This window comes from Flavobacterium hankyongi, assembly GCF_036840915.1.
Lineage (GTDB): Bacteria > Bacteroidota > Bacteroidia > Flavobacteriales > Flavobacteriaceae > Flavobacterium > Flavobacterium hankyongi.
In genome coordinates this window covers 3171598-3229268 of record NZ_CP085725.1, presented here as the reverse complement: position 1 = coordinate 3229268, position 57671 = coordinate 3171598, and the positions used below count along the sequence as shown (strand labels likewise).

Sequence of the window (57671 nt, the reverse complement as noted above, 5' to 3'; positions counted from 1 at the left end):
TGGAATGGCTAAAAAATGTTTGGTTATAGGTGCCGAAACTTTATCTCGCGTTGTTGATATCCACGACAGAGACAGTATGATTTATTCAGATGGTGCTGGAGCCACTATAATAGAAGCTACTGATGAAGAAGGCGGAATTTTAGCCCACGAAACTGCTACTTTCACATATGACGAAGCTTATTATTTATACTTTGGAAACTCATTTAATAAAGACCACGACCCTGATGTGCGTTACATTAAAATGAATGGCCGTAAAATATACGAGTTTGCATTAAATAATGTCCCAAAGGCAATGGCTGCTTGTTTAGACAAAAGCGGTATCGCTATTTCTGAGGTTAAAAAAGTATTGATTCACCAAGCAAATGAAAAAATGGACGAAGCCATTATTCAGCGTTTTTATAAAATTTACAAGCATACCCCTCCCGAAGGTGTGATGCCTATGAGTATTCATAAATTAGGAAATTCGAGTGTAGCAACTGTCCCTACACTTTATGACTTAATCATAAAAGGCGAACTAGATAAGCAGCAACTTAACAAAGGAGATGTGATTATTTTTGCCTCGGTAGGTTCAGGTATGAACATCAATGCGATTGTGTATAGATATTAGCTTCGACTTCGCTCAGCTAACAAGACTACATTCAGTTAATATACAACATCTATGAAAAAACCTCTCGCTGTGAGAGGTTTTTTTATTGCTACAATTCATTTTTAACTCCAGTTTGTTTTTAAGAATTTCAAAGTTCTCTTTTTAAAGTTGTAATTTCTCGAGTTTATACAAAGTATATTTATGTAATGAATTTATGGCTTTGGCTCTAATACTCAACACTAAATCAAATGTATCTGTATGTTTTCTAAAAAAACTGTGGTTTGAAGCCCGGCAAAACACTCTGTTCACTACTATCTATAGTATTGATTTCCTTTTTTACAGGACACTATTTGATTTGTGTATTTCGAAGTCCTCTTTTATTTTATTATAAGTATTATTTTGTTCATCTTTTATGAAATGTTGTGCTGTTTTAGAAGTCTTCACCTTGCAATAACATTGAAAATTAATTCCTTTATGTTTTATTATTGAGATTTTGAATAGCCCAAATTAACAATGCATTTTTCTCTTTTGGAAGCCCTAATTTTTCGATAATTTTACTTCGATGTCCTTCCACTGTCTTTTCTGAAAGAAAGAGTAATTCAGCTATTTGTTTAGAGGTTTTGTGGCTAGCAACCAGTTGGATTATTTTCCTTTCTGAAAGTGTCAACTGACTTAGTTTATCATCTGAATTAGAAAGTGAAATTTGATAGTTTAACAATAATGAACTCGAATAATACTTCTTTCCTTCGGCAATATCTTTTAAACAGTTTTCCAAATCAGGGGATGCCTTTTCTTTTAAAACATAACCATCAACCTTGTATTCTTTAGCTTTATTCAAGATGCTCACTTCGTTGTGCATTGTTAAAAGAATAATTTTTGTTCGTAGCTTGGCTTCGTAGACTTTTTGCAAAACTTCCAAACCATCTATCCCTGGCATGTTAAGATCTAAAACTGCTACATCAGGCAAATAGAGTTGGATATAGTTTAGAGCTGCTATTCCGTTTGAACAAACGTGAACTACATTATATCCCAAATTTTCAATATAGTTTTTTGTTCCATTTAATGTTAATGGATGGTCATCTGCTATTACAACTTTCATTTTTATTTTTTTTGAATTTCCACCTCAATCTTTGTTCCTTTTTCATTTGAAGTAATTTGTGCAGAACCACCTATGGCTTTGCTTCTCTCTAAGATATTATGTAATCCAAAAGCATCTTTTTTGAGAAGTGTCTCTTCCACATCAAATCCTTTTCCATTATCAATAATTTCAAGATAATACTTACTTTGACTTTCTACAAAACTCACTCGGGCAGCAAAAGCATTTGAATATTTAATAATGTTTGATAGCGCTTCCTGAACAATTCTATACAGTTGCAGTTCATTTTCTTTGGAGAGAGAATCCGTGTACTCAATATTTGTAGAGATCATAAAATCATGATGATTTTGCATTCGTTCCACTAGGTTTTCAACACTAGAACGAAATCCAATTTTATCGAATAAGACAGGATGTAAATTCCGACTAATTGTACGTATATCATTAATGATCAAATCTATCTTTGAATTTAGCTCTTCATGATTTTGTTCCGTCAAACTTTTTAGGTTAAGTAATTCATGGCTAACACTATCGTGTAAATCTGTAGCAATTCGTTTACGCTCTTCCTCTGTTTTATCCAACAAATTTTTGGTGAATTTTTGAGATTGAAGCTTTTCTGCTTTTAGCTTTTTTTGCTTTTGCTTTAGAAAGTAAATTATGGCTCCTAAAAACAATACTATAAATGCAGAAATTAAACTCCCGATAGCCACATTCTTTTTGGAAATGGTTTCTTTTTGAATTTTGATTTCTTGCTCTTTCTTTTGTGTTTGATACCTTGTTTCAAGCTCAATAACCTTGTTATTCATTTTTTCATTTCCAAGACTATCAGAAGCTTCTTGATATAAGCTATAAAATTCAAGTGCTTTTTTATATTGTTTTTTCCATAAAGCGTCTTGGTATAATATGTTATAGGCATTAATTAAATCTTGATAACTATTTTCTTCTTTAAATTCAGCTATTGCTTGAACAATTTTTTGAGGATCTTTTATGCTTTTATTTTTTTTAATTTCTAGTAATGCTTCAGCTTTATTAAAATCTGCTGTTGTATAATCAGAATTGAGTAACAGTACATCTGATTTTATCTCACTAAGCACTGAAGTTGCTTCCTCTAATTTATTATCATCGAGCTTTGAAGAAAAGTCTAACAAAAAAAGGGAAACTTTCATCGATGGGTCTTTTATCTTCCTCTTTTTGAAAGCGACAAGAACAGAATCTATTAATTTTCTCTTTTCTTGTTTTCTATTTAATTCCTCTAGTAATTCTATTTTATTATACAGACAAATAAAAAGATTCGTTTCATTCTTCTTACTATTCAAATTGTAGTAGGCTATTGATTTGTTTAAGTTTATTTCTGCATTTTTATAATCTTTTGAGGCTAAATAAACAGGATAAATATAAAAATAAACACTTCCTAGAATATCTTTTTGATCTGTTTGCTTTAATAATTCCAACGCTTTCAAATTGTATTCAATGGCTAAGTCTTGTTGACCAAGATTAAAATTACACCAAGCAATTCTCATCCAATTCGACGCTTTGAAATAACAAGTTTCATAATCAATAACCTCTACATGTTCTAACTGTTTGAAACTTTCTATTGCTTTTTCAAATTGTCCTTTGTTTGCATAATACTGACCACAAAAAACACTCACAAACCATACGTTTTTTTTATCCTCTATTTTAAAAGCATATTTTTTATTGAATTCATCTATTTTAAACTTCAAATCGTCACTAAACGATTGAAATCTATTGGCTTTGTTTGCAACAATCTCTAATATTTTAGCTGCTTTTGTGTAATTACCTTTGGCTATATTTTGCGAATAGAATTTATTTAAAACTTCATTATAATTCTCCTTAAAAAAATTATTCTCATCCCGCAACCATTCTGATGTGGCATCTAATCGCTCTATTTTAGGTTCCTTATAAATGTATAATTGTTCTGTTTGGTTTTTACACGAAGTCATTACTATAAAAGCCAATAGAACAAATAGAAAATGCTTAACCATTGTTTCCTTTTTTAGCAAAAGTATTGATTATAAAATTGGCGACAATACTCCATTTAAATTTCAGGGGTTTCCCCTTGTTTTTTAAGAAATGGTCATTCTTGAAATTTGCATTGTATGTATTAAAATAAATAATAATGAAAAAACTATTACTCAAAAGATTTATGACAATCACGAGAATTATAGCAATTTGTTTGTTTAGTTCTTTAGGTTGGGCACAAACACCACCACCTACTACACTATTCCCTAATCAGGTCTATGCAGGAAATGCTACCACTGTGGGTCAATTGAATGTGAGTTCCTCAGGAAGTTTAAAATTTTACACTGTGGCTAACGGAGGAACAGCTATTCCAATTTCAACTTTACTAGTAGATAATACTACTTATTATTTAAGCCAAACTGTTAGTGGTGTAGAAAGCACTTCTAGAGTTTCAATTAAAGTACGTCGCATCTCTGAAAGTACACAAACTCTTACTGGTGTGAATACAGTGGCTAATTTAGTAAGTACTCCAAGCAGTGGCTCTACCGCTCGATGGTTTAATGTTGCAGGTGGAGGATCACCACTTCCTAGCATAACAGTTTTAGCAACAGGAAATTATTATGTGGATCAAATAATTCCCGCAGGGGTAGCGACCTTAGCCTCAGGATTTAATATGCCTTATGGGTTAGCGATAGAATCTGATGGAAAAATATTACTATCTGAAGCAAATGGCGGCGTCATTAAACGAATGAATGCAGACGGTACCAACAGTACTAATTTAATAACAGGATTAAATGGTCCTTATGCGATAGCTTTGCAAACAGATGGTAAAATAGTATTTGCAGAGAGTGGTGCAGGTGTAACGCCAACTGCCATTAAAAGGGCAAATGCCAATGGAACAGGAATTCAAACTTTGTATACTGGAGATGCCTCTCAAGAATTTTTTGCTGTGGCCATTCAGGCAGATGGAAAAATTATATTCAGCGATCAAAATTATGTTTACAGAATAAATTCAGACGGAACAGGAATAACTACTTTAACCAATGCTGGCGACGTGCTAGGACCCCAAGGCCTTTTCGTGCAAAGTGATGGTAAAATTTTAATAGCAGACTCTTTCAATGGCGCTGTGAAAAGAATGGATGCTGATGGTACTAACTTAACGACATTGATTTCAGGGTTAAGCTTTCCGCGAACAATTGCTAGCTTATCTAGTGGTAAATTAGTCATTTCAGAATTAATGGGTGGAAAAATTACCACTTACAATTCAGATGGTACAAATCCTGTAATTATTGGAAATACAACTAATTTCACGAATCCATCGGGTATTGGAGTAATTACTGATGGAAAAATTCTGGTAACAGATACTGATAGTAACACCTTAAAACTCATATATGAAGAATCCAATACCAATAGGGCTTTAGTAGGTGTAACCATTATTCCATCGCCGCCTACCACTACTTGGACCAAACAAATATATGCAGGTGCAAAAACTATTTCAGACCTACAAGTAACAGGTACTAATGTAAAATGGTACAGTACTTCTACGGGAGGAACTGCGTTAGACACTTCAACTCTTTTGGTTAGCGGTAATACTTATTATGCTACGCAAACAATCAGTGCCATTGAAAGTACCTCAAGACTGGCGGTCACCGTAAATAAAATATCAGAAGCTTCTCAAATTGTTAATAATGGAAGTACTATAGCAAACTTAACAACTACACCAAGCGTTGGGGCTACTGCACAATGGTTCTCTAATGCTTCAGGTGGAACGGCTTTATCTAGTAGTCAATCCATTTCTAGTGGAGTTCTTTATGTAGAAGAAAATGCATCAGGTGTGACTAGTAATCGTGTTTCTGTGGTGATATCTATTGCACCAGCAGCTCCAACCACTTTATATCCTACACAAATTTATAAAGGAGACACGAATAACCTAACCAGCTTACAAGCCACAGGAACTGGGGTTAAATGGTATACTACACCAACAGGAGGAACTGCGCTTGCTAATACCACTCTCTTAACTGATAATACAACTTACTACGCGAGTCAAACTGTTAGCTTTGTAGAAAGTTTAACAAGAACTCCCGTAACGGTAAAACGTATATCTAATGCTACCCAAAGCGTTCCTTATGGTAGTACCTTCGCTAATTTAATTACTACTCCAAGCCCAAGTGCAACTATAGAATGGTTTTCTGTAGCTACGGGAGGAACTGCCTTAGCAAGTAATACCACATTAGCTAATGCAACCTATTATATACAACAAACGCTTTCAGGTGTAGTTTCAAACCGAATTTCAATTCCGGTAACTTTAACCTGTGTAGCCCCAGTAGTGAATACACAACCTAACAATGCTATTGCTTGTAATTTAAGCAATACCAGCTTTACTGTAGCAACAACAGGAGCTACTGCTTATCAATGGCAAGTGAATACAGGAGCTGGTTTTACTGATATTACCAATGGAAGTTTGTATTCTAATGCAACTACAAGTACATTGAATATTACAGGTGCTACTACTACTATGAACGGCTATTTGTACCGATGTGTACTAATTAACGGAGCAGCGGCTTGCTTTACGAATTCCAATTCAGCTACTCTAACGGTTTCTAATCCTACATTGACCCCATTAAGTCAAACGAATGTAGCGTGTAATGGAGGGAATTCTGGAGCAGCCACTGTAAATGTTGCTACAGGTGGTGTTGGTCCATATACATATGACTGGACGCCTGGAAATCCTTCAGGAGATGGAACCAGAACAGTAACTGGGCTAACAGCAGGTCTATGGACTTGTACAGTGACCGATGCGAATGGCTGTACGGCAACAAGAAATTTCACAATTACGCAACCTTCAGCACTGGCACTTAACCCTTCAAGCCAAACGAATGTAGCGTGTAACGGTGGTAGCAATGGAGCTGCTACCGTAAACGTGGCAACAGGCGGCGCAGGCGGATATACGTATGACTGGACTCCTGGTAACCCAACTGGAGATGGAACAAGGACAGTTACTGGTCTAACAGCAGGACTATGGACGTGTACTGTAACCGATGCAAATGGTTGTACTACTTCTAGAAATTTTACAATTACACAACCAACAGCAATTGTGGCAACTGCAGCTTCACAAACCAATGTTACTTGTAATGGCGATAACAATGGAGCAGCTTCTATCAATACACCAACAGGAGGTGTAGGAGGATATACCTATAACTGGACACCTGGAAATCCTACAGGAGACGGAACTACATCAGTAACTAATTTATCAGCAGGTACGTGGACCTGTACAGTAACCGATGCTAACGGATGTATTACTAGCGTTAACTTTACAATCACTGAACCTACTCCTCTATTAGTAACTGCAGGATCAATAACCGATGTGTCTTGCAATGGTGGAGCCGATGGAGCGGCTTCTATCACTACTCCTACAGGTGGTGTGGGTGGATATACGTATAATTGGCTTCCTGGCAATCCTACTGGTGATGGAACTACGTCAGTAACTGGCTTAACTGCGGGTACATGGACGTGTATTGTAACCGATGCGAATGGTTGTAGTACATTACAAAACTTTTCAATTGCTGAACCTATGGCTGTAAACTCTAATGTAACACAAACCTTAGGTATATTAACAGCTAATCAAAATGGAGCGACTTACCAGTGGTTTTCTTGTCCTAACACATTACTAACTGGCGAAACAAATCAAAGTTATACACCTACTGTAGCAGGTGACTATAAAGTACAGGTAACGGTTGCAGGTTGTACGGTAACTTCAAGTTGTGTTACAGTAACTACTCTTGGTTCAGCAGCATTCGATTTATTTACCAATTTCAAAATGTATCCTAACCCAACTAACGGAAGAGTAAATATCGATACAGATACAGACGGCGATGTTGCCATTGTTAACCAATTGGGGCAAACAGTAGCAACAATGCGTATGAAAGCTAATGTGACCAATACCATCAATATTGACCACTTAAGTGAAGGTACTTATTTTGTAAAAGGAATTAATGGAACCAACATTGCCACGCAACGATTAATACTTAAAAAGTAATTCTAATAAATTACATATATAAACTGCCTCAAAAGAGGCAGTTTGTTATTTAAGATTAATTTAAATCAGCGATTGACAATAATGAGTTCGATATTATATAAAGTTCATTTTATTCAATGTTAACTTAAATCTTTGATTGTTGTCACAGTAAATATACCCTTGAATTTCTCAACACCTTTTAGATCTAGTATCTTTCATTCATTGTTTAATTTTATAAAATTAATTCTATGTCTAGAAAAACTCAAATTCAACCACTATAGGTATGTGGTCCGAAATTTTTCGTGCTTCGTCAAGAGATTGAAAATTTTCATAAAAATGAATTGCTTTTCTATTTACAACCTTATTCTTTTTCCCATCAAACCAAATATTATCAAATTCAGAAGCCAAACAAGTATCTCTATTACATTCCTTTTTTAAGGATGTTTTTTGATTTTTAAAAACCGAAATATAGCCCATACTTTTAAGAGGATTAAAAACAGTATGTGATTGTGGACAGTTGAAATCACCAATAAAGATTAAGTTCAAATTTGGGTATTGGGATGGTAACAATTTAAAATACTTAATTTCTGTCTCTGGTTGTTTACTTTTGGTAATAGCGTGAAAATTAGCCAATGTAAATTCTTTAGTCCCTGATTTAAACGTAGCATAAAAAGGTTCTCTATCAATTAAGGTCTGATATTTTTTTTCCAACCATGGAGTCTCTTTAATTTTTAAAACATGACTTTTCCATAAAAAAGCATAACGTTCTGTTTTATACGTACTCCCTGAGGTTGGATCACTAACAACATACTCCCATTTTGCTTCCTTTCGATTCAAGGCATCTGCCAATTTTGCGACAGCTTGAGCACCACCATAACCTGCAACTACTTCTTGTATCGCTACAACATCAAAGTCACGTAACATGATAGCAATAAATTCAATATCCTCATCTGATTTTGATTTACCTATGTTTTCAACATTCCAGGAACACACCTTTATCTGAGCAGATACTGTACTGACAAATAGCAAACATATTAATAAACCGGTGTAGAAGTAACGCATCTTTACAATCTCTTTTTAATCTTCCCACTTACAAAGAGTGAAGCCAAATTCTCTAGCCTCTTCAATAGTCATTTTTTTTATAACATGCTTACAGGCACTTAATCCTCTACAATGTTCTTTATAGTGATATCTTGAGGCTCCTTTTGAAAAACAAACATAAACTTTTTCATCAGCAGAATGAAAAGTAATACATAATAATAGCAAACAAATTAATTTCATGGCGTATAAATATTAAGTTAATCCTGAAAGTAGCACTATTCTGTCTTCAGGGTATATGTATTTCCTCTTTTATCCTTGCCTTTAAGCATATCATAGCCTGTCCATTCTACCTCCACATCAAATACTCTTCCCAGCGAATCAGTAAGCATACCTGCTCCATACTTTCCTTTCACAATTACATTTCCTTTCACATGATTTTTTAGACTATCTGAACCTATCACGTCATAATCGTATTCATAATTATTATAAGTTCCTGTTCTGTATTCATACTTCCGCTCAGGATTTTTATGAAATGTCTGTGCTTCCTCGGGCGTAATTGTTTTTATATCTTCTGGGAGGATTTTTTCTACAAACGGAACAATTTTCTCTTTTGGTTTTGGGGTCTCTTGTTTACAAGAAACTGTAACTAAACCTATGAAAGTTATAAAAAGTAATTTTTTAATCATATTTAGTTTTATTTCAAAAGTAAGAGAACACAGAATATTATGGATACGGAAAACCGTAAAAACCAATCACTTTTAAGAATTAAATTACCATTAATTTTTATCTAATGTTAAAGAAAGCCATATTAATAGAAAATAAAAGCTCAATTACTACAAAACTAAATCAATTAGTTATTGAAAATGAACATAGAAAAGGAACAATTTCAATAGAAGACATCGGCTTTTTAGTTATTGACAATCAAGAAACATATATTAGTCTGCCTGCATTAAACTTGTTAATTGAAAACAATTCCTCTGTTATAATTTGTGGCAAAAATCACTTGCCTAATGGATTATTCTTAAATCTAAATAGTCATCACATTCAACAAGAAATATTTAAAAATCAAATAGAGGCAAGTCTCCCTTTAAAAAAACAACTTTGGCAACAAACGATAGTAGAGAAAATTACCAACCAGGGAATATTGTTAGAAAAAATTACGGCAAAGAAAAATAATTTTGACTTTTTAGCATCCAAGGTTTTGAGTGGTGATACTTCTAATATGGAAGGAGTTGCTGCAAATTTTTATTGGAAAACCTTTTTTGAACATCAATTTAAAAGAGAGCGTTTTGGTGATTATCCTAATAATTTTTTGAACTATGGTTATGCATTGCTCAGAGCCGCAACTGCAAGAGCACTTTCAGGAAGTGGTCTTTTAAATACGTTAGGAATTCATCATAAAAGCAAATACAATGCTTTTGCACTTGCAGATGATATTATGGAACCTTTTCGACCTATTGTAGATGAAAAAGTATACGAAATAATGCAACAATACCGAGAGCAAGAATTAAATACAGAAATAAAGTCCGAACTATTACAAATTCTAACTCGAACAGTTTATTTCAAAGAAGAAAAAAGTCCATTAATGGTTGCATTACAAAAAACGGCTAGTTCATTGCAGCAATGTTTTACTGGGGAACGGAAAAAGATAAAATATCCAAAACTATGGAGCTAAATGGATACCGAATTATGTGGTTATTTGTATTTTTTGATTTGCCAACAGAAACTAAAAAGGATAGAAAAAATGCCTCAGGCTTTCGAAACAATTTGTTGAAGGATGGTTTTAGCATGATGCAATATTCGGTATATATTAGACATTGTGCTAGCGGCGAAAGTGCAGATGTTCATGAGAAACGAATTCACAAATTGCTCCCCCCTTTAGGAAAAGTTTCAGTATTGCGAATAACCGACAAGCAATTTGGTAATATCTTGAATTTTTGGGGCAAGGCAGCAATACCCAAAGAGCCTCAGCCTACACAATTGGAATTATTTTAGGGCATTAAAAAATTTATCTTGAAACCATTTTTGAGGGTTATTATCAATATAGCTTGTAATGTAAAAAAATTGTTTTTCGTCTCTAATAATATGATCGTGAAAAGAACGATGCCAAGCAAAATCAACAAATCCTAAATTATGTATTTGCTTTGAGGTTGTCGTTTTTAAGGCTCCCATCAAACTTGAAACAGATTTTATTTTAACTTCTTTAACTTTTATTTTATTACTATCGATTTCTAAAATTAAATGAAAATGATTGGGCATGATTACATAATTATGAATCGCTACATAAGGATATTGCAATTCTAACCATTCAATTTTATTTTTTACAATTGCGCCATATTCATTCAATTGCATGATAATATTTTGGGAATTATTATCGGGATGTTGGACGGACAGGTCGCGACCTGTCCCTACGGGAATCACATTACCAAAACAACACAAATTATTTTTTACACAATTCGTGATAAAATATAAATTATTGCTGGAATAATCGAATCCAGACATTCGATTTCTTTTACGATTTTTCATGGCGAATATAAATTTTAAAAGGCTTTTATAGAATACTGAGATAAATTTATTGCTTTTTGAATTTAAAAATCAAAATTTTAAGAATGATTTATCATCAAAAGAATAAGCTTGCGGGCTATCTTCCAACAATGAAAATAAAAAAATACCTCAATCTTGCCTTATCACTGCAAAAAAGAAGCATTTTTTATTACGATATTTTAATATAAACACTTAAATATCAGAAGATAACAACTCAACTAATATCGTGTTTTCTAATCTTTAATCAAACCACAACACATTTCATCATCTTTTGAATTTTGCATTGAATATCGTGTTTTCTAATCTTTAATCAAACCACAACCAGTAGTAGAACGTAGTATCTTGTTAAATGAATATCGTGTTTTCTAATCTTTAATCAAACCACAACGTTTTTAAATCTAAACTTTTGGCTTACTTTAATATCGTGTTTTCTAATCTTTAATCAAACCACAACGATGTTGAGAAGTTAGAGAAAGCACAAACAAATATCGTGTTTTCTAATCTTTAATCAAACCACAACAAACCGTAAATTCTCCACTTATTACGCCAAAATATCGTGTTTTCTAATCTTTAATCAAACCACAACTTCTGTTTCTGTTATTCGTACCCAGTTTTCAATATCGTGTTTTCTAATCTTTAATCAAACCACAACAAAGAATACGCATATACTTTTTACGAAGAAATATCGTGTTTTCTAATCTTTAATCAAACCACAACTGGTTCTTTAGTGCTTATTTTATATGCTAAAATATCGTGTTTTCTAATCTTTAATCAAACCACAACAAGACTATCGCATTAGAGATACAAGAAGAAAATATCGTGTTTTCTAATCTTTAATCAAACCACAACCTTCTTTTTGTTCTTTCTTTGATTTACTCCAATATCGTGTTTTCTAATCTTTAATCAAACCACAACTTTACAAAATTCTTTCTTTTTAAACCCTTGAATATCGTGTTTTCTAATCTTTAATCAAACCACAACCGTTGGATTAAATTCACTTTCATAATACGCAATATCGTGTTTTCTAATCTTTAATCAAACCACAACGCTAGTATCATGTTGTAAAAATAATAAAACAATATCGTGTTTTCTAATCTTTAATCAAACCACAACTGTAAATAGTAACGGAAAAATACGACAGTAATATCGTGTTTTCTAATCTTTAATCAAACCACAACTTGATTAGGTGGTTGGAAAGGCATTTCAAAAATATCGTGTTTTCTAATCTTTAATCAAACCACAACCTCAATTATCTATGGTGCTGATGACACAGAAATATCGTGTTTTCTAATCTTTAATCAAACCACAACCAGGATTATTAAATTAAACAAAACAAAAATAATATCGTGTTTTCTAATCTTTAATCAAACCACAACACTTGGGTTATCTAATTATGTCGAATTGCAAATATCGTGTTTTCTAATCTTTAATCAAACCACAACTGTTCTTTGAGTTTCAACTTTTTCATAAACAATATCGTGTTTTCTAATCTTTAATCAAACCACAACACTGGTATCACAACAAACGCAACAGCATGGAATATCGTGTTTTCTAATCTTTAATCAAACCACAACCCTCTTGCTTTAATTGAAAATCTACCGAAGAATATCGTGTTTTCTAATCTTTAATCAAACCACAACCCTATGCTTAACAAAGGATATGTACATTGAAATATCGTGTTTTCTAATCTTTAATCAAACCACAACCAGGCAATCCTATAGCTTTTTACCCACATAAATATCGTGTTTTCTAATCTTTAATCAAACCACAACTATTCCTTGAAGATGTTCAGTTAGAAAAAAATATCGTGTTTTCTAATCTTTAATCAAACCACAACCTAATGGGACTCCAGCTTTATAAAATAAATAATATCGTGTTTTCTAATCTTTAATCAAACCACAACTAATCCTTGAAACAAATGTTTTTTATTGATAATATCGTGTTTTCTAATCTTTAATCAAACCACAACTCTAAATTTAAGAGATGCTATTCTTCGGTAAATATCGTGTTTTCTAATCTTTAATCAAACCACAACGAGACCATTATGTTACCATTACACTATTTCAATATCGTGTTTTCTAATCTTTAATCAAACCACAACGAGTCTCTACAGGAGGTACAAGGCAATCAAAATATCGTGTTTTCTAATCTTTAATCAAACCACAACGGGCGGCGCGGTATATGATGACGAAAAGAAATATCGTGTTCTCTAATCTTTAATCAAACCACAACTTGGCATAAAAGCTTCTAAATCATTTTCTAAATATCGTGTTCTCTAATCTTTAATCAAACCACAACATTTGAGAACTTCTCAAGAAAAGAGTTACAATATCGTGTTCTCTAATCTTTAATCAAACCACAACTGATTTAGCAAACAAAATCAATTATAGAGGAATATCGTGTTCTCTAATCTTTAATCAAACCACAACTCGCTCCTGACCTTTCTCGAACTTCTCGAGAATATCGTGTTCTCTAATCTTTAATCAAACCACAACTATTTACAAATTCAGTTAGTTTGCAAAGATAATATCGTGTTCTCTAATCTTTAATCAAACCACAACTTTGCTGTTTTCTTTTCTGCTTGAAGCTCTAATATCGTGTTCTCTAATCTTTAATCAAACCACAACTTAAAATCCATTAGCAGAAAATCAAAAGATTTTTCGTTGTGGTTTGGCTGTTTAAGACTATGAAAATCTTATGTCAAAGAACCTATTCTCTTTTTTATATTTTTTGAAATTTTCCTGATGGCAATACTTTAAAATCAATTCCTTCAACAAAAGCCGAAAATTGATTATGATTCATTTTTCTTGTTGGTTTATTTTCTCCTAATTTAAAAGTACCATCAGGTTTAAAATTATCTTTTTTAATATCATCTGATTTTCTAGCTTCTTTAAAATATCTTAACATGATTACCCCATATTCATCAATTTTTCCTGATGGCCTAACTATTCTTTGAATTGACAACCCTTCAATAATGTAAATCCTTCCTTTTAAATCAATAATTTCCGTAATATCTTTCGGAGTTTCCGTTTCTTTATCATAAAAAACAACTTGTTGTCCTCTTTTTAAAACGACATCACGGTTATTACTTTTTACTATTGGAATTTGTACTTTTTTACCTTGAATTTCTTTTTCTTTAGATAAAGGATAATTCCCTTGACCTTGTTTAATTAATTTTACTAAACTGAAATTATTAATCAATTCGAAATCTCGTTTACCATCTAACTCATATATAGCCATTGCATAATTCTCATCATTCTGCGCATAAATCACTTGTTTATGTTCAAAACGAGATTTAGATAAAAGGCTATGTTTTTTTATCTCTAAAGGGTTTTTAACATTTGGAACGAAAACACGAACCTTATTGATTGGAATCCCAACTAAATTTTTCTCCTCATTTGGCTCTCTCATCCAAATAGTAGTTCCTTCTTTAATTACAGCAACTTTTTTTCCTAAAATTGTTTTAAAAGTTATTTTGCCTTCTTCGACAGCTTTTTGAATTTTTTGAGCAACAACAGGATCAACAATATTTTTAATATCATTATCTGATAATTTTGTCAAAGCTTTCCTCTCAACAAAATTAATTACATCATTCCCTTTTATGTCTTTTTTTAAAATAAAAGTTCCGTTTGATGTATGCTTCGGTTTATTTGTGAACTCATCTAACTCAGGCTGTTTTATTGCTCCATAATTTCCTGCTAAATGCAAAGAACCTCTTACTGTGTCACCTTGATGCAATCTTGGAATTTTTTCTCCTTTTTCGTTTAACTTGTAAATTACTTTCCCATTAGCATCTTTTTTTGGTATTGCTTTTCCTTTTTCATCACGCTCTATTTCGGCTACATATTGCTTTTTTCCACGAACTCTAATAATTTTTTTAGACTGTTTTTTAACATTGTCAGGAGTGAAATGCGAAACTAAAATTTCATCCTCAATTTTCAGCAAATCTTCTTTGAAGGTCTTCCAGGGTTTTGCTTGTTCAATTATAGCTTTTGCCTCTTTTTTGTTTTGCTCGTCTTCCAATCTCCATGCGTGAGCCAAAACATCGTATTTGTCTTTGGTCATACAGGCAATCGTTATGGCATCAATTGTATGGTGTGTATGTTTACTTCGGTCTTTTTCTTTGTATTGCTTGAATCCGTTTTCATCAATATAACTTTCCTGAATTCCCCATTGTTTTCTAAATTCGGCAACCATTCCACCTTTTACGCTTTCCACTCTTTTAAAATACGATTTTAAATAAGCTTGCGCATATTTGGTAATAATTCCTGTATCCGGGATTTGGCTGTTTTTGAATCCAACCTTTGGTTCTTTCCAAATAAATCTATCATATTTTCCTTGAAGATAATCTCGTTTTAAAGTCAAATAATGTCTTCTTCTTATTTTTTTATCTTTTATTTCTTTAGTTGATGCTACTTTTATTTGTTTAGTAATAAGTTTTATTTCATCATCTAATTTTTCTGCCTCTTTTTTCCAATGCTGAATTCTTGGCAAAATATCATTGTAATTAGATAATTCTATTGGCATTTTTTTACCTTTAATTGTTCTATTAAAATCTTTATCACAAAGTGTTTTGTTCATCAATGAATTATCTTGTGAAATACTTCTTGGTATTGTATGCTCAATATCAAATTTTGGATCTGAACCCAAAAAACTATCTATACTGATTGTTCTTCCTGTATAAACACAAATATGATTTTGCTCTTCCCAAATCTTGTATTTTAAAAGTTCTTCTTTAGTAATCAGTCTTCCATCTTTAGTTTGTTGTAAAGCTGATTCAAATCTTTGTAAATCCTCATTGGTGACGATTACTAATTCATTACCTGTCTTTATTTGATAGAGTTCTTTAATTTTTGATTCATAAATTTTATATAATTCTTCTCTTTCTTTTTGATAATCCTGAATTCCCTTTCTTCGATTCGCATCATTCAATTCACGAGCCATCTCAATGTGAATTCTTGTATTTTCGTCAACTTCTCCTTCAAGAATAAGCGTATTCAAAACTTTTCGCAATTGGTGCAAAGCTCGCATTGCCATAGGATTTTTAATGGATGAAGTCAAAGGGCTTCCTAAAACTACTTTTTCATTTCCAAACTCATCTTTGATAATTTTCTTTTTGAAAACCTCGATATCTGATGGATGATATAGTTTTTTTAGCCTATTATTTACTTTCTTTTCCTTCTCTTGGTCTGTTCCTTTTTCTTCACTACAAAATACTTGACCAGTTTCATTTTCTCCTTTCAGAAATTCTAAAACTTTTTCATCTAATCTCTTTATTTTGATGAACTCATATTTCTTTAATTGTTCAATAAAAATTGGTAACAAATGATTGAAAATGGCTTGTTGCTCTCTTTCATCCTCCATCTTATTTGATTTGTAAAAAACAAGTAATTTTTTCTTCAAATCATTTGCAAATTCTGGTTCTGCTTCATTTGAATAATATACTTTTTTACCATCTTCATTTTCAGTTTTATATTCTTTTATTAAACCATTAACAACTTCCAACAAACCTTTTTCAAAAGTGTAATTTTCAATAATTTCTGCGATTTTATTTTGAATATAGTTTCTCTGTTCAACATCCTTCCAAATTTCGGCATCCACAATAGTTGAAATGTTTGCCATAAATACGGCGTGAGAATACAAAAGCCCTTCTTTTAGATAAGGCAAAATTTTAGTGATTGCAGATAAACTCAAACTGGCAAAATCCTTTTTCAATTTTATTTTACTAAAAGCTTTTGCACTTTTATCATCTAATCCTAATTTTTCTTTTGCATATTCATATAAATAAATATCCGAAGTCGAAACAGAAAGCAAATGCCATAAATCTTTGTAATCAACTGTTTTGGTTACTTCTTCTTTTTTAGCATTTAGTGTTTGATACGTGAATATTTTTGTTTTCCAATCATCCCCGACAGTATTTTTCAATGAAGCAGAAACCTGGCAAGCCGAAACACTGTCTGTTGGTTTGTAGTTAAACCAATAAAAAAACTCATTCTTTTTTGAAGATTTGTAATAGCCGAAACTCGCTCCTTTTTCAACAAGTTCTTTAGCTAAAACTTCAAAATTAAAATCGTTCTTTCTGTAGAATTTCGGAATCAATTTCAATTTCTCTTCTTGTGTCAGAAAACGCAATGTTTTTTCACTTTGGGTTCCAATCTTTATGGTGTTCAAATACGTCCACATTCTGTACTCCTCAAAATCCGGATGAGAGATAGCGCAACGTGATTTGCTTTTTTCAAAAGAGCACTTTCCAATCAAGCCTTTCTGTGATTTTAATGGTCGCTGAAAGAAAATGGCTTTATACAAATCTTTGGCTAAACCTGTAAATTTCTTTTCGGGTAATTTTTCGGTATTATCAATTCCTTCAATTCCCTGAACTTCACAAATTATTTCAAATTCTTTAAGATAATGTTCCTCTCTTGAAGTATATTGATTTCTGATTTCCCCTTTGTTGTAAAGACTGTAAAAGTATTGTCCTAATGTTTTAAAATTTCCATCAAGCATAGCTTGTGAAATGTCTTTGATTTTTCCTTTTACTTTTCCTAAATCATCTTTTTTATTTAATCTGGCAATGAGTTCTTCTTTACATTTCTCAATATCATCTTCATTCTTTTTAGTTATTGCTATCAATGAAGTATATAACTTTTTCAATTTGCCTTCTCCTTCGTCCAAATCTTTTTTAAATCCACCTTTTACGGTTTCATCGATAATTCCAAGATTTATAAAATAACTTTTTAATTCTTCCAAAATTAAATTTGTTGTATCCAAATCTTCAATTAACGACTGAATTTGAGGATTATGTTCTTCAAAAACTCCTTCTGCTGATTGGTCAAGTCTGTTGCTCAAAAAACCCCTTCTTTGGGCAATATGGTAGAAAGCTCGTCCAAGCTCAAATAAAGCTACTTTTTGTTTACTGGCTCTATCCCTAAAAACATAAGGATTTTTATTTTCAACTTCATCAGTTCGTAACCATTTCAGGAATTCAGGATTAAGCGGATATTTTTTAAAACCTGATTTTTTCCAGTCTTCAACTTCTTCAATCGACAAAGGACACATTCCATTTAAAGAGAGAATTTTTAGAGTTTCGTATTTCCTTAATTTTCTTCGGTACTTTATTTTTCTTGCACTTCTGTAAGCTGTTCTTTCAGAAGCACGAGAACTTTCAATTCCTTTTTCTGACTTAACTCCTTCTGAAAATATCCTAACTCCTTTATCAATAATTTGCTCCTTGCCTTCATTTTCAGTATCTATAATCGCCCACCCTATCGAGTTTGTTCCTAAATCTAAACCTAGTATTCTTGCCATGTTTGTTTATTTTGTAACTAAAAATAAGGAAAAGTTTTTTGTTTAAAATGTGGAAAACCGTAAACTTTTATAAAATTGTTTTGCCTATATTTGTGATAGATAATTTTATTCTAATCTTTAATCTTATCACAATAAGGCTATATGCCGTAGATGAAAATCTTTAGTCCTGCTTCGGTGGGACTTTTTTATATAAAAAAAACACCCTTATGGGTGTTCTATAAAAGATTCAAGCTTTATCTATTTGTTCCAATTCTTTTCAATCCATTTTATTAATTCTTCACGATCATCTACATCTTTGATTTCTTTATCACGAAGTAATTTTTCAACTTTTTGAAATAATGCCTTATTGGTTAACTTATGCTTGTTCAAAAATTGATTACAAAAGTAAACCACTTCATATTCTTCTGTTTTATCCACTTTTTGTCTGTCTAAAACTCCAATGTATTTTGGATTGTCACCACCATCAACAGTAGGAGAATAATCATCGTAAACTAAATCTGCATTAGTAAAATTTCCCATAACTTTTATCTTTTAATTATTAATTACTCCACTTCATACAATCCAACAGTATCCAACAATTCTTGTTCGAATAAATAGATATCGTCAATACTTTCTATTGGTTGTCGATTTTCATTTTTGTCGTTATTGAATAATCCAATATACTTTTTCCCACCGTTAAGATGTAGTCTACAAAGTGGTTTACGATTGTTGTCATCTAACAGTATACCGAAATACGATTGAGTATCCCTGTGCACAATTCGGTTAGTAGTAACCTTTCTTCTCAAAATAGCTACTACGATTCTATACGCTTCTAATTCTTCATCAGTTGTATTTACTCGAGTAGCTTCAGGCTCTTCAATTTGATCTTTTTCTTGTATGATGACTTCTTTGTTTAGAGCAAAATGCAGTCGCTCATTGATTTTTTCTCCTATCAGCTGACCAAAAGCCTTTTGCACTAACTCTGTGAATTCTTCCATGACTTTTTCGGTCAATCTGCCGTTATACACTTTTGAGGTAAATAAGCGGACAAATTCCGTGGAAGGCTTTTCTATTTCTATATCAATTTGCTTTCGGATTTCCTTGATGTATTTGAGCGAACTGGCATTATCCAAAATCTTATTGATATCAAAATTGGATTTGTGAAACTTGGCTATCTCATTGACAGCACTGTCTTTCAATGATGCCATGTCGAATTCAAAAAATGGCTTTTCGTCCATTTTGTTTTTCTCGTCTAAATCGGTAAAAAACTGATACTGTATACCGTTGGTCAACAATGCAAAACGAGTTTTACTAACATGAAAATACCTGAACAGCTGTGATCCATGAACCGTAAGATTCTCTTTCCAGTTCTTGCATTCAATAATCATAATAGGTTCGCCGTTTTGAACAATTGCGTAATCTACTTTCTCTCCTTTTTTGATACCTAAATCGGCGGTATATTCTGGCACTACTTCGGTTGGATTGAAAGTATCGTAACCTAATAGATTTATAAACGGAAGTACAAAAGCATGCTTAGTCGATTCTTCCGTTTCAATTTTGTCTTTAAGCTGGTGAATTTTATCCGCTAATTGCTTGAGTTGTGTTTGAAGTTCCATGATTTAAAATTGATTATTGATTTGAACTTCATATTTTTCACAATTTTGAATATCCACTCCCATGACGTCTATGGTTTTTTCCGCTCCAGCAGCAAAGTTTGCCGCATTACCTAAACCTGTTCCAACAATGTTTCCATCTTTATCATAAAACGTAGCCTTAATATCTACATAATTAATTAACTTATCTGTATTGTTTCTAACTCTACAGTGGATTGTATATGAATCCATACTTTCTTCAAAAGTCGCATCATGCTTAAGTATTTCAACATCTGGCTTTTTTTCTGAGTTTGTACTAGATTCCGATGAACTTGAAGCTTTTCCACTTTCTGTTTTATCATTATCACTCCCAAAAGCCATAAATAGAAAACCTGTTAAAACAAATGCAGATATTAAATGTTGTATTCTTTTCTTCATAATTATTATAAATTAATTGTTATTATTTTTTTGTTGATTATAAATGGCATAAAAAATCCGACTAAGTACATTACTATATCAATCCAATCAAAAGTTCCTGATACAATCGAGATACTTTGTGCTATTTCTGATAATAAAGCAATTAATGGAAGCCCAATAAACCAAAATAGATTACTTGAATTGACTTCATTCTTCCATGCAACAAGCATCAAACTAATGAATGAAAACAACCATAAACCATCTGGTAATGAAAATTTTATCCAATTAGGGATTAACATGTCATTATTTATTGTAAAGTTTCTTATTGCTAGAATTACTTTAGATAAACCAATTGCATTGAACCATGAAAACATTTTTAATGATTCTACTCTAAAAGAAACATATATAAAACCTCCTAAAAAGACTGATAGAAAAGGAAAAAGGTTTTTCATAATTTTATATAAAAATCATTAGTTATTTATATGAACAAACATCCAGTGGTTTTAATTAAGCATATTGAATTAATTCCCAAACTACACTTTGATTATTGTAAGTAGACTAATCACCTTTCCTAAAAGCTTTTATACTGCTTTTGGATCTTGTTCTTTATTTAAGAGCTTTTTTAAATCGTTTATCATTTCTTTAATCTTTTTCCTTTCTCGTTGTAGTATATGTAGTACTTGGATTTGATTTAGCTTCCTTTTTAGTTACATATCTTCCAGTTTCTGCACTACGTGATTGCTTATAAGTCTTGGTTTTCTTTTCTTGAGCTGAAACAGCTATAACCATTAACATTACTAATGGGATTGCAAACATTTTTCTCATAATCTTTATAATTTAAAACTTTGTTAATCAAACCTACTACCATTAAAAACCAATTCCTTACGGGAAACCGTAACACATAAAAAAACCTGCAAAAAATTGCAGGTTTGAAATAAGTTATAACAATAAAGACTACACTAACCCCATATCTTTAGCTATCGCTACTAGGTGAATAGTATTATTGGCATGAAAATAATCTTTAAGTTTAGAGATTCTTTTTTCGATAGTACTTTTACTATTGGGAGTAATATTTAATTCTTTGAACTTGGCTTCCATATTTTCTTGAGGAATGCCTAATGATAATTGAGTAAGCAGTTGAATATCATAATCATCAATTTCTGAAGTTGTTTTATCTTGCAACGCGTGTTCTACAGAAGGTGAAATGTATTTTTCCTTGCCGCCCCAAACTGTTTCTATCGCTTTTTTAAGTTCGCTAGAGGTATTACGATGTTTAACCACATAACCTTCGATACCATAATCATGGAGTAACTTTTTAATTTTATGAGGTCGGTCATCAATTGAAAAGGCAATTATTTTGAGTAAAGGAAACTGTTTCCTAACTTCTGAAATCAATTGTTCTCCTGAAGTAATTTTAGCATCTCTATGATCCGCTTTAAAAGACAAGTCGGTAATTAATAATTGAAAAGGAACGTTCTCTATTTGTGCCTTTTTTAATCTTAATAGTGCATCATCACAGTATTTTACATATTCTGCCGAAGAAATATTCAATTCACTCACCGCTTTTTCAGTTGCGATATTATTCAAATCAATGTCATCAGCCACTAAAATTTTTGAAAACATAGTTATGTGTTTATTTGGGAATACTAATTTTTACTTTTAAACCATTACTGGCTGCATCAAAAGTAATTTTTCCGTTTATGTTTTGAATACGGTTTTCCGCATTCGCTATACCGCCTTTTTTAACCTGCTGCATTTCCATTCCCTTTCCGTTATCAGAATAATCAATAGTAATATCATTTTTATTGTTCGTAAAGCTTACTATAACAATACTAGCCTGACTGTGTTTTTTCATATTCACTAAAAGTTCCTGCAAAACTCTAAATAGTGTTATTTTTTTAATTTCAGACACATTACCCCAATTGATATTTTCATCTTTTTTAATGATAACATTTTGTTCAACAGATTTATAACCATTAATCATTTCGATTAAGTTTTCTATAAAAGATTCCCCAGTTTCTATCGATTCGTTTTCTTTAGATATGTTTCTGGAGCGTTGATACAGGTTATCCAATAAATTAATTAAGGTTTCTTTATTTTCAGGTTCTTCAATTTTTTTGGTTTCCACAAAAGACATGGTATGAAAAACATCATTAGCCAACTCGTCGTGTACTTTTTTGGCAATTCTTGTCTCTGTTTGGTATGAGGCTTTTAATCGATCTTCCTTTCTTTTGTTTTTAAAGTAATAGAAAAGAAAAACGACAATAATCACTAATACTATTGCACTGAAACTCCAGAAATTAATTTCATTTTTGTTTTTTTGAAGTTGTAAATCATTTGCTGTTTTTTCATTTTTAAGCTTTAGGTTTTCTTCATTCACCAATCGAGCATCATAATGCATTTTTGCAAATTGGCTTTTAGTGCTATTTCGTACTTGGGTAATACTATCATTTAACACCGCATACTTTAAGGCAAGAGCGCTATTATTCCCTGATGTCTTTATTAATAACAATAAAGCTTCCAGTCGTTCATCAACACTATTGTGTTTAGTCGACTCTTTATAGGCTTGTTGTGCAAAGCTTCTCGATTTCTGTAAATTATAGGGTAAATAGTATTCTGACAAATACAGATAACTTTCAATACGACCATAGGAATCATTTTCCTTATCACTCATTGCGAGAGCATCTTGCATTAATTTTAGTCCTTTCCCCTTTTCCTGAAGTTTAGTATAAGCATAGCCAAGGTTATTCATATAAATCGCTCTCCTTTTTGGTAAGGTATCCAGAAACTTCCATTTCAAAGCTTTTGTCAAAAGGCTAACCGATTTTTTATAATTCCCTTGTATTGTATAAACATTAGCCATATTATTGAGCACAACGGCTTTGGTCAAACTATCACTTGCTAATCGATATGCCTCACTGTAATAAAGGAGTGCCTCATCATAATTTTTTAATTCCTTAGCAGAAATTCCTAGTAAATTGTTAGCAGCAGGAAGATATTCATTATTCCCTTTTATATAAGGCAAAGCGTCTATTAAGTTATCCTCACTGCCAAAATAATCACCCATGGTTTGCTGGGCTCTTGCCATTTGAAGCAAACAATAGGCAATGTTTTCCTTGTTATGTATAGAGTCAAAGGATACCTTAGCTTGGGAGTAGTAATAAAAAGCGCTATCGTATTTTGCTTTTGTATAATACGTATCTGCTTTGTCTTGATAGGCTATTGCTTTTTTATTGCGTTCCTTATCAACGGCACTTTTTTTGACCTCTTGATTATCAATCTGATTACAAGCCAAGCATAAAAAACAAAAAAATATACAAAATAAAAACGGGGAACGATTCATATTGATTCTTTCCCCGAATTTACTAATTCTTATTTTAAAACTCACAAATTAATTAAGGCTTTGGAGGTTTGATAGGCACAACATCATCCCCAGGACCTGGTCCAGTAAGTAAATTTATAGTAAGTGTATCCGTAGGTATTGTATCTGTTTCTTTAAGAGTAACATTAGACACTTCATCTTTACTATTTTTATTTGCATAACCATTAGCGATACCTTCAACACTGTCAGTATCACAAGATACCGCACTAAAACCTAGAGCTGTACAAACAGCAACATATATAAAATTTTTCATTTTTCTTCAATTAAAAATTACATAGGTCTGGCCGTTCGAAAATCATTTTCGAATCTTTTAAACCATCCCTAAAATTGCTTTTAGAGTACTCTGTTATTTTTTTGGGAAGAAAAAAGTAGGTTCTCACACAAAGGGTTATCTATACTTCCCTTTTCAGATTCCAATGCGGAAAACCGTACTTTGGTTTAAACTAGTTTTGTACATTTGTTCATATCGCGAAATAGAGCAAGAACTAATTCTGAAGCAAAGATGCCCCACATTTGCCGCTCTATTGACAGACTGCTCCTGTATTTCCGATATTTCGGAGATTACAAAGACAGTTTTCCGATTATTCTAATTTTTCCGATAAATTTTGAAGTGCTTATGAGTAAAACTACTTTTGAAGATTATAAAAATGCTATATGGAGAGAGTTCGAAATCATTAAAAAAAATGATGTCACTGGCTTTTTTTCAGACTTATCCCCAGCAGCTGTTAGAGATTATTATATTCAGCTTATTGATAAAGGTGTATCGAAAGCAGATGAAGAAATAATGAGGTTGTTTTTTGAAACAAAGGAAAATGAATCATTAAAAAAGTCTGTAAATAATTCCAATACAGATAAGTTCAAACCAATAATATCTTTTTTAACAGGGAAAACCAAAAATCCTGATAAAAAAGTAAGAGTAGAATTGGCGGCCATTTTGATATCTTTTGAACAAAGACCTCATCATATATTTTCAAAAATTGGAATCGATAAAGATTACAGTGATTGCAAAATTGAACCTAAAACAGAATCTGTCATTGAGAAACCCAAAGAATCACTACAAAACAATCAAGATAGTAGATTGCAGAATCTATCTTTTAGTAATGTTTCAAAACATGAATATGTAGCTAATTCAAAGCAATCAATAAAAAAAACAATACTAATTTTAGGCCTATTATTAATTAGTTTTTTTACAATTTCTCTTTTTTACAATTATTTACGTCACAAAGACTGCCTAGAATGGAAAAATGATCGATATATTGAGGTAGATTGTGAAACGAAAGAAAATGGTAGCGTGAATTTGAATATCCTTTATGATGAAAGCCTACTCAAACGAAGAAAAATAACTCCAACAGACACTACAACGTATTTCAAAAACGGGAAAGCAGTAATATGGTACTGTAAAGGCAGTAATGGTGATTTAGAATTTTTTAATTTTTCCGGATATCATCCTGTAACTGGTAAACCACTACATCACATTACTGATTATATAATAGAAAAGTATATTGAAAAATAGTTTATTTTTCGTTATCAGCTTGATGTATTCTTTTTATCAGTTTGTTTTTAAGCAGTTCAAAATTCTCTTTTTGAAGTTGTAATTTTTCCAGTTTATATAAACTGTATTTGTGTAACGATTTTATAGCTCTAGCTCTAATACTAGATGCTAAACCAAATTTGTCATCATGATTTTCTAAAAATTCAGCAGTTTTAAGTGCGGCAAAACTCTCTGTTCGTTGCTTCTCGATAGTGTTGATTTCCTTTTGTACACGAGACAGTTTAATTTGTGTGTTTTCGTACGCTTCTTTTAGTTTTTCGTTGGTTTTGTGTTGTTCTTCTTTTATGAAATGTTGCACAGTTTTAGAAGTTTTCTCTTTTTGAACACCTTGCAATAAAACTGAAAATTGTTGTAAAGCATCAAGTGGTAAATCACGTTGTCCTGATTTGCACATAGTCCATTGACTTCTCGTAATTCCTAAAGCCATAGCCATTTCATTTTGTGTTAATCCCAACATGTTTTTTACCTCAGTCCGCTTTTTCATGACGTGTCCTTTTTATATGTTTTATTATTTAGACACAACTTTTGTGCCTTTTTTAGAAAAAATAAAAAAAGGACACAGATTGTGTGTCTTTTTTGCAAAATTTTTTTTTTTAGACACTAAAAAATAAAACGCTAAATATCACCAATTTTAGTGATTGTGTAAGTAATTTATAATGATTAGGTTTGAAAAAACAGTTAAAATTCCGATATAAGAAATTAATTGTCTTAGATAATTAAAAAAATTGATATGGAACTAAAAGATTTTAGAAAACTAATAATTGACAGTCCAATTAAGGATAAACTTAACAATTTGGAAATAGTTATCAATTTCCCTTATTTGGATTCAACAATTAAATTAAAAGGAATAGAGTCAATCTATGCATTTGTACATGACCAAGTCAAAGGCTGGAACAATATTGGTAAATTACCAGAATATTTAATTTCTTCAAAAAATTATTTTGAAAGCATTCGCTCAAAGTTATTAGAAATAGTAGATTTTTCTAATGAGAATCAACATTTATTTGATACCTTTTGGAGTGAACTCAACAACATTTTATCAGCAGAAAGGTTTAATAGAAGATTTATCTTTACATATGATAGTCCTGAAACTGATTTTATCATTGAAATAAATAACAAGAATATTGGTTCTACTCAAGGAACAATTGACTATTTAACTGGACAACCAATAAGCACAAATACAAGTAGAGATTATCTGACAGGAGTTCTACTTGCCTATGAATTTAAAAATCAAGCTGATTCTGAAATCTCTCATAGAAGAAACAATGAAAAAATTAGTTTAGGTCAAATAAGAACAAAATATAATGAATATATTGTTGAAGCTGAACAACATTTAAACCAATATATTACAGGTGCTAAAGAAAATTTAACAGACCATTTCAATTCAGTTGATGAACTAAAAAAAGAAAAAAATATAACATTTGATGATTGGCTTACAACCACACAAAAAGAATTCACAAGCTTTTTTGATATAACTAAAAAAAGTGTTTCGGAAAATGAAAATCTATATCGTGAGAAATTACGGTTAGAAGCCCCAGCTAATTATTGGAACAAAAGAGCCATTAAATTAAAGGACGAAGGAAACAAACATCTAAACAAACTTATTGGAATTTCTGTGATTAGTGCAATATTACTTTTTGCATTATTGTTTTTTATTGGTGATGATTATTTCAAAAGTGTTTTCAGTGATAATTTGAAAGGAATTAAATGGTCAATTATTTTAATTACAATTGTCTCATTATTGGCATTTTGCATAAGAATTTTGGCAAGACTGACATTTAGTTCTTATCATTTATCTCGAGATGCTGAGGAAAGAGAACAACTTACACACTTCTATTTAGCTTTAAAGCATGATACTTCGGTATCAGACAACGATAGGCAGTTAATTTTACAATCGTTATTCAGTCGTTCTGATACTGGTCTCTTAAAAGAGGATTCTGCACCAACAATGCCTAGCGGAATAATGGAAAAATATATATCTAAATAGAAAATGACAACACTAATATAAAATTAAACATAAATGAAAAAATCATTCAGTCTAATCCTAATCTTATTTTCGCTTCTGTCTTACTCTCAAAAGGAAAATATAGAATCATCAACAAGAAAATTTATTGAAAAAGCTCAGTTCACACGCATAAACAAAGATTGGACAACAATAGCTGAATTTAAATCGGGAATTGGTGAATATGTAAATTTTTATCCTATTGAAGTTATAGATCTTAAAAGCGGTGAAAAAGTTAATGCTTTACAACTCGATATGTACATTAAAAATCCAGATATATTTAAAACAGCATGGGTAGGAATCGATGAGATTGAAGAATTTATAACTTTTGTTGAAAAAAATGTTGTCCCAAATTTAGAACTTAAGTTTAAAGATAAATCATCAGAATTTATATTTAAAGCAAAAGAAATGACTTTCTCATATTTCATTTACGAAAAAACCAGAAAAATCACAATTAAATTAAATAGTTATGACAATGATAAAATTTTAAATTATACTTTCTGGACAGAAACACAGGTTGATAAAATACCAAAATTATTAACTGTTTTAAATAAAATAAAATAAAGTCTCCCGATAACGCGCATTTACACTCGAGCACAGCAACAGCTTAAGACATCCGCTCCTTGACAATAACAACAAGAATCTTATTGAAAAAGTGTATCGTGATAAGTTTGCCATAACTGGCTTGTATCCTGTAATTTTGTAGCGCAAAAAAGAAACTCGCTTTTTACTATTATGAATCCTTCCTTTTATACAGCAACCAAATTGGGATAGTACCCCGATGGCGCGGATTTATAATCCGTGCCTTGACACTAACAACAATCTTGTTAGAAAAAGTTTATCCTGCTATATTTGCTGAAACTATTTGTCTCGTATATTTTTGTAGCAAAAAAAGAAATTCGCTTTTTACTACTATGAACCCTCCCTTTTCAGACAGCAAACCGCTGATGGTTTTGATGCAAAAATGATGAAAAATTTTGAAGCTGCCCCTCCTGGAGATTATTATGATAAAAATGGGAATCATTTAGGTAGTGATGGTAAGAATGATGACAAAGCATATTTTGCGGATGGTATTAATTCAGATGGTTCTTTTAAAAACGCAAAAGAACTAAGTGTTTCAAATTCTGTTTTAAATCAACTAGCAAATACAGTTGCAGAAGAATCGAGTGGAAATTGGAAAGAATCTTTTGCTATTGCTTCAACAATAGTTAATTTATCAAATTATAAAAACAAAAACTGTTTCATCTACACTTCAAACTGAAGGAATATATGGTTATGGAAATGGAGGAAATTCTACTAAATATAATAATAATGCTGAATCTGGAATGCAAGCAGCTTTGAATGCAGTGATGGGAGGACGTGATTATTCAAATGGGGCATTACGTTGGGATGGTTTTGATTTTGCAAAAAATGGTTTTGACCATATAAAAGCGAGAACGGCACGATTAAATATAAATACTAATCATTTAAATACTTTCCTTGGTCATTCAGCATATAGCAAATACAACCCTACAAATAGTTTATCAGCAGGTGTTCATTTAGCTACATCTGGCAATTACAAAGGAATGTCATTATATTCATCATCTGCCACATACGGAGGCACCATATTTTGGGCCCCTAACCCAACAAATTTTGCCATTGGTACGAGTACAGTCAATGGCAGAAATAGTGGATTCTCACCCTGTATTCAATATGATATTGTAAAACCTAATATAAATTTCAATGGTAAGTATTAAGTACACTTTTATAGCAATAGTTTTCATCTTTATCGGATGTAAAAAAAATATTCAGAATGATAAAGACAATCCAAAAGAGGTCAAACATAGTGAGGTCACAAAAGGAATTGATATTCATGACTGTACGACAGTAAAAGATACCATTTTTAAGGATAATGACTATGTGAAATACATATCTTTAAAAGAAAAACAATACGGTATTGAGATAAAATTAAACAATGTGATTGATACTCTTAATTTTAGCTTCGATTGCAGTTCCCCTAATGGTATGATTCCTAAAATACTATTTAAACACGAAGACTACATTGTCTTATCTCAAGGAACTGGGTTTAATTATAGAAGTTCAATTTTATGTAACTTAGATAATAAAGGTAATAGAATTGACATAAATGAATATGAGATTGAGATTGTTGAACCTTCAGAAAATGATTTTTGTGCTTTTCTAAAAAATAATATTATATACCTATATAACAGAAATAATAAAATTTTACTTGCGAAAGACCTACCATCTAATTTTTTAAAATTTCAAACAAAAAAATGCCAACTGAATAAAGGCAAGGTTAATGTTTATTTTGAAAATAAGGAAACGTTAACTTATAACTTAAAAGAATTTGTATTGGTAAAAGAAAATTAAGAATGGTTGGTATAAGGATAAATATTATTATCATTTTAATAATTATTACTCTTTTTGGTTGTCAAGAGTCAAAAAAAAACATGTTTAAATAAGATAGAATACATATCTCAAAAAGAATCCTTAGTGACCTCAGTCATAAATATTAATACTACAATTAATGATTATGAACTACAAAAGAAGATTGATAATAATCAATTGAAGAGAGTATTCTTTTATTCAATAAAAAAAGAATTTAGAGATTATTTTGTTTTTTTTAAAACAATTAAAAAAGAAGATGGGCTATATGATTTCAAAATATTAACTAGTTTTTTTGATGCCAATAGAAGTTTTAATAATTACAAGATTGAACACCGTAAATGGAGTAAGGAAGAAATAGAAAAAACGATAAAAGGAGATATTGGATTGATTTTTGAAAATGATACAATCATACTAAAAGACTGTAATTAAAATATGATGAATAAAATTAACCTGATAGTGCGGATTTGTAATCCGTGCCTTGACACTAACAAGAATCTTGTTGAAAAGTTTATCCTGCTACATTTGCTGTAACTGATTTGTAGCGTATATTTTTGTAGCGTAAAAAAACTCGCTTTTTACTAATATGAATCCTTCCTTTTATACAGCAACCAAATTGGGATAGTATCCAATTTCTCTGCGCTTGTAGCTACTGACTTCAAGGGAGAGACAAATGCACTATGTTGCACAGGAATTTAGAGGGCGATTTTAAAGAGATTGTTTCCCTATTACGCCTAAAAGAAAATATAACCGTAGTTACTCCCGAAGATCTAACCGCACTAAATCTAACCAAAAAAGGGAATCTTGCTCGTGAAATAATTTTAAATGATTTACAATTATTAAGTGATTTTGGCGCTTCGCCAACGCTTAATTTATTGAAGTGTTATGAGCGCGATGATGAATTTGATTTCATATCGACTGATGTGTATTCGTTTCATGTCGATCGTTCACCCATTGCCACAGATACTTTTTTATGTACCTATCATGGAGCGGCTAATGATATCATTCCTAATGCACAAGTCACGCAAAAGGTTCTAATTCCAGAAATTAGAGCAAAACTAGAAAAACTACACGATGGCCCTCCTGAAGAATTTGAAAACTTTTTGAAAGAGATTTATTTCGACTTACATTATCAGGCTCATGAGGGTGCAGCACCTATTAACTTAGGTAATGGACACATTTGGAGACTGGCTGTAGATCATCCCAACCAGCAAGTAGTACCTTGTATTCATAGAATACCAAAAGAAAATGAAGGAGAGTATCGATTGTTGTTAATCTGCTAAACAAATGCTTTGTCTGTTGGCTTCAATAAAATTCAATGTAAGCATTAAAAAGAAGTTAACATCAGTAGTAAGTCAACTAATCTATGACTATCTAATTATTTTGCGGAGTATTTGAGCATGACAAATTTGGAGACGATGTGTATTTTATCAAACACAAACCAAAGAGAACGTCAAGCCCAATGATTTGGTATAATTTTTAACTGTAATTTGTGTTTTTTCTTACAAATAGTTAATCTTCTGCTAAATTCATTTTGGCATAAACAAATCGGCATCTTGTTTGATATTTCTTACATATAATTTTAAAACTAAAAAATATGTATTCATTTAACAAGATTACACTAGCATCAGATTGCGATGTGTTATTAGCATGGGCAGAGAAAGAAAAAGCAGATTTAGCTTTCAAGAAATTCTCAGAAGAGCGTATCACAGCAAATTACAGTAGCACTTCGGTAGAAATTGAAGCGGTATTGCAAGGTGTATTAGCCGAAATTTCGGCAGTACAAACAGTTATCGATGTATTACCAGAAGGCCCTACTAAAGAGAACGAAGTAAAAAGAAAAGTAAGACTCGAGTACAAGAAATTTTTGTTAGAAAACAGAAAGGACAGTTACGGTTCTGTAGCTTTACTGGAAAAAGAGCTGGATCTTGAACGTATCAACAAAGAACTTACTGAAGTTGATTTGTTTATCACAGGAATTACAGCACACAAAGCCACATTGTAAATCCAAAAAAGGGCATCAGGAATGATGCCCTTTTTAGTTATAACTAGTCAGTTTATTTACCCGATGGCGGATTTGTAATCCGTGCGCAAAGTCTCCTAACTTTGAGTGATAAAACAAAAGCTACAAAACTAATGTTGTAACTTTTATAAATTAAATTATTCCTGTAGCACTAATTTATTTCATCAATTTGATTAATTAGGCTACGACTTCTGCTACTAAACCATAAGTAAAGAAAAACAAATAGTATAAAACTACACAAATACTTATATTTGCAAAATGAGAAAAATCATTTGGCTTTTATTTTTATTTATAACTTTTGGATGTTCTCGAGAACCAAAAAAATTACCTTATTTGGGAAATCCCATTACACAAGGTAATGATACTATATATCCAAAAATTAATGATTTTTCATTTATTAATCAAGACAGTACGATTGTCACAAACAAGACTTTTAAAAATAAAATTTATGTCGCCGACTTTATATTTCTCTCATGCCCAACAATTTGTCCAAAGATGAATGTTGAACTCAATAAAGTCTATGAGGTTTATAAAAACAATCCAAAAGTTAATTTTTTATCACATACAATTGATCCAGAAAGAGATAGTATACAAAGATTGAAAGATTATAAAACATCATTAAAATTAAATGAGAACTGGCATTTTGTTACAGGGAATAAAGATAGTATTTTCAATATTGCTACTAAAAGCTATTTTACTACGGCTTATCCTGACGTAAATGAACCTGGTGGTTTGGTTCATGGTGGAGGACTATTATTAATCGATAAAAATAGACATATTAGAGGTGTCTATGATGGAACAAATCCTGAAGAAACAAAACGTTTAATTAATGATATTAAATTATTATTGAAGGAATAGATTAATGAAAAAAGTAATTGTCCTTTTTTTACTTTTTATTTTCACTTTCCAAATTACTAAAAGTTTTTGGATCATATCCTCTTTTCATATAAATAGAGATTACATAGCCAAAAATATTTGTATCAACAGATTTGATAAAATACCAACCTGTAAAGGACAATGTTTTCTTACTAAAGAGTTGAATAAAGAGCAAAATGAAAACAATAAAAATATAACAATTACTGAAAAAGACACTCTTTTTATTGCGCCAACTCATGATGTATTCACTTTAATTAAAATCGCAATAACTACTTCTAACAAGATAGCTAATTTATATCAAATCAGTCATTATACTTCTTTTCTTCTCTGTGTAGATAACCCTCCCGAGTTAGTTTAATAATTTTCAATAATTATTAATTTAAAACTCACCAAATATGCAATCAAGTCTTATCTCGATTTGCAATATGGAGGATTTTAGCAAAAGTAATTATGATATCTTTTATGATTCATTAAAAAGATTTAATATCAAATTCCCATTTGTTGAAGAATCGCACAAACACGATTTTTATTCTATTTTGTTTGTAGATACTTGCAATGGTGAGATTGAAATTGATAATCATAAAATCTACTTTAATTGCCCTAAAGTTGTTATTATTCAACCCAATTGCATATCTAAAATAAATTTACATCCCGATACATCGGGCAAAATTATATCTTTTACCGAAACCTTTTTTTCGTTGCGTTACAACAATAATTCATTAAATGATTTTTCATTTTTTGAGAATGGCAGCAAGCCTTATATGTCTTTAGACTTTCATCAAAAACAGCATTTACAAACATTTTTTGAATTGTTTGAATATGAATACAACGCAATACTTAAGGACAAAACAAAAGCATTACGCTCTTATTTAAACATTTTATTGGTGCAACTAGAACGCATTTACAATCCACAAATTAGTAACAAAACACACAATAGCAAAAATGAAAAAATAAAGGAGTTTGAAAAACTGGTGGAGCAATATTTTAGAGCGCATAAAATGCCATCATTTTATGCCGAAAAATTACATGTCACGCCAAATTATTTAAACAAAATTTGTAAAAATGAAGTAAGTAAAACCGCTGGAGATATTGTTAGAAAAAGAATTACCATTGAAGCACAACGCTTATTGCATTATACAAATTTATCAATCAACGAAATAGCACATGATTTAGGTTTTGAAAACGTATCTTATTTTATAACCTTTTTCAAAAAGCAAACGTTTGTCACGCCCGAACAATTCAGAAAAGACACAAGCCATTAAACAACAATTAACATTTAAAACAATGAAAAAAAATCAAATTTTATCCGTTCTCTTATTAATCTGTGTTTCAGTATCAGCACAGTTTACACAAAAGCCATTGCCTTATAATTACAATGCTTTAGAACCATTTATTGATGCGCAAACAATGGAAATCCATTACAGCAAACATCATGCAGCTTATGTAAAAAACTTAAATACTGCAGTCATTGGAACAGATGCTGAAAAAATGACAATTACAGAGATTTTTGCTAATGTTTCTAAATTAAGTCCAGCCATAAGAAACAATGCAGGTGGACATTTTAACCACGAATTCTTTTGGTCAATTCTTACTCCAGAAAAAAACACCAAGCCATCTGCCGATTTAGAAAAGGCAATTAATGAAACTTTTGGAAGTGTAGAAACATTAAAAGAAAAAGTGAATGCAGCAGCAGCTTCACGATTTGGTTCGGGTTGGGTTTGGTTGTATGTAGGTCAAGAAGGAAAATTGGCCATTTGCACAACAGCGAATCAAGATAATCCGTTGATGGATATAGCCGAAAACAAAGGAATGCCAATTTTAGGGATTGACGTTTGGGAACATGCCTATTATTTAAAATATCAAAACAAACGCGCTGATTATGTTAATGCAATTTGGAACGTAATCAACTGGAATGAAGTGAGCAATTATTACAAAACAGCTACTACTAAAAAGAAAGGTAAATTTGATGATTGGCAAGCCTTGAAAGATTTTCATAAAGTGATGTCGCAAACCTTTCATCCAAGTGAAGAAGGAAATTTAGAACCAATTAAAAAACGCTCTAGCGAAATGGTTGAAAAAGCAAATTTACTGGCAAAATCAATAATTCCTGCGGAGTTTAATTCAAAAGAGGTTGTGGCTGCTGTTAAGAAACTAGAAACCGATAGCAAAAAACTAGACAAACTAGTGAAAAGCAAAAAATCAGACAAAGAAATTACAATGGCATTGACAAAGCTACATGATGTTTTTCATGAAATTATTGGATTATGTAGTAACGAAGACCATCATTAATAAAAAAGTATAATATGAAAAAACTAATCTATCTGTTGTTAATTGTAATAACATTCAGTTGCAACAAAAAAGAAGCTAACGTAGTAAAAGAAACTACTAGCGTTATTGAACCAAAGAATCCACTAAACAAATTAAAATACGATAACAAAATAGATTTTTATTGTAAAATGGATATTACTAAATATGGAGTTAGTGATACCACACATTATAAAGGAAAACTTTATGGTTTCTGTGCTAAAATGTGCAAAGATGAGTTTTTGAAAAATCCTGAAATGTATTTGGCTAAAAAGTAAAATACAAGGATTGAAAACGAAATTAATAGGTGTAAATAATTAAAAAACAAAGCTGTATTTTGAAACCAAGCAGGAACGTTTTCGAAACTTCCTGCTTGGTTTTATTATAGATAAAAAATTGAAAAGCAAAATAGAAGTAGCGAATATCAAAACAATCATGGTTTTTTAATGAGGTAATTTTGCAAAAAATTAAAATACTGACAAAATGAAAAAACTTTATTTTCTAACACTCTTAATCTCCTCACTTAGCTTTCCTCAATATTCTGAGTTTGCATGGAATACAAATGGTATAACTGTAGCTGGTGGAAATGGTTCAGGAAGCAATACAAATCAACTAAATTTTCCATATTCGGTAATCGTTGATACAAATAACAATTTATACATTACCGACACACAAAATCACCGAATTCAAAAATGGACAAGTGGAGCAAGCGAAGGTGTGACAGTTGCTGGTGGTAATGGAGCTGGGGCAAATGCCAATCAATTAAATACTCCAACCTGTGTTTGGGTCGATGAAAACCAAAACATCTATGTAATGGATTCGTTTAATAATCGTATTCAAAAATGGGATGCTGGTGCAACTACAGGAACAACTGTTGCTGGTGGAAATGGTGAAGGCTCAGCTTTAAACCAATTCAACAAACCTGGAGGATTTTATTTTCGAAACAATGCTTTTTATATTGTAGATGCAGGAAATAATCGAATTATAAAATGGATTTTGGGCGAAACTTCTGGAGCTGATATTGCAGGAGGAACGTCTGGAAGTGCTGCGAATCAATTAGCTAATCCAACAGTGAATGGAACTATTTATGTAGATGCAAATGAAAATCTATATGTAACTGATTACGTTAACAACAGAGTTCAAAAATTTGTACCTGGAAACACCAATGCAACTACTGTAGCTGGTGGAAATGGTTCAGGAACAGAACCTAACCAACTTAAAGCGCCAAATGGAATTTTTATGTTGCCTAACGGAAGAATGATGATTTCAGAATACACAGGAAGGAGAATAAACATGTGGGTTGAAGGTGAGTCACAAGGTACAATTGTAGCTGGTGGAAATGGCAACGGAAGTGCTCCAAACCAATTTAAAAGTCCAAGAGGAAATTTCATTTCTGCTAACGGTGATTTGTATGTGACCGATATGGCAAATCATAGAATTCAAAAGTTTACAAAAATAGCATATACTCCAACTTGTAATGATAATCTTGGCGGTAGTTTAGAACCTTCTTTTATAACATTTAAAATTAATGGAACCACATTTGACCACAATACGTATTCCCAACCGACAGAATACTATCATGCTTACCCTCAAACCACAACATTAAACGCAGGTCAAGCCTATGATATTTACACTTTCACATCATCAGAATCAGTAGTTGGTATTTGGATGGATTACAACCAAAATAATATTTTTGAAGCAACCGAATATACAGAATTGGTAAACAATATGAATTCTCAAAACACTACAAGTTTTACGGTTTCAAATACTTCTAATACAGGTTTGGTAAAAATGAGAATTCGTTCAAGAGCTTTCGGAAGCAATATAGGTAATTCAAATGCCTGCACCACCTTTGGTTCTGGTGAAACGAGAGATTATATTTTTACTGTAAATAATAGTTTAAGTATTGACGATAATTCTTTTAACACAAAAATAAAACTATATCCAAATCCAACATCCGATTTCATCAATATCGAAAGCTCAAAAAAAATTAAAAACGTTGCTGTTTACAATATGATGGGACAACTGGTTTTAAATAGGGTTTCCAATAAAGTGGATATTTCAAATTTATCAAAGGGTACTTTTATTCTTGAAGTTACTTCAATTGATGGTCAAAAAAGCAAAAATAAAATAGTAAAAAAATAAAAACTTTAGAATTGAAAATCTAAATTAACAAGTGTAAATTTCAACAAACAAGGCACTTTTTTCAAACCAAGCAGGAACGTTTTTCGAAACTTCCTGCTTTTTTGTTTTTAGTTTTTAAAGCAGAACTAAATGAAATTTGTACCATTAAAACTTATCTTGTTATGGACTTCCCAATGTTTCATTTAGATTGGCTAAATAATAGAATGCTTATTGCAATCATTGCCATTCTTCACGTTATTATCAACCATGGTTTAGCCGTAGGGTTTATGCCTTTTGTTACTTGGTTAGAACAAAGAGGAGTATCTCGAAGTGGTAAAGATCAAATTACCGATTTAGAATGGGATAATATGGTTTACAAAATAATGAAAGTGGCTTTTATTATTACAACAACTATAGGGGCTATGACAGGAGTGGGAATTTGGTTTTCAGTAGCACTTGTCAGCCCTGCTTCCATTGGTAGTTTGATAAGAGTTTTTTATTGGGCTTGGTTCATTGAATGGCTAGTTTTTGTTACAGAAGTTATCTTAATAATGGTTTATTTCCTTACTTGGAAAAATAGCAATAGCTCTCTAAAGGCAAAAATGAGACACATCAATTTCGGTTGGTATTTGAGTGTTTTTTCATGGGTAACTATGGCAATTATAGTTTCAATTCTTGGCTTTATGATGGATCCTGGTAATTGGGAAACCAATAAAAGCTTATTGAATGGTTTTACTAATCCAATCTATCTACCGCAATTACTATTTAGAACCCCAACTGCAATGTTAGTGGCAGGAATTTTTGGTATGCTATTGATTACACTATTTACTAAAGCAGGAAGTAATTTGCGACTTAATGCAGTAAAATATGCATCGAAGTGGTTATTGCTTTGGGCTCCAATTTCATTAATAGGCGCATACATATATTACAATGCAATGCCCGATGCAATGACAGCAAATATGAGTACTGCTGTTGGTACAATTGATTTTGCACAATATTATGATTTATTAAAATATTTCGTTGCTGGCGGAGTCGGTTTTACATTAATTGTTGGAATAATTGGTGTGTATAAAACTAAATTTTTGAAGCCTTATATGGTTATTGTTCCTGTAGTAATTGCTATTGCTTATTTAGGTTTCTTTGAAAGAGTAAGAGAGTTTATAAGAAAGCCTTATGTTATTGGTCAATATATGTATTCAAATCTATTACTAGAAGATGATTATGTAGTTTACAAGCAAGACGGAATATTAAAGCACGCTACTTACACTTCAGTAAATGAGGTTACAGAAGAAAATAAAATTGAAGCTGGTAAAAATGTATTTACTATTGCTTGTAGCCGTTGCCATACTGCTCAAGGAGTAAATAGTATTGTATATGTTTTTGACAGAATGTATGGAAGTACTGGAAAACCATTTGATATTGCTTCAATGGCGGCTTACATGCCAAATATGCATACAGCAAGGAATTTTATGCCCGAATTTCCGGGTAATGAAAAAGAAGCTGAAGCATTGGCTACCTATATAAAATATTTGCAACAAACAGGTGATGTTTTGGAAGGAGCGCAAGAGGAAGGTGTTTCTGTAAACCCTAATAATTCAGCATCATCTTTAATCAATAAATCAAATTAGTATGTTTAATAGTTTATTTATAGCACTACAAAGCGTTACACCTGTTCCCAAAGATTTGCCATTACCATTACCATTGCCTGAGTGGTTATTAGTTACCATACTCGTAATTTCATTTTTGGTGCATATCCTGTTTGTAAACCTTATGCTTGGAGGTTCATTGCTTACTCTTTGGTCACAAATAAAAGGATTAAAAAATAAAGAATATGATATTTTGGCCCATGAAATAGCCACAACAATCACAGTAAATAAAAGTATCGCTGTTGTAATGGGAATAGCTCCATTATTAAGTATTAATGTGCTTTATACAGTCTATTTCTATTCTGCAAATGCACTTACAGGATTAATGTGGATAGCTGTTATTCCATTGGTAACAGTAGCATTTTTACTAACATACTTACATAAGTATACTTGGAAATTATTAGAAAATAATAAGCCTGTACATATTTCAATTTTAGCGGTTGCAGTAATCATCTTTTTGTTTATTCCATTCATATTTTTAACGAACATTAATTTGATGCTTTTCCCTGAAAAATGGGCTTTAGTCAAAGGTTTTTTCAGTGCCATGATCTTGCCCAATGTTTTCCCTAGATATTTCCATTTTATCTTTGCTTCACTTTCAATTACTGGCTTGTTCTTGCATTGGTATATGGGAAGAAAAAATTATCCATTTGAAAGTATCTTTCCAACATTCACTCGATATGAATTAAAGAAAAAAGGATATTCATTAGCATTAGTCGCTTCAGTAATTCAGTTTTTAATTGGCCCATTAGTATTGTTGACATTACCCTCTAAAGGATTGGGATGGAATTTAGTAGCCGTAATATTCACAGGCGCTGCATTTGCTCTTCCTGCCATGTGGATGATGTGGAAAGGAATTCAAGGTGATGAAAGTACTATTGATAAAGATTTTAAAAAAGTATTGATTTTAATGACAATTACTGTTGTGTTTATGGGGTCGGGTCGACAAATATACAGAGCTAACGCATTAGAAAAACACAGAGCATTAGTCAAATTAAAAACTGAACAATTCCAACAAATCAAAAAAGAAGCTATTACAAAAAACAAAAAAGCAGAGGCTCAAGAAAGCACTGCTAATTTAACCGAAGCACAAAAAGGAGAAAATGTATTCAAACAAAACTGTACAGCCTGTCACAAACCCGATGTAAAACTAGTTGGACCTCCAGTTATTGAAATGGCTTCTATATATAAAGGTAATAAAGCAGGATTACAAAGTTGGATTAAGAAACCCGGTAAAAAACGTCCAGATGCGCCCCAAATGCCGGGATTTGAAGCTCAATTAAATCAAGAACAGTTAGATCAATTATCTGAATATATTCTAACAATCAAATAAATTTAATATGTCAAAACTATTTAATGTGGTACCAATAATTGTCTTTGCAATAGTTTTTGTAATAATATATTTCAATCAAAATTAATTTTAAACATAGAAATCAATTAAAACTTTTAGGTATGACACAAGTATTAGCAATAATGATTATATTCTTTGTATTTCTTTCTATATATTTTATGATAAAAATAAAAAATGTAGCCGTAAGACTTACAAAATCTAAAGAATTAAACAATGAAGAGAATAAGTTTGAAAAGAAGTATCAGTTTATAAGAGGATTGTATTAGAAAGTAAACTTTTAAAATACTCTTATCAAATAATTAATCATTTGTATTATTCACAATTTAGTTTACTGAAATAGTTTGAATCTGTTATTCAAAATAATACTAGTTACCAAATTTTAAGTAATGGATAATTAAAAAGGCACCCATAGTTCCATTTACTTTTTAAGTTTGGTTAGTTGAAAGCCCTTATGTATAATACATTTAGGGCTTTTTTATTGAATAAAAGTAAAGGAAGATTTACACTCGAGCGCAAAGTCTCCAAACTTTGAGTGATAAAAACAAAAGCTAAAAAATAATGCTGTAGCTTTTTAAGATTAGATTATAAACACGGAAAACATTTCCGAGCTATCAGTTTTTCATCTCAAAAGCGGTGACTTCGACAGGCTCAGCCGCCGCAACTAGGAATTTCTATCTTAAAAAAAGGTGACTGACTTGGTGACTGAGCCTGTCGAAGTCAATCAACTCTTAATAAACCGTGCGTAATTAAGGCTCGTGCTTATTTCCCTATCCAAACTACCGTTGCCCAATAATTTTAAGGCTGTCATATGCGACTTGAACGCACTGTAAACCGTTTTGTTTTCCCTGTAGGGTACACCATATTCGGCTGCAACTTCTTTAATGATGCGGGTGAGTTTCTGATAATGAATATGACAAATATCAGAACGGAGATGGTGAATGATATGAATGTTTAATCCGCCAAAAAACCAATTCGACAAGTTGTTGTCAACCGAATAATCGGCAGTGGTTGCAAAAACATGATATACATAATTTTCATATTCGTCGTTGTGCTTCGGAAAATAAGTGGAATCGATTATATGGGTAGTCTGAAAAGTAAACGACATCACCAATCCAATCATGAACAAAGTGAACACAAAAGTAAAAACAATAAAAGCCCATCCAAAAGGCAGTAACACTAATGGCAGGATAAGCATATACAAAAGATAAAATGCTTTGCCAGCAAAAAGGATAATCCATTCAGATACGGGATGTTTGACACCCTTTAAATGTATGTTTTCTTTCATAAAAAAATATTTGAAATCTTTATAGAAAACATAGTACAACAAATACAAACCGTAAATAATGAAAGCATAATAATGTTGATACTTATGATAAGGCTTTAATTTCTGTTTGTCTGAAAGTCTAAAAAAACCAGCCGTTTCGAGCGACATGTCTTCATCGGTAACATTCAAGCAAGAATGATGCCCCTGATGGTGCATGAAACGCCACATATAGGTATTCACACCTAAAAGATCATAGCTGTAAGCCCACAATTTATTGATACGGTTTTTTTTGGAAATTGCGTTATGTAAGGCGTCATGACCCACATTAAAAGAAAAGAAAATATGTCCCCATCCGTGAAAAACATACAACAAGAAAAATGATAATTTATCAAAAGAAAATAAATAAATGAACAGGTACGAAAGTGACCACCATAACAAACCGGTAACCATTTTTATTTTCATGCTCCGGTTCGCTTTTACCGAAATATTATTTTCTTTAAAATAATTATTGATCCGTTCTCGGAGTGTCTGTGCGAACGAATCTTCAAAAGGCGCTTGTGACATAACAGTTGTTTCGTTTTTAGTTGTTTAGTCAAACAATATACAAATATCTGAATTTTCTTACAATAGGTATTTGTACGTAAATTTCGATTGATTATTAAATCACACAGATTGCTACGATTTACACGCGAGCGAGGTAAGTCGAAGAACAAAGGAATCCATGCCTTGACAATACCAACAAGAATCATGTTAAAAAAAGTTTATCATGAAAAATTTACCATAACCAACTTGTATCCTATAATTTTGTAGTGCAAAAAGAAATTCGCTTTTATACTATGAACCATTCATTTTCAGACAGCAACCAAATTGGGATCGTATCCAGTTTCGCTGCACTTGTAGCTACTGACTTCAAAGGTGAAACAAATGCGCTATGTTGGTACAGGAATTTGAATGGGGATTTTAAAGAGATTGTTTCTCAGTTATCTCTGAAAGAAAATATAACCGTAGTTACTCCCCAAGATCTAACCGCACTTCATCTCACCGAAAAAGGAAATAGTGCACGTGAAATAATTTTAAATGATTTACAATTATTAACTAATGCTGGAGCTTCGCCAACGCTTAATTTATTGAAGTGTTATGAGCGCGATGATGAATTTGATTTTATATCGACTGATGTGTATTCGTTTCATGTGGATCGTTCACCCATTGCAACAGACACTTTTTTATGTACTTATCATGGAGCAGCAAGTGATATTATTTCTAATGCACAAGCCACACAAAAAATTCTAATTCCAGAAATCCACGCCAAGCTAAAAAAGCTACATAATGGCCCTGAGGAAGAATTTGAAAACTTTTTGAAGGAGAATTACTTCGACTTACATTATCAGGCACATGAGGGTACAGAACCCATTAACTTAGGTTTAGGACACTTATGGAGACTGGCTGTAGATCATCCAAACCAACAAGTACTACCTTGTATTCATAGAGCACCAATAGAAAATGAAGGAGAGTATCGGTTATTGTTGATTTGTTAAACAAATTCTTTGTCAATTCGCTTCCGATAGTGCAGATTTACAATCCTTGCACACAAAAAATAAAAATGTCATCCGTTTCCAAAGGCATTCAGTATACAGGAATGGATGCGTAATCATGTCTATCCACTTTCTTTTATAAGAATATTTCAAAAAAATATTCAAAATACAATATTAAATACATTCAACAAAAATCATTTTTGAATGACTTTTTAAACAAAACAATTTGACTTTTTAAACAAAGTTAAACACATCTCATGCTTCTAATTTTGTCTCATAACTTTTAAATAAAAATAAAATGAGACAGACTAATTATCAAGGAGCGTTACAACAGCCAATAGGTTCAGGATTTAACGCAACATCAACAACAAATGATGTAATTAAAGGAATTGACCTTAAAGGGAAAGTTGTTATTGTAACAGGTGGAAATGCAGGCATTGGTCTTGAAACCACTATAACACTTGCAAATGCTGGAGCAACAGTAATTGTACCAGCGAGAGACGTTGAAAAAGCCAAGAAAAATCTTGAAGGTATTGAAAATGTAGAAGTAGAAACAATGGACATTATGAATCCAGCTTCTATAGATGCATTTGCAGAAAAATTTCTTGCTTCAAACAGACCTTTGCACTTGCTTATAAACAATGCTGGTATTATGTGGGTACCATTACGTAGAGACAGCAGAGGTTTTGAATCACAATTGGCAACCAATTATTTAGGACAATTTCATTTAACGGCAAGATTATTTCCTGCACTTAAAAAGGCTAATGGTGCCAGAGTAATCAACGTATCTTCTCTTGGTCATCAAATGGCTCCTTTCAATTTTGATGACCCAAATTTCCTTGACAGAGAATACGAAACCTTACAGGCTTACGGACAATCAAAAACGGCTAGCAATTTATTTTCCCTTGAGCTTGACAATCGTGCAAAAGCATTCAATGTAAGAGCATATTCATTGCACCCTGGTTCAATTGCTGGAACCGAATTAGGTAGAGAAGCTTCGTTAGAATTATTTCAAAAAATGGGTTTCTTGGATGCTGATGGAAATATGTTACCTGAAGTGGCAGCAAGATTAAAATCAATCCCCCAAGGTGCTGCTACAACTGTGTGGTGTGCTACAACAAACACACTTGACAATATAGGTGGAGTCTATTGTGAAGATGTTGACATTGCCAGATTAGCTAATGAGAATAGTGCTGGAGCGCATGGTGTTGAACTTTACTCTTTGGACGAATCAAACGCAAAAAGATTATGGGATTTAAGTGAACAAATGACAGGTATAAAATTCCAAATTTCTTAAATCAACAACTTCTTTAAAAATGAAAAAATTTAATGAAAAAGTCGCTGTTATCACAGGTGGTAATAGCGGAATTGGATATGCAACAGCGAAAAAGCTTAAAGAAAAAGGTGATAAGGTTATTATAACTGGAAGAAGAAAAGAAGCAATAGAAAAAGCTGCTTTAGAATTAGGTGTTGTTGGAATGATAGCTGACCAATCCAATCTCAAAGACATCAGTAATTTAGCATCGGTAGTTCATAAACAATTTGGCAAAATAGATATGTTGCTAATCAATGCTGGAATAACTAAAGTTGCTCCAATAGAATCAACATCTGAAGATATGTTTGATGAAATAATGGATATTAACTTTAAAGGAGCTTTTTTTACATTAAGCATGTTTATCCCCTTTCTGAATGATGGCGCTTCGGTGGTATTTTTATCTTCAACATCTGCAACAATTTCTCCACCAAACGCTTCAGTATATGCAGCAAGTAAAGCCGCATTAAATGCTGTTATGAAAATTGCAGCAGTGGAATTGGCTCCAAGAAAAATAAGAGTCAATGCAGTAAGCCCTGGTCCAGTAGCTACTGAAATCATGGACAAACTTGGTCTTGATGAAAATATAGAAAGTCAGATGATAAACAGTATTCCTTTATTGCGTTTTGGAAAACCATACGAAGTAGCCAGTTTAATAACCTATTTATTGAGTGATGAAGCTTTGTTTATCACTGGTTCTGAATTTTTAATTGATGGTGGGCAATCTATTTAATAAAAAGGGGATTAAAAACCTCTTTTTATTAAATTAGTCTAACCAAAATAACTTTTCTAGATGGAACATATTTCAAAATATTTGACAAAAGATATTAAGCTTTCCAGCTACGATGACAAATTGTTTAAATCAGATTTAATATTTGATGACCATATGCTTATTTGGTTCATCTCAGGGGAAACAAAAATTATCCAGGCGGATACCGTTTTCTATTTTAAAACAGGAGATATTTTTTTAATTCCCAGAAACCTTTTGGCAACAATAATAAATTATCCTAAAAATGGGATGCCTCACAAAACGGTGGTAATGCATTTATCAACTGAACGTCTAAAAAAGTTTTATGAGAAGATTGAGATTGATAAAAAACATACTGTTGAACAAAAAATATACAGTTTCAACAATCACCCATTATTAGAAAGTTGTTTAGCTTCAGTGATCCCTTATTTTGATTTGGAAGGTGATTTTCCTGAAAACATCGCATCGTTAAAAATTACTGAAGCTATAAGTATTTTAAGAGAAATTGATAAAAATGTAGATAATATTTTAGCAAATTTTGATGAACCCGGAAAGGTAGATTTGATTAGTTTCATGGAGCGGAATTTTATGTTCAATATGCCTATAGAAAAACTCGGTTACCTAACAGGTCGTAGCTTGTCAACATTCAATCGGGATTTTAAAAAACATTTCAGCACAACTCCTCAAAAGTGGCTGACCCATAAAAGACTTGAATTAGCGTATTATCAATTAGCTGAGAAAAAGAAAAAACCTATAGATGTTTACCTTGAAGTTGGTTTTGAAGACTTATCTCATTTTTCTTTTGCTTTTAAAAAGCAATACGGTGTGTCTCCAACACAATTACTATAAAGAGGTGATATAAATAAAAATACGTTTAGAAATAATCAAAACAAAATACGTTTCCAACGACATTCGGAATACAGGGATGGACGCAAATGTCCATCCTTTTCTTTTTCATCAAATTCCTAACTAGTTAAATTCATTATAAATACACATTACAAGTCTATCGTTCTTTTAAACTCAAAATAAAATATTAATATTACAAGACAAAAAATGCAAACAGATTTAAGAATTCGTGCATTCTTAAGAGTAACTTAAAATGACCAAAAAACATAAAATAGCAGTTACAATTAGCATAATATTCTACATCACAGTCAGATTATTTTGTGGTGTGTTTGAACATGACGAATTCGGAAATGATGTGTATTTTATCAAACACAAACCCACTTGGAAATGGCGGTTTTATTCTCCGCAAGGCATGTCTGATTTAGATCTTTCTCAAATGACTCCAGCACAACAGGAAGAGCAACTTTTGTTTGACGAGTTTGTAGGCAATAGGATTACAAGATAATTAGAATAACAACTTTCTTGCTAAAGCTTAACCCACTTTTCTAAATACTTCAACAGTGTCCACTTCCATTAGATTTTTAATACTATCGATTATAACATCGGTAGAAATAGTATTGGTGTCAAAAGCCATACTGCCTTGATTGTAAGGCTCATATTTATCAACACTCGTTACAGAAAATAACCCTACCGTTGGCGTATCTGTCGCACTAGCAACATGCATGATCCCGCAATCGGCCGTGATGAAAACTTCAGTATTAGCAATAAAAGCCCCAACTTCGCGAATATCCCTACTATAATAATGTGGTGCCTGGAATTGAATTTGGGAAACATTCTCAAAAGGTAACACCTCAACAATAGCATGATTCGGAAAGTTAGTTTTCAGTTTTGAATAAAAATCGGCCCACCAACTTTCTGAATAGCATTTACTGCCTGTCGCAAAAGTATAAATAGCAATGGTAGAAGTTGCATTTCCTGAAATTGATTCGACCAACTTTTTCCCAGTCGCTAACTCGTCTGCATCTAATTTTAAATCCAGCGGAGAAACCTCATCATTTGGAATATTAAAAAAACTTCTTTCCATATATTTTCGAAAGGCATACACAGGGCTTTTAGCCATATGGCATGATTGATCCAATTGAGCATCATCAATTTCGTCTCCAAAAAATTTATATTTCGCTCTACTGAATTTTACAGAAAGTCGGCCAGAAGAAGAGTGCTTATCTACATTTACAACCAGATCATAGTAATGACGGCGTAATGATATCCAAACCCATATGTATTTTAGTAAGGCTTTAAAAGGTTTTTTAGGCAATTGAATATCCTGTTCAATCATTTCATAATTTTTATAAACTACAGGAACCCACCCTCCTCTTACAAATAAATCTATTTTTGCATTTGGAAAAACCTTACTAACTTCTTGAAGCAATGGAGAAAGTAACAACATGTTCCCTAGCCTACTGTTTGGTCTTGAAATCAAAACTCTTGTAACCGCTTCTGGAGTAATATCAAAGTGCATTTTTTTATTAGAACTCCCTACACTTTTTGTTAGCCAACGCATAATACGTCGTCTGAAATGATTAATGTCTTTAGATAGATTCATCCTCTGCTTGTTTAGATACAAACAATATTAAAACAGGCATGTAAACAATAGGTAATGAAGAAGTTAAACTACGTTTCGATATTTCTTCTGCATATTAAATTTAATCCTCTAAATATTAATTCTCCACTAAAATCCAAATCGTCAGTTCGAGTGAAATTCTGAAAGAATTTTGTATCGAGAACAGATTTGAAAATTGTTTTTCCTTGTTCTCGATGCGATTTTCCATAAAAATCACTCGAACTGACGAAAAACCCGATAGCGCGGATTTGCACTCGAGCGCAGCAACAAAAGATTAAATCCAGAGAGAACGGCAAGCCCAATGATTTGGTATAATTTTTAACTACAATTTATGTTTTTTCTTACAAATAGTTAATCTTCTGCTAAATTGATTTTTGGCACCAAGAAACGGCATCTTGTTTGATATTTCCTACATATAATTTTAAAACTAAAAAAGTATGTATTCATTTAACAAGATTACACAAGCATCAGATTGCGATGTGTTATTAGCATGGGCAGAGAAAGAAAAAGCAGATTTGGCTTTCAAGAAATTCTCAGAGGAACGTATGACGGCAAATTACAGTAGTACTTCGATAGAAATTGATGCGGTACTGCAAGGGGTGTTGGCCGAAATTTCGGCAGTACAAACCGTTATCGATGTATTGCCAGCGGGGCCAACAAAGGAAAACGAGATCAAGCGAAAAACCAGACTGGAATACAAGAAATTCCTGTTAGAAAACCGAAAGGACAGCTACGGATCTGTAGCGTTACTGGAAAAAGAACTGGATCTTGAACGTATTAACAAAGAACTCACCGAAGTCGATTTGTTTATTACCGGAGTTACTGCTCACAAAGCCACATTGTAAAACAAAAAAAGAGTGTCAGAAATGATGCTCTTTTTAGTTATAAATTATGAGTTATGACCCGAGCCAAAGGCGAACGGAGCGAAGCTAATTATAAGTTTTGTCCTTCGACAAGATCAGGATGACGATGGGTTATGGATTTTGACTTTTGACTAACCAAAATAAAATCTTGCAGAATTATTTTGATTTGAAAGAAAAAAGCTACTTTTGGATTTTAAGCCTATTACGCGTTTACAAGCCATGACAAAAAAATTTAATGATTATAAAAGCCATACTGTTACTAGAGGAGAAACCACGCAAACTATTTGTTTTCGCTATGGTATTTTAGAAAGTGATTTAGTACTGGCAAACCCAAATATTCCGTTGGCAAAATATGGCAATGGTTTTTTTGGACCTTCTACCTACAAGCTCGATATCAAAGCAGGTGACAATCTTAGAATTCCTTTTTACAATGAAGAGAAAGACAAGAGCGGTGTAAAATCGATTAAAGGGAAAAGTACAGTCAAAGTTGGTGTTTGGGAAAATTATAAAGTCGCTGAATGGTATGCCGGCACTCCCCTAGCCGATCGCAATGAAACCAAAGTAAAGTGGAATTTGTATTATTTAAAAAATGGTGCAGCTCCCGAAAAAGTATTGGAGAAAGAAGAAGGAAAAATTAGATTTCAGGAAAAAGCTGCAGGGAATAAATATAAGGTAGTTGGTTACTTACACGAACCCGAATTAAACAATGCCAGTGCTAAACTTGTAAGTGTTGAACCCGCTGAAAAAAGAGAAATTCTGAATATTAAACTAAGTGACGTAAACAACAAGCCTATAAATGGGCCATTAGCCTACGGAAACTATGTAAATGTTCATGTAGAAACTACGGGCATGAAAGGGGAATACATCTACATATCATTATGGGAAGATGACGCTAAAGGTGGTGGACATAGTTCAGAAAATAAAGGCAACTGTATAATTAAAGATAAAAAAACCAAAGTAGGAAGCAAAGGTGTTGCGTTTGAGCAATTTTTATTGAAACCTGATTTCAAAAAAATAGCCAATGCTCATTTGGCCAAAGGTGATAAAAACGAAGGAAGCACTCACGAATATTATGCTACGGCTTATGCTCCGGGGTTATCAAAGGCAAGCGACAATGTAAATGTTTTAAACCCCGATTTTCATGCAGAGAGAAAAAAAGAAACTGAAGATCATTTAAAAGATAAAAAAACAAAGCCAAAACCAGCTGTTCCAGATTACCAAGGTCCAGTGGGTTCAAAAAAAGCCCCTCAAAAACCAAATTCACCCGCTAATTCTACTCCTGTTGGCATCAGCTCTATTTACATTACTGATGAACAAGGTAATAAAATTACCAAAAGTGCTTATGGTAAAAAAATAAGGATTTATATAGACTCAAGTGGATTAACAGGGAAAAAAGTGCGCTTATGGTTGTATGAACATGACTATACTGACTCAAACGATGAATTATTTGTAAAGGATATTACAATTACTGGAAATCATTTTTACGAGTCCATAACTCTGAATTCTGATATGCGGAAAGAAGGAGAAAGAATGGAATTTGGCGAAGGTGATGACCAAGAATTATTTGCTCAAGCAAAAGTGTTAAATGTTCCTTCTCACATTATAAGCAAGAGTCTAAAGGCTGATGTAACCTCTAATGAAATTATAGTTGCAGAGAGTACTACTGTAGCAAAAGTTGGTGATTCGAAGATTAAACAAGAAAAATTTGATCCAGTTAAGGAATATGGAGAAGAAGCAGTTATTTATATAACAAGTATAATTTCAAGTGAAATTAAGGTTGGCAAGAAAGGAAAAATTGAATCTTATCCTGATTTGGGAGGTTTTAATGGTCAAAATGAAAATGTACAAGATGGAAAAATTTATTGTAAAAAAATAGATAAAGATACAAGTGCTTATCCTACTTACAAAGCATATATATATAGGGGAAATAAAAATGGTGAAGCAATAAAAAAATTAAAACAAGATATTTCCAATAAGACTTTTGAAAATGCTGAAACCACAATTTTAGAAGTAGCAAGACATACTTTGTCTAATAATAAAAATTATTTAAGTGGTGGTCCAGTTCCTCCAAACGACTTAAAAAATTTATATGAATTAAAATATCAATATGGAGAAAGTAAAGGAAGACCTAGCTATAGATATAGAATAGTTGATAATAGAGATAAAAACAAAACTAATTTTTCCGAAATTAAAGATTATACAAAAGAAGAAACTAATGGCACTATGTCATTAGGCAATAGAGGATCTATTTCGATAGACCCATGGAAATCAAAAGGATTAATTGGATGTATAGGTATAAGAGGAGAAAATGGAATTAATCACCCAAGCTGTGACTCAAGAATGGGTGATTGGAATAACAAAGAAAAATACAAATTTATATATCATGCGCTAAATAATTATTTAGAGACAGTTATTCCTGAACTAACTGGAGTATATGGTAGAAGAGGGTATAATTCAACTGGTGAAGTTAATGTTTCTACTTCACAATATAATAATCAGACAAGAGTCTATGTATTAGTTGATTCACTTCCAGAAATATCTGACTGCAAATGTGATTTAAAGAAAGATGGTCGCGAGGATTTTTACAAGGAATTTGGTGAAGCTGCAATTAAGATGGTTGAACAGAAAGGAAAATCAAATAAATTTAAAGGTTTATATATGGTGGCACAAAGAAGACAAGAAAATAGTTTTAATTTAAAAGTGCCAAATAATAATCCAATGAATATAAAAGGCAAAGGAGATTTAGGTCAATCTGATTTATACACAACAGAGTATATTAATGGAAAAGCTGTAAAAATGAATGATGGATTTGCTAATTTTTCAACCGTTGAAAAAGGGTTTGAAGGATATTTAGAACTCTTAAACAAAAACTTCAATGATGCATATAATTCAATTTTAGATGATGAAAAAACTATTGATGATTTTCTAAATGGTATGCAAGACAGTGGCCGTTTAGGAGCATATGCCACAGATCCAAATTACAAAACATCCATTAAAACAATTTTTGAAGGTGTGATAAGTGATTATAAAAAAATTTATAATTGTAAATTATGTAAAGCTAAAACTGAAAATGAAAAAGATGAAATTAAAAAGGATATTGAATTATTAAATAAATTAAAGTAAAAATGAAAGAAAAAATCGCTTATTTTTTTATTTTTTTATTTTTAGCCAGTTGTAATGGTCAAAATAAAAAAGTTAATGATTGTAATTCAAAAGAGACAGTAATTGAAAAAATCTCTGAGATAAATGAAATAAAAATAAAACAGAAATATATTGATTCCATTTCAAATAAGACCAGAGGTGTATCTTATATAATTGATGAGGTTAAAAAAATTAATGGAAAAGAGTTTTATGTTGTAAAAACAGGAGTTAATGGAAAATCTAGATGGGAGTCTTTTTACACTTTTTATGTAAACAAGAAAAATTGTAATGATATATGTGTAGATAATCCAATTACTGGAGAGATAATAACATTAGTTGAATGGAGATCTGATAAAAAAATAAAAAATAAAAAAATGGAAGAAAAAAAAATAGGTTTTTCTGATTTGTTTAGAGAAAGTGAAATCATAAAATTTACTCCAAATGATTTAAACAATAACAATCAAACTAAAGAATTTAAAAGAAAATTAGAAATTTTCGAAAAACAAAATCCTTCAATTGAAGATTTTGATATAGAAAATTTAACAATACTAATAAATAATGAAACTTTTTCTAACTCCGAAGGTTATATTGATAGTAGTTGGCTAAATTATTTTATAAAAAAATATAAGATTGAAGTTTTCAAAATGGTTGATTTAATGACCTTAGCAATCAAACAAGAAGATTATAATGCAATAAAAGTTTTGGTCAACAACCATTTTATTGTTTCTTTAATTGAAATGCAAAATGTAAAGGAAACAAAAGATAAGTCATTGAAAATGATAAAGCTCAACAAAAACAACAAGGGGTTAGATGAAAATGGCGATCCTACCTTCTATGAAAGTGAAAAATCTAAAATCAATGATATTGAAATTTTCTTAAAAGAAAAGTTTTTTAATAACAAAATAGATGACTCTGATGGATATACAAATTTAAGAGAATCCAAAACTAAAGAATCTAAAATTATAGAAAAAATATTAACTGGTGAGAAAGTGGAAGTATTAGACAACACAAGTAACTGGCTTCTAATTAAAACAAAATCAGGAAAGAAAGGCTATATTAACAAATCCAAATTAACGACCAAATAAATACATCTAGAACTTTATTACTAATCAGTAATAACACTTCTTAAAGTCATAGTATTCATCTTTCATGATAGTAAAAATGAACTTTAAAATATTTTTTTGTTTTATAGCATTAGCTATATTAGAGCTTTCTTGCAAAGAAAATCAGGCTTCAACAAGTACAATTTCAGAAAAATCAACAACAGAAGAGACTTCAAAAAAATCATATCAAATTCCTTCAGGATTTAAAATAGAAAATCAAGGAGAAATAGACATTGATGATGATGGAGTAAAAGAAACCATTATAACAGCCTCAGACGAAAATGCTATAAAAATGACCGAATTTTGGTTTAAAAATGATCAGCTACTTTATGAATTTACTTATCCTTGGGAAAGCATCAAAAAAAGATGGCTTGTTAATTTAGATGAAGATAATTTAAAAGAAACTGTTAGAATAGAAGGCGATGAAGATGGTGCAGATTATGTGATTTACGACATAGTAAACAAACAGCAAAAACCAATTCTTTATTTTAATCCAATTTTAGAAGACAGTCGTTACCCTGGTCAATATATGTGGGCCTACCCAAATGATATTGAAAAATTGATTGTCAATCATAAAAAGGAGATTCAAGTATCTTTGAATAATGACTTTCAAAGAGATGATAATCATACTGAACCTGAAGGTCAAAAAGAATTACCTTTTGTGTTTTTGAGCGGTAAAACAAGTCAACCAAACATGAAGCTTTCAAAAATGAACAAACCTCAATTCATTAGGCTGGAAACGTTAGTTGCAAAAGTATTTAAAAACAAAGAAGACCAAGATGTATATAAAAAATGGACAGGCAAATATTCATGCAACTTTTTAAGAATAAAGGAAGAATCAGCAGATCCACGCGCTTGGGGAATGATTTATTTAGTATTTCAAGATAATAAGGCTAATTTTAAATTAGAGAGTTATGTTGAAAATATATCCAAAGATTTACAATTAGTAAGCATAGATAAAGACAAAATAATATTTTCTATGAAAGAAGATAAAAGCAAACTTTTTACAATAACAAATAATAACCAAAATTTTATTCTTAAAAGCTCATTTATTGATGAAACAGTTGGAGAATCAAAAACTTACAAATTAGAAAAAAAATAAAATTTACGGAATATTCAAAAATTCCATAATGAAATTAAAACTCTTATTACTTAATTTATTAACTGTACTATTTATAGTAAGTTGTAATGGACAAGAAAAACCAAAAACAATATCACCTAAGGAAAAAAGCAATGAATCCTCATTGACAGATAATTTTTATAAATTAAAAAACTTATATTTTAATTCAGATGAAAAACTAATTTTTTCATCTGAATTAATAAAAAACAAAGGAAAGTTCGCCGTTTATTATATTCCACTTTAAGAACAAAACAATAACTATTACAATAATTTTGAAAAGAATAATGATATAACACTTTTATATGATGAATTAAATTCTACTAATTATTATTCTCCTTCTGATAAGAAAAAGATTGATTTAATTTTAAAAGAAAAGACAAAAAGAGAAAGTGATTTTACAATAATAGGAACATATATCTCCAAAGAATTTATTACTGTTGAAAGTAATGACGAATATTCCATTAACTTTCCTTTTACTCAAAAATTTTATAAAAAAGAAAACGAGAAATGGGTTTTTCTTTTTGAAAAGAAAATTTCAAAAGAAGAAGAAGATATAAATTATAATTCTAAAAAATACATTACATCTCTTTCATCTCAAAAGAAACAAGCTAATAATTCCGCTGAAAGCTTTTCAGCAAACGGACGTTGGTTAATTGATTGTGAAAACGGGGTTGGAAAGTTATCTATCAGGGACAAGCAAGCTTCTTTGACAGTTCTTTACAATCAGATTTACATCGATATGGTTGAACTTAAAAGATATAATTCTGAAAAAGGCATTTCATACAAATTAAAAAAAATACCTGAAGATATCGGAAGCCTTGGAAGAGATTTAAATTGGAAAGAATACATAAATGACGAACCAATAGCTTATGTAAAAATCATTGATAATAAAACCATTAATTTTCACTGGTATGGATTTTATAACAAGAAAACAAAGAAAAGGGAGTTTGAAGAAATCAATTTTAATCAAGAAACTAATAGCAAAGAAATCGTTTTAAAACTATGCCCTAATTGAGCCTAAATAATAAATGAAAAAATTAATTCTATCAATTTTTGTTTGTTTTTTACTAATTGGCTGTAAAAAAGAGATTACAAATAATAATGAATTCAAGAATCAAATTATTGATTCATTAAGCAATTTAAAAAAAGCTACTGACAGTATCAGTGATACAAAAAAACCTTCTCCATCAATCAAATCTTTTACTATTGATTGTGGTTCAGGTTGTGCAATGACATACAATGAAGTTACGCGAAAAAACAATACAAATTCTATTGAAATTAAATACGAAGTTAGTCAGTATATAGACGAAAAAGTTGAAGATGAATATTTTGAAACATATATTTTTGAAAGCGATTCTAATGGATTTTTAAACAGTATTCATTTAACAAACTATTCAGAAAACATCATTAATGATGAAGAATCAATAATCAAAGAGTATTTGCTAAAAATCGGATATGAATTGTATCCTCAAAAAGAAAAAACAACCATCGATTCTAGTGAGAAAAATTCAAACCAAGCAATTAATTCACTATTCAAAAAATTTGAATTTAAATATACTGTTACTGAAATCGAAACTGATGAAGATATAAAAACTTTAATTAAGATGTCTTTAACTAATAAAGAATCAAAAAAAAATCAAGATATAAATTTTATTCCTGAATCATTGATAATAAAATTTGATGCAAACCAATCAAATTCCATCTCCTATTTTGATACAAGAAAAATAATTATAAAAAGTGCTCAACAAATAGAAGGTGGACACTCACTAATAGTACTTGATTATAATTTTGACGGTTTAGAAGATTTTGCAATAATAAATTACGAAGGAAGCAATGGCGGTCCTCAATATGCTTATTACAAACAAAAACCGAATGGAAGATTTGAATTAGATGAAAGCTTTACAAATGAAATAAGATTTTTTCCGTTAGAAATAAATAACAAAGAAAAAACTTTAAAATTTGGACATCCATCTGGATGCTGCCAAATAAATACATTTATGGTCAAAATTCAACCTAACGGAAAATGGAAAGAAATTTATTCGAAACTGGAAGACATTAATTAATTCGGGGTAACTTTAATTATAACCCCAATAGCACGAATTTACTTCGCCCCCTCACTTTGCTGTAGTATAATCTGAACTAATAAAAGAATCCTAAAGCACAAGTGAACAAAGATAAAAACTAACACTTATCGCTATCACTTATAACCTTACAACTCTATTTAACAATTCGATTATTTTGTGATGTATTTGAGTACGATGAATTTGGGCATGATGTATATTATTTAACACTAACCCAAATGGAAATGGTTATTTTATTCTCCACAAGGGATGTCAGATTTATAACTCAAACAAATGACTCCAAGTTTGTGGTAACAAAATTACACGATAACCCCAACTTTTAGAATTTTAATCCTTATTCAAAAAGAACAATTATCTAATATAAAAATCTTGCGAAATAACCAATTCACTTCCAAAAAGTTAAGAAAATAATACAAAAAACTACACTAATTTGTGCAATAAAAAATCACCAAATTAGGTTATTGTGTAAGATTTTTTTTATTGGTAAGTTTAGAGTATTGATTGCAACTTATACTTTTTTTTGAAGAAGAGGCTACATAATCAAAAACAAGATTTAGGAAGTTTTCACTCACTAATTTTTTTATAGTATGAATAAATTAATTATAGTTGGAAATGGTTTTGATTTAGCACACGGCCTTCCTACTTCATATCAGGATTTTGTAGATGATTTTTGGAAAAATCTTAGAGAAAATCTTGAAAAAGGAATTACAAAAAGAATTGTAACGATCAATTGCGCAGATTACAATCTCTTTGATTATGGCAAAACTGAAGTTAAATGTTTTTCAGACTTTGTTGAACACCTGAAATTTTATTGTGCAAATCACAAACTACATATTGACACAGAGTATTTAACGGTTAAAGACAAAAACAACAGCATCATTTTTTCGTTTGAAAACGAATTGTTTAGACTGCTTTCTAATACATCTATCACTAACTGGTGTACAGTTGAAAAACAGTATTATGAGATATTAAAAAGTTTAGTGTTTGAAGAAAAAAACTGTTATCAAAAAGGTATTCAAACTTTAAACAAAGAATTTGAAGACATTAAGTTATTATTACAGGATTATCTAAAAAAAAATGTTGTTGACGCATTTGACTTTACTGATACCCCAATAGGAAATGAAGAAATTTTGCGATTTTTTAATGTCAAATACCAAAAACTAAACACGAACCCAGATAATCAACTGTTCTTGGAATTTCCACCCGAGGATCACGAAGCATTAATTCAAGATGACAATGAGCTAACTTCAAAAATTGGACAACGACCTCACAGTTTATTTTTAGATTTTAATTACACTCCTACAGTGAGTAATTATGTCAAACAAATTAATTCCCGCAATGAAACGCACTACGGAAAGACTTCGGTTATTAAAATTCATGGAGAAATAGGTTCAGAAGAGAACTCTATAAAAATTGGCTATGGGGATGAAATGGACGAGGATTACAAAAAAATCGAAAACACTCCAGATGATTATTATATTAATAATATAAAATCGTTTCAATACATGCATAATTCGAATTACAAAAAACTTATAAACTGGATTGAAACCAGAAAATTTCAAGTTTTTATATTTGGGCATTCCTGCGGATTATCAGACAGAACACTCCTGAATACAATATTTCAAAACCACAACTGTAGGTCTATTAAAATTTTCTATCATAAAAATGAGAATACCGACAATTATACTGAACTAACCCATAACCTCAGCAAACTTTTTACCGAAAAAGAAATGATGCGTTTAAAAGTTGTAGATAAAGCCATATGCTTGGAATTACCTCAAAAAATCAGATTTAAGGAAAAGAAGAGATAATGGTTATAAAATATATATTTACTTAGCGACAA

At 31.4% G+C, this 57671-nt stretch carries 50 protein-coding genes, 2 pseudogenes and 1 CRISPR repeat array (1 of these 53 running past the window's edge); of the genes and pseudogenes, 35 read left to right on the top strand and 17 right to left on the bottom strand.

The features are described from left to right. Positions 1 to 607, top strand: partial view of a 3-oxoacyl-ACP synthase III family protein gene (locus LJY17_RS14675; protein WP_264544560.1) — the 3' portion only. 452 nt of this gene lie to the left of the window's left edge; the window shows 607 of its 1059 coding nt (coding positions 453–1059); its start codon lies beyond the left edge, outside the window; it ends in the stop codon at positions 605 to 607. 451 nt (positions 608 to 1058) lie between these two features. Here the strand turns inward: LJY17_RS14675 and LJY17_RS14670 are convergent, their stop codons facing one another. Both LJY17_RS14670 and LJY17_RS14665 read right to left on the bottom strand, forming a co-directional pair. Next, complete coding sequence (locus LJY17_RS14670; RefSeq protein WP_264544559.1) at positions 1059 to 1685, bottom strand: response regulator; 627 nt, start codon at positions 1683 to 1685, stop codon at positions 1059 to 1061. Positions 1686 to 1687: 2 nt separating this feature from the next. Next, positions 1688 to 3682, bottom strand: a complete 1995-nt coding sequence (locus LJY17_RS14665) for a tetratricopeptide repeat-containing sensor histidine kinase (protein WP_264544558.1) — start codon at positions 3680 to 3682, stop codon at positions 1688 to 1690. A gap of 134 nt (positions 3683 to 3816) precedes the next feature. Here LJY17_RS14665 and LJY17_RS14660 point away from each other — a divergent pair, with 134 nt between their 5' ends. Further along, positions 3817 to 7695: a T9SS type A sorting domain-containing protein gene (locus LJY17_RS14660; protein WP_264544557.1), complete on the top strand. Its 3879-nt coding sequence runs from the start codon at positions 3817 to 3819 to the stop codon at positions 7693 to 7695. 231 nt (positions 7696 to 7926) lie between these two features. On the opposite strand, the gene LJY17_RS14655 is transcribed toward LJY17_RS14660, so the two are convergent. After that, complete coding sequence (locus LJY17_RS14655) at positions 7927 to 8736, bottom strand: endonuclease/exonuclease/phosphatase family protein (RefSeq protein WP_264544556.1); 810 nt, start codon at positions 8734 to 8736, stop codon at positions 7927 to 7929. A 254-nt stretch (positions 8737 to 8990) separates the two neighbouring features. Then, the gene (locus LJY17_RS14650) at positions 8991 to 9401 is read right to left on the bottom strand and encodes a hypothetical protein (protein WP_264544555.1); all 411 of its coding nucleotides are present in this window, start codon (positions 9399 to 9401) and stop codon (positions 8991 to 8993) included. A gap of 104 nt (positions 9402 to 9505) precedes the next feature. Between LJY17_RS14650 and cas1 the strand changes: the two genes are divergently transcribed. Together cas1 and cas2 are read left to right on the top strand one after the other, a co-directional pair. After that, positions 9506 to 10390 (top strand): type II CRISPR-associated endonuclease Cas1, encoded by an 885-nt coding sequence (gene cas1 / locus LJY17_RS14645; protein WP_264544554.1) that lies wholly within the window; start codon positions 9506 to 9508, stop codon positions 10388 to 10390. Then, positions 10381 to 10710: a CRISPR-associated endonuclease Cas2 gene (cas2, locus tag LJY17_RS14640; protein WP_264544553.1), complete on the top strand. Its 330-nt coding sequence runs from the start codon at positions 10381 to 10383 to the stop codon at positions 10708 to 10710. Before cas1 ends, cas2 begins: the two co-directional genes overlap by 10 nt. Here the strand turns inward: cas2 and LJY17_RS14635 are convergent. From LJY17_RS14635 to LJY17_RS14590, 10 genes are all read right to left on the bottom strand, one after another. Continuing rightward, complete coding sequence (locus LJY17_RS14635; protein WP_264544552.1) at positions 10702 to 11241, bottom strand: transposase; 540 nt, start codon at positions 11239 to 11241, stop codon at positions 10702 to 10704. The genes cas2 and LJY17_RS14635 overlap by 9 nt on opposite strands. A 238-nt stretch (positions 11242 to 11479) precedes the next feature. Further along, positions 11480 to 13886: a CRISPR direct-repeat array (repeat unit 36 nt; unit sequence AATATCGTGTTTTCTAATCTTTAATCAAACCACAAC). A 94-nt stretch (positions 13887 to 13980) separates the two neighbouring features. Beyond that, the gene (gene cas9 / locus LJY17_RS14630; protein WP_264544551.1) at positions 13981 to 18564 is read right to left on the bottom strand and encodes a type II CRISPR RNA-guided endonuclease Cas9; all 4584 of its coding nucleotides are present in this window, start codon (positions 18562 to 18564) and stop codon (positions 13981 to 13983) included. A 237-nt stretch (positions 18565 to 18801) separates the two neighbouring features. Continuing rightward, on the bottom strand, positions 18802 to 19083 hold the full coding sequence (locus LJY17_RS14625) for a hypothetical protein (protein WP_264544550.1): 282 nt from the start codon (positions 19081 to 19083) through the stop codon (positions 18802 to 18804). A 23-nt stretch (positions 19084 to 19106) separates the two neighbouring features. After that, on the bottom strand, positions 19107 to 20159 hold the full coding sequence (locus LJY17_RS14620; protein WP_264544549.1) for a type I restriction endonuclease: 1053 nt from the start codon (positions 20157 to 20159) through the stop codon (positions 19107 to 19109). 3 nt (positions 20160 to 20162) lie between these two features. After that, on the bottom strand, positions 20163 to 20573 hold the full coding sequence (locus LJY17_RS14615; protein WP_264544548.1) for an FxLYD domain-containing protein: 411 nt from the start codon (positions 20571 to 20573) through the stop codon (positions 20163 to 20165). A gap of 5 nt (positions 20574 to 20578) precedes the next feature. Next, positions 20579 to 21004, bottom strand: coding sequence for a hypothetical protein (locus LJY17_RS14610; RefSeq protein WP_264544547.1), 426 nt, complete (start codon positions 21002 to 21004; stop codon positions 20579 to 20581). Positions 21005 to 21194: 190 nt separating this feature from the next. After that, entirely contained in the window at positions 21195 to 21377 is a 183-nt protein-coding gene (locus LJY17_RS14605) for a hypothetical protein (RefSeq protein ID WP_264544546.1), read from the bottom strand. 129 nt (positions 21378 to 21506) lie between these two features. Further along, the gene (locus LJY17_RS14600) at positions 21507 to 22175 is read right to left on the bottom strand and encodes a response regulator (RefSeq protein ID WP_264544545.1); all 669 of its coding nucleotides are present in this window, start codon (positions 22173 to 22175) and stop codon (positions 21507 to 21509) included. A gap of 10 nt (positions 22176 to 22185) precedes the next feature. Next, positions 22186 to 23940, bottom strand: a complete 1755-nt coding sequence (locus LJY17_RS14595; protein WP_264544544.1) for a tetratricopeptide repeat-containing sensor histidine kinase — start codon at positions 23938 to 23940, stop codon at positions 22186 to 22188. A 7-nt stretch (positions 23941 to 23947) separates the two neighbouring features. After that, entirely contained in the window at positions 23948 to 24187 is a 240-nt protein-coding gene (locus tag LJY17_RS14590; protein ID WP_264544543.1) for a hypothetical protein, read from the bottom strand. A gap of 363 nt (positions 24188 to 24550) precedes the next feature. Here LJY17_RS14590 and LJY17_RS14585 point away from each other — a divergent pair, with 363 nt between their 5' ends. Then, positions 24551 to 25447, top strand: a complete 897-nt coding sequence (locus LJY17_RS14585; protein ID WP_264544542.1) for a hypothetical protein — start codon at positions 24551 to 24553, stop codon at positions 25445 to 25447. Position 25448: 1 nt separating this feature from the next. On the opposite strand, the gene LJY17_RS14580 is transcribed toward LJY17_RS14585, so the two are convergent. Next, complete coding sequence (locus LJY17_RS14580) at positions 25449 to 25970, bottom strand: hypothetical protein (RefSeq protein WP_264544541.1); 522 nt, start codon at positions 25968 to 25970, stop codon at positions 25449 to 25451. Between the two features lie 246 nt (positions 25971 to 26216). On the opposite strand from LJY17_RS14580, the gene LJY17_RS14575 reads away from it, so the two are divergent. From LJY17_RS14575 to LJY17_RS14495, 17 genes and pseudogenes are all read left to right on the top strand, one after another. Beyond that, complete coding sequence (locus LJY17_RS14575) at positions 26217 to 27473, top strand: DUF6161 domain-containing protein (RefSeq protein WP_264544540.1); 1257 nt, start codon at positions 26217 to 26219, stop codon at positions 27471 to 27473. 33 nt (positions 27474 to 27506) lie between these two features. Then, entirely contained in the window at positions 27507 to 28052 is a 546-nt protein-coding gene (locus LJY17_RS14570; RefSeq protein WP_264544539.1) for a hypothetical protein, read from the top strand. A gap of 400 nt (positions 28053 to 28452) precedes the next feature. Continuing rightward, positions 28453 to 28749 carry a hypothetical protein gene (locus LJY17_RS14565; RefSeq protein ID WP_264544538.1) on the top strand — a complete coding sequence of 99 codons (297 nt, stop codon included), beginning with the start codon at positions 28453 to 28455 and terminating at the stop codon, positions 28747 to 28749. 64 nt (positions 28750 to 28813) lie between these two features. Continuing rightward, complete coding sequence (locus LJY17_RS14560; protein WP_264544537.1) at positions 28814 to 29224, top strand: hypothetical protein; 411 nt, start codon at positions 28814 to 28816, stop codon at positions 29222 to 29224. Further along, positions 29211 to 29858 carry a hypothetical protein gene (locus LJY17_RS14555; protein WP_264544536.1) on the top strand — a complete coding sequence of 216 codons (648 nt, stop codon included), beginning with the start codon at positions 29211 to 29213 and terminating at the stop codon, positions 29856 to 29858. Before LJY17_RS14560 ends, LJY17_RS14555 begins: the two co-directional genes overlap by 14 nt. 123 nt (positions 29859 to 29981) lie before the next feature. Continuing rightward, positions 29982 to 30305, top strand: coding sequence for a hypothetical protein (locus tag LJY17_RS14550; protein WP_264544535.1), 324 nt, complete (start codon positions 29982 to 29984; stop codon positions 30303 to 30305). Positions 30306 to 30488: 183 nt separating this feature from the next. After that, a pseudogene (locus tag LJY17_RS14545) lies at positions 30489 to 31156 on the top strand (DUF1826 domain-containing protein). Positions 31157 to 31470: 314 nt separating this feature from the next. Further along, positions 31471 to 31878 (top strand): hypothetical protein, encoded by a 408-nt coding sequence (locus tag LJY17_RS14540; protein ID WP_264544534.1) that lies wholly within the window; start codon positions 31471 to 31473, stop codon positions 31876 to 31878. A 276-nt stretch (positions 31879 to 32154) separates the two neighbouring features. Continuing rightward, entirely contained in the window at positions 32155 to 32754 is a 600-nt protein-coding gene (locus tag LJY17_RS14535) for an SCO family protein (RefSeq protein WP_264544533.1), read from the top strand. Between the two features lie 4 nt (positions 32755 to 32758). After that, positions 32759 to 33130 carry a hypothetical protein gene (locus tag LJY17_RS14530; protein ID WP_264544532.1) on the top strand — a complete coding sequence of 124 codons (372 nt, stop codon included), beginning with the start codon at positions 32759 to 32761 and terminating at the stop codon, positions 33128 to 33130. A gap of 37 nt (positions 33131 to 33167) precedes the next feature. Further along, entirely contained in the window at positions 33168 to 34034 is an 867-nt protein-coding gene (locus tag LJY17_RS14525; RefSeq protein WP_264544531.1) for a helix-turn-helix domain-containing protein, read from the top strand. A 22-nt stretch (positions 34035 to 34056) separates the two neighbouring features. Next, a pseudogene (locus tag LJY17_RS14520) lies at positions 34057 to 34725 on the top strand (superoxide dismutase); the annotation flags it as partial. A 350-nt stretch (positions 34726 to 35075) separates the two neighbouring features. Beyond that, positions 35076 to 35354 carry a YHS domain-containing protein gene (locus LJY17_RS14515; protein ID WP_264544530.1) on the top strand — a complete coding sequence of 93 codons (279 nt, stop codon included), beginning with the start codon at positions 35076 to 35078 and terminating at the stop codon, positions 35352 to 35354. 205 nt (positions 35355 to 35559) lie between these two features. After that, complete coding sequence (locus LJY17_RS14510; protein ID WP_264544529.1) at positions 35560 to 37221, top strand: GEVED domain-containing protein; 1662 nt, start codon at positions 35560 to 35562, stop codon at positions 37219 to 37221. Between the two features lie 161 nt (positions 37222 to 37382). After that, positions 37383 to 38828 carry a c-type cytochrome gene (locus LJY17_RS14505; RefSeq protein WP_264544528.1) on the top strand — a complete coding sequence of 482 codons (1446 nt, stop codon included), beginning with the start codon at positions 37383 to 37385 and terminating at the stop codon, positions 38826 to 38828. Between the two features lies 1 nt (position 38829). Continuing rightward, entirely contained in the window at positions 38830 to 40179 is a 1350-nt protein-coding gene (locus LJY17_RS14500) for a c-type cytochrome (RefSeq protein ID WP_264544527.1), read from the top strand. Positions 40180 to 40298: 119 nt separating this feature from the next. Next, on the top strand, positions 40299 to 40463 hold the full coding sequence (locus LJY17_RS14495; protein ID WP_264544526.1) for a hypothetical protein: 165 nt from the start codon (positions 40299 to 40301) through the stop codon (positions 40461 to 40463). A gap of 455 nt (positions 40464 to 40918) precedes the next feature. Here the strand turns inward: LJY17_RS14495 and LJY17_RS14490 are convergent, their stop codons facing one another. Continuing rightward, positions 40919 to 42025, bottom strand: coding sequence for a fatty acid desaturase family protein (locus LJY17_RS14490; RefSeq protein ID WP_264544525.1), 1107 nt, complete (start codon positions 42023 to 42025; stop codon positions 40919 to 40921). Positions 42026 to 42297: 272 nt separating this feature from the next. Here LJY17_RS14490 and LJY17_RS14485 point away from each other — a divergent pair, with 272 nt between their 5' ends. The 5 genes from LJY17_RS14485 (at position 42298) to LJY17_RS14465 (ending at position 46404) form a co-directional block, all read left to right on the top strand. After that, positions 42298 to 42996, top strand: coding sequence for a DUF1826 domain-containing protein (locus tag LJY17_RS14485; protein WP_264544524.1), 699 nt, complete (start codon positions 42298 to 42300; stop codon positions 42994 to 42996). Between the two features lie 295 nt (positions 42997 to 43291). Next, positions 43292 to 44290: an SDR family NAD(P)-dependent oxidoreductase gene (locus tag LJY17_RS14480; protein ID WP_264544523.1), complete on the top strand. Its 999-nt coding sequence runs from the start codon at positions 43292 to 43294 to the stop codon at positions 44288 to 44290. A 19-nt stretch (positions 44291 to 44309) separates the two neighbouring features. Then, entirely contained in the window at positions 44310 to 45038 is a 729-nt protein-coding gene (locus tag LJY17_RS14475; protein ID WP_264544522.1) for an SDR family oxidoreductase, read from the top strand. Positions 45039 to 45098: 60 nt separating this feature from the next. After that, positions 45099 to 45902, top strand: a complete 804-nt coding sequence (locus tag LJY17_RS14470) for a helix-turn-helix domain-containing protein (protein WP_264544521.1) — start codon at positions 45099 to 45101, stop codon at positions 45900 to 45902. A gap of 250 nt (positions 45903 to 46152) precedes the next feature. Next, a complete protein-coding gene (locus tag LJY17_RS14465) occupies positions 46153 to 46404 on the top strand; it encodes a hypothetical protein (protein WP_264544520.1) in 252 nt (83 codons plus the stop codon). Between the two features lie 27 nt (positions 46405 to 46431). Here the strand turns inward: LJY17_RS14465 and LJY17_RS14460 are convergent, their stop codons facing one another. Continuing rightward, positions 46432 to 47502: a glycosyltransferase family 9 protein gene (locus LJY17_RS14460; protein WP_264544519.1), complete on the bottom strand. Its 1071-nt coding sequence runs from the start codon at positions 47500 to 47502 to the stop codon at positions 46432 to 46434. Positions 47503 to 47957: 455 nt separating this feature from the next. On the opposite strand from LJY17_RS14460, the gene LJY17_RS14455 reads away from it, so the two are divergent. The 8 genes from LJY17_RS14455 (at position 47958) to LJY17_RS14420 (ending at position 57639) form a co-directional block, all read left to right on the top strand. Beyond that, positions 47958 to 48365 (top strand): hypothetical protein, encoded by a 408-nt coding sequence (locus LJY17_RS14455; RefSeq protein WP_264544518.1) that lies wholly within the window; start codon positions 47958 to 47960, stop codon positions 48363 to 48365. Between the two features lie 237 nt (positions 48366 to 48602). Further along, on the top strand, positions 48603 to 51506 hold the full coding sequence (locus tag LJY17_RS14450) for a glucosaminidase domain-containing protein (RefSeq protein ID WP_264544517.1): 2904 nt from the start codon (positions 48603 to 48605) through the stop codon (positions 51504 to 51506). Between the two features lie 2 nt (positions 51507 to 51508). Further along, on the top strand, positions 51509 to 52609 hold the full coding sequence (locus tag LJY17_RS14445) for an SH3 domain-containing protein (RefSeq protein ID WP_264544516.1): 1101 nt from the start codon (positions 51509 to 51511) through the stop codon (positions 52607 to 52609). A 76-nt stretch (positions 52610 to 52685) separates the two neighbouring features. Then, entirely contained in the window at positions 52686 to 53729 is a 1044-nt protein-coding gene (locus LJY17_RS14440) for a hypothetical protein (protein ID WP_264544515.1), read from the top strand. A gap of 28 nt (positions 53730 to 53757) precedes the next feature. Continuing rightward, positions 53758 to 53991: a hypothetical protein gene (locus tag LJY17_RS14435; RefSeq protein ID WP_264544514.1), complete on the top strand. Its 234-nt coding sequence runs from the start codon at positions 53758 to 53760 to the stop codon at positions 53989 to 53991. A 495-nt stretch (positions 53992 to 54486) separates the two neighbouring features. Then, a complete protein-coding gene (locus tag LJY17_RS14430; protein WP_264544513.1) occupies positions 54487 to 54762 on the top strand; it encodes a hypothetical protein in 276 nt (91 codons plus the stop codon). A 13-nt stretch (positions 54763 to 54775) separates the two neighbouring features. Further along, positions 54776 to 55810, top strand: a complete 1035-nt coding sequence (locus LJY17_RS14425) for an XAC2610-related protein (RefSeq protein ID WP_264544512.1) — start codon at positions 54776 to 54778, stop codon at positions 55808 to 55810. 605 nt (positions 55811 to 56415) lie between these two features. Further along, positions 56416 to 57639 carry a bacteriophage abortive infection AbiH family protein gene (locus LJY17_RS14420; protein WP_264544511.1) on the top strand — a complete coding sequence of 408 codons (1224 nt, stop codon included), beginning with the start codon at positions 56416 to 56418 and terminating at the stop codon, positions 57637 to 57639. The last annotated feature ends 32 nt before the right edge of the window (positions 57640 to 57671 follow it).

What these genes read in the sequence shown, in the direction of transcription:
- LJY17_RS14480 (WP_264544523.1), top strand. Translation starts at nt 43,292, where the DNA reads ATGAGACAGACTAATTATCAAGGAGCGTTACAACAGCCAATAGGTTCA.
- LJY17_RS14615 (WP_264544548.1), bottom strand. Translation starts at nt 20,573, where the DNA reads ATGAAGAAAAGAATACAACATTTAATATCTGCATTTGTTTTAACAGGT.
- LJY17_RS14670 (WP_264544559.1), bottom strand. Translation starts at nt 1,685, where the DNA reads ATGAAAGTTGTAATAGCAGATGACCATCCATTAACATTAAATGGAACA.
- cas9 (WP_264544551.1), bottom strand. Translation starts at nt 18,564, where the DNA reads ATGGCAAGAATACTAGGTTTAGATTTAGGAACAAACTCGATAGGGTGG.
- LJY17_RS14565 (WP_264544538.1), top strand. Translation starts at nt 28,453, where the DNA reads ATGATGAAAAATTTTGAAGCTGCCCCTCCTGGAGATTATTATGATAAA.
- LJY17_RS14500 (WP_264544527.1), top strand. Translation starts at nt 38,830, where the DNA reads ATGTTTAATAGTTTATTTATAGCACTACAAAGCGTTACACCTGTTCCC.
- LJY17_RS14585 (WP_264544542.1), top strand. Translation starts at nt 24,551, where the DNA reads ATGAGTAAAACTACTTTTGAAGATTATAAAAATGCTATATGGAGAGAG.
- cas1 (WP_264544554.1), top strand. Translation starts at nt 9,506, where the DNA reads ATGTTAAAGAAAGCCATATTAATAGAAAATAAAAGCTCAATTACTACA.
- LJY17_RS14490 (WP_264544525.1), bottom strand. Translation starts at nt 42,025, where the DNA reads ATGTCACAAGCGCCTTTTGAAGATTCGTTCGCACAGACACTCCGAGAA.
- LJY17_RS14560 (WP_264544537.1), top strand. Translation starts at nt 28,814, where the DNA reads ATGCAAGCAGCTTTGAATGCAGTGATGGGAGGACGTGATTATTCAAAT.
- LJY17_RS14435 (WP_264544514.1), top strand. Translation starts at nt 53,758, where the DNA reads ATGAAATTAAAACTCTTATTACTTAATTTATTAACTGTACTATTTATA.
- LJY17_RS14475 (WP_264544522.1), top strand. Translation starts at nt 44,310, where the DNA reads ATGAAAAAATTTAATGAAAAAGTCGCTGTTATCACAGGTGGTAATAGC.
- LJY17_RS14620 (WP_264544549.1), bottom strand. Translation starts at nt 20,159, where the DNA reads ATGGAACTTCAAACACAACTCAAGCAATTAGCGGATAAAATTCACCAG.
- LJY17_RS14635 (WP_264544552.1), bottom strand. Translation starts at nt 11,241, where the DNA reads ATGAAAAATCGTAAAAGAAATCGAATGTCTGGATTCGATTATTCCAGC.
- LJY17_RS14530 (WP_264544532.1), top strand. Translation starts at nt 32,759, where the DNA reads ATGAAAAAAGTAATTGTCCTTTTTTTACTTTTTATTTTCACTTTCCAA.
- LJY17_RS14600 (WP_264544545.1), bottom strand. Translation starts at nt 22,175, where the DNA reads ATGTTTTCAAAAATTTTAGTGGCTGATGACATTGATTTGAATAATATC.
- LJY17_RS14465 (WP_264544520.1), top strand. Translation starts at nt 46,153, where the DNA reads ATGACCAAAAAACATAAAATAGCAGTTACAATTAGCATAATATTCTAC.
- LJY17_RS14420 (WP_264544511.1), top strand. Translation starts at nt 56,416, where the DNA reads ATGAATAAATTAATTATAGTTGGAAATGGTTTTGATTTAGCACACGGC.
- LJY17_RS14625 (WP_264544550.1), bottom strand. Translation starts at nt 19,083, where the DNA reads ATGGGAAATTTTACTAATGCAGATTTAGTTTACGATGATTATTCTCCT.
- LJY17_RS14455 (WP_264544518.1), top strand. Translation starts at nt 47,958, where the DNA reads ATGTATTCATTTAACAAGATTACACAAGCATCAGATTGCGATGTGTTA.
- LJY17_RS14660 (WP_264544557.1), top strand. Translation starts at nt 3,817, where the DNA reads ATGAAAAAACTATTACTCAAAAGATTTATGACAATCACGAGAATTATA.
- LJY17_RS14485 (WP_264544524.1), top strand. Translation starts at nt 42,298, where the DNA reads ATGAACCATTCATTTTCAGACAGCAACCAAATTGGGATCGTATCCAGT.
- LJY17_RS14535 (WP_264544533.1), top strand. Translation starts at nt 32,155, where the DNA reads ATGAGAAAAATCATTTGGCTTTTATTTTTATTTATAACTTTTGGATGT.
- LJY17_RS14425 (WP_264544512.1), top strand. Translation starts at nt 54,776, where the DNA reads ATGAAAAAATTAATTCTATCAATTTTTGTTTGTTTTTTACTAATTGGC.
- LJY17_RS14460 (WP_264544519.1), bottom strand. Translation starts at nt 47,502, where the DNA reads ATGAATCTATCTAAAGACATTAATCATTTCAGACGACGTATTATGCGT.
- LJY17_RS14505 (WP_264544528.1), top strand. Translation starts at nt 37,383, where the DNA reads ATGGACTTCCCAATGTTTCATTTAGATTGGCTAAATAATAGAATGCTT.
- LJY17_RS14555 (WP_264544536.1), top strand. Translation starts at nt 29,211, where the DNA reads ATGGTAAGTATTAAGTACACTTTTATAGCAATAGTTTTCATCTTTATC.
- LJY17_RS14570 (WP_264544539.1), top strand. Translation starts at nt 27,507, where the DNA reads ATGAAAAAATCATTCAGTCTAATCCTAATCTTATTTTCGCTTCTGTCT.
- LJY17_RS14450 (WP_264544517.1), top strand. Translation starts at nt 48,603, where the DNA reads ATGACAAAAAAATTTAATGATTATAAAAGCCATACTGTTACTAGAGGA.
- LJY17_RS14445 (WP_264544516.1), top strand. Translation starts at nt 51,509, where the DNA reads ATGAAAGAAAAAATCGCTTATTTTTTTATTTTTTTATTTTTAGCCAGT.
- LJY17_RS14610 (WP_264544547.1), bottom strand. Translation starts at nt 21,004, where the DNA reads ATGAAAAACCTTTTTCCTTTTCTATCAGTCTTTTTAGGAGGTTTTATA.
- LJY17_RS14605 (WP_264544546.1), bottom strand. Translation starts at nt 21,377, where the DNA reads ATGAGAAAAATGTTTGCAATCCCATTAGTAATGTTAATGGTTATAGCT.
- LJY17_RS14430 (WP_264544513.1), top strand. Translation starts at nt 54,487, where the DNA reads ATGGTTGAACTTAAAAGATATAATTCTGAAAAAGGCATTTCATACAAA.
- LJY17_RS14580 (WP_264544541.1), bottom strand. Translation starts at nt 25,970, where the DNA reads ATGAAAAAGCGGACTGAGGTAAAAAACATGTTGGGATTAACACAAAAT.
- LJY17_RS14665 (WP_264544558.1), bottom strand. Translation starts at nt 3,682, where the DNA reads ATGGTTAAGCATTTTCTATTTGTTCTATTGGCTTTTATAGTAATGACT.
- LJY17_RS14510 (WP_264544529.1), top strand. Translation starts at nt 35,560, where the DNA reads ATGAAAAAACTTTATTTTCTAACACTCTTAATCTCCTCACTTAGCTTT.
- LJY17_RS14515 (WP_264544530.1), top strand. Translation starts at nt 35,076, where the DNA reads ATGAAAAAACTAATCTATCTGTTGTTAATTGTAATAACATTCAGTTGC.
- LJY17_RS14495 (WP_264544526.1), top strand. Translation starts at nt 40,299, where the DNA reads ATGACACAAGTATTAGCAATAATGATTATATTCTTTGTATTTCTTTCT.
- LJY17_RS14590 (WP_264544543.1), bottom strand. Translation starts at nt 24,187, where the DNA reads ATGAAAAATTTTATATATGTTGCTGTTTGTACAGCTCTAGGTTTTAGT.
- LJY17_RS14575 (WP_264544540.1), top strand. Translation starts at nt 26,217, where the DNA reads ATGGAACTAAAAGATTTTAGAAAACTAATAATTGACAGTCCAATTAAG.
- LJY17_RS14440 (WP_264544515.1), top strand. Translation starts at nt 52,686, where the DNA reads ATGAACTTTAAAATATTTTTTTGTTTTATAGCATTAGCTATATTAGAG.
- LJY17_RS14470 (WP_264544521.1), top strand. Translation starts at nt 45,099, where the DNA reads ATGGAACATATTTCAAAATATTTGACAAAAGATATTAAGCTTTCCAGC.
- cas2 (WP_264544553.1), top strand. Translation starts at nt 10,381, where the DNA reads ATGGAGCTAAATGGATACCGAATTATGTGGTTATTTGTATTTTTTGAT.
- LJY17_RS14540 (WP_264544534.1), top strand. Translation starts at nt 31,471, where the DNA reads ATGTATTCATTTAACAAGATTACACTAGCATCAGATTGCGATGTGTTA.
- LJY17_RS14525 (WP_264544531.1), top strand. Translation starts at nt 33,168, where the DNA reads ATGCAATCAAGTCTTATCTCGATTTGCAATATGGAGGATTTTAGCAAA.
- LJY17_RS14655 (WP_264544556.1), bottom strand. Translation starts at nt 8,736, where the DNA reads ATGCGTTACTTCTACACCGGTTTATTAATATGTTTGCTATTTGTCAGT.
- LJY17_RS14650 (WP_264544555.1), bottom strand. Translation starts at nt 9,401, where the DNA reads ATGATTAAAAAATTACTTTTTATAACTTTCATAGGTTTAGTTACAGTT.